The sequence below is a fragment of the Salinarimonas chemoclinalis genome, from assembly GCF_041514305.1.
Taxonomy (GTDB): Bacteria; Pseudomonadota; Alphaproteobacteria; order Rhizobiales; family Beijerinckiaceae; genus Salinarimonas; species Salinarimonas chemoclinalis.
The window spans coordinates 1-56793 of sequence record NZ_JBGMWH010000019.1 but is presented as its reverse complement, the minus strand read 5'-3'; the positions used below and the strand labels follow the sequence as shown (position 1 = coordinate 56793).

The 56793-nt window shown below is 71.5% G+C and carries 45 protein-coding genes and 1 tRNA gene (1 of these 46 only partly in view); 11 read left to right on the top strand and 35 right to left on the bottom strand.

All coding sequences use genetic code 11. The features are described from left to right. Together AB9M23_RS19840 and AB9M23_RS19835 are read right to left on the bottom strand one after the other, a co-directional pair. Nucleotides 1-1295 carry the 5' portion of a GH3 family acyl-acid amido synthetase gene (locus AB9M23_RS19840; RefSeq protein ID WP_372426325.1) on the bottom strand. It extends 253 nt beyond the left edge of the window, so 1295 of the gene's 1548 nt are visible here — the first part of the coding sequence; the start codon lies at nt 1293-1295; the stop codon falls past the left edge of the window. Then, nucleotides 1271-3448 (bottom strand): penicillin acylase family protein, encoded by a 2178-nt coding sequence (locus tag AB9M23_RS19835; protein ID WP_372426324.1) that lies wholly within the window; start codon nt 3446-3448, stop codon nt 1271-1273. The genes AB9M23_RS19840 and AB9M23_RS19835 overlap by 25 nt, the downstream gene beginning before the upstream one ends. Nucleotides 3449-3673: 225 nt before the next feature. On the opposite strand from AB9M23_RS19835, the gene AB9M23_RS19830 reads away from it, so the two are divergent. Further along, nucleotides 3674-4603 (top strand): protein-L-isoaspartate O-methyltransferase family protein, encoded by a 930-nt coding sequence (locus AB9M23_RS19830; protein ID WP_372426323.1) that lies wholly within the window; start codon nt 3674-3676, stop codon nt 4601-4603. Nucleotides 4604-4654: 51 nt separating this feature from the next. After that, nucleotides 4655-6766 (top strand): molybdopterin oxidoreductase family protein, encoded by a 2112-nt coding sequence (locus tag AB9M23_RS19825; protein WP_372426322.1) that lies wholly within the window; start codon nt 4655-4657, stop codon nt 6764-6766. Between the two features lie 240 nt (nt 6767-7006). Here the strand turns inward: AB9M23_RS19825 and AB9M23_RS19820 are convergent, their stop codons facing one another. The 18 genes from AB9M23_RS19820 to AB9M23_RS19735 all read right to left on the bottom strand — a co-directional run bounded on the left by AB9M23_RS19820 (nt 7007) and on the right by AB9M23_RS19735 (nt 28465). Continuing rightward, entirely contained in the window at nt 7007-11620 is a 4614-nt protein-coding gene (locus AB9M23_RS19820) for a translocation/assembly module TamB domain-containing protein (protein ID WP_372426320.1), read from the bottom strand. After that, nucleotides 11620-13587, bottom strand: a complete 1968-nt coding sequence (locus AB9M23_RS19815) for an autotransporter assembly complex protein TamA (protein ID WP_372426319.1) — start codon at nt 13585-13587, stop codon at nt 11620-11622. Before AB9M23_RS19815 ends, AB9M23_RS19820 begins: the two co-directional genes overlap by 1 nt. Before the next feature lie 287 nt (nt 13588-13874). After that, a complete protein-coding gene (locus AB9M23_RS19810; protein WP_372426318.1) occupies nt 13875-15227 on the bottom strand; it encodes a sensor histidine kinase in 1353 nt (450 codons plus the stop codon). 470 nt (nt 15228-15697) lie between these two features. Beyond that, nucleotides 15698-16162 carry a hypothetical protein gene (locus AB9M23_RS19805; RefSeq protein WP_372426317.1) on the bottom strand — a complete coding sequence of 155 codons (465 nt, stop codon included), beginning with the start codon at nt 16160-16162 and terminating at the stop codon, nt 15698-15700. Nucleotides 16163-16207: 45 nt separating this feature from the next. Further along, nucleotides 16208-17053 carry an anti-sigma factor family protein gene (locus AB9M23_RS19800; RefSeq protein WP_372426316.1) on the bottom strand — a complete coding sequence of 282 codons (846 nt, stop codon included), beginning with the start codon at nt 17051-17053 and terminating at the stop codon, nt 16208-16210. Further along, nucleotides 16971-17483: a sigma-70 family RNA polymerase sigma factor gene (locus AB9M23_RS19795; protein ID WP_372426315.1), complete on the bottom strand. Its 513-nt coding sequence runs from the start codon at nt 17481-17483 to the stop codon at nt 16971-16973. Before AB9M23_RS19795 ends, AB9M23_RS19800 begins: the two co-directional genes overlap by 83 nt. 124 nt (nt 17484-17607) lie before the next feature. Further along, entirely contained in the window at nt 17608-18465 is an 858-nt protein-coding gene (gene phnE, locus AB9M23_RS19790) for a phosphonate ABC transporter, permease protein PhnE (protein ID WP_372426313.1), read from the bottom strand. Continuing rightward, nucleotides 18462-19397 carry a phosphonate ABC transporter, permease protein PhnE gene (phnE, locus tag AB9M23_RS19785; RefSeq protein WP_372426311.1) on the bottom strand — a complete coding sequence of 312 codons (936 nt, stop codon included), beginning with the start codon at nt 19395-19397 and terminating at the stop codon, nt 18462-18464. The genes phnE (AB9M23_RS19790) and phnE (AB9M23_RS19785) overlap by 4 nt, the downstream gene beginning before the upstream one ends. Before the next feature lie 4 nt (nt 19398-19401). After that, complete coding sequence (phnC, locus tag AB9M23_RS19780; RefSeq protein WP_372426309.1) at nt 19402-20229, bottom strand: phosphonate ABC transporter ATP-binding protein; 828 nt, start codon at nt 20227-20229, stop codon at nt 19402-19404. Nucleotides 20230-20331: 102 nt separating this feature from the next. Beyond that, nucleotides 20332-21255, bottom strand: coding sequence for a phosphonate ABC transporter substrate-binding protein (gene phnD, locus AB9M23_RS19775; protein WP_372426307.1), 924 nt, complete (start codon nt 21253-21255; stop codon nt 20332-20334). Nucleotides 21256-21502: 247 nt separating this feature from the next. After that, a complete protein-coding gene (locus AB9M23_RS19770; RefSeq protein WP_372426305.1) occupies nt 21503-22360 on the bottom strand; it encodes a PIG-L deacetylase family protein in 858 nt (285 codons plus the stop codon). After that, on the bottom strand, nt 22360-23313 hold the full coding sequence (locus AB9M23_RS19765; RefSeq protein ID WP_372426303.1) for a glycoside hydrolase 5 family protein: 954 nt from the start codon (nt 23311-23313) through the stop codon (nt 22360-22362). The genes AB9M23_RS19770 and AB9M23_RS19765 overlap by 1 nt, the downstream gene beginning before the upstream one ends. Then, nucleotides 23310-24098: a TIGR04290 family methyltransferase gene (locus AB9M23_RS19760; protein WP_372426343.1), complete on the bottom strand. Its 789-nt coding sequence runs from the start codon at nt 24096-24098 to the stop codon at nt 23310-23312. The genes AB9M23_RS19765 and AB9M23_RS19760 overlap by 4 nt, the downstream gene beginning before the upstream one ends. Continuing rightward, nucleotides 24088-24717: a histidine phosphatase family protein gene (locus AB9M23_RS19755; RefSeq protein ID WP_372426301.1), complete on the bottom strand. Its 630-nt coding sequence runs from the start codon at nt 24715-24717 to the stop codon at nt 24088-24090. The genes AB9M23_RS19760 and AB9M23_RS19755 overlap by 11 nt, the downstream gene beginning before the upstream one ends. After that, nucleotides 24714-25850, bottom strand: a complete 1137-nt coding sequence (locus AB9M23_RS19750; protein WP_372426300.1) for an inositol-3-phosphate synthase — start codon at nt 25848-25850, stop codon at nt 24714-24716. The genes AB9M23_RS19755 and AB9M23_RS19750 overlap by 4 nt, the downstream gene beginning before the upstream one ends. Nucleotides 25851-26013: 163 nt before the next feature. Then, nucleotides 26014-26400, bottom strand: coding sequence for a hypothetical protein (locus tag AB9M23_RS19745; RefSeq protein WP_372426298.1), 387 nt, complete (start codon nt 26398-26400; stop codon nt 26014-26016). A gap of 13 nt (nt 26401-26413) precedes the next feature. Then, entirely contained in the window at nt 26414-27493 is a 1080-nt protein-coding gene (gene hemB / locus AB9M23_RS19740) for a porphobilinogen synthase (protein ID WP_372426297.1), read from the bottom strand. A 126-nt stretch (nt 27494-27619) separates the two neighbouring features. After that, nucleotides 27620-28465 carry an EamA family transporter gene (locus AB9M23_RS19735; protein WP_372426296.1) on the bottom strand — a complete coding sequence of 282 codons (846 nt, stop codon included), beginning with the start codon at nt 28463-28465 and terminating at the stop codon, nt 27620-27622. 168 nt (nt 28466-28633) lie between these two features. On the opposite strand from AB9M23_RS19735, the gene AB9M23_RS19730 reads away from it, so the two are divergent. The 4 genes from AB9M23_RS19730 to AB9M23_RS19715 all read left to right on the top strand — a co-directional run bounded on the left by AB9M23_RS19730 (nt 28634) and on the right by AB9M23_RS19715 (nt 33136). Next, nucleotides 28634-29683: an enoyl-CoA hydratase/isomerase family protein gene (locus AB9M23_RS19730; RefSeq protein WP_372426294.1), complete on the top strand. Its 1050-nt coding sequence runs from the start codon at nt 28634-28636 to the stop codon at nt 29681-29683. Continuing rightward, nucleotides 29683-30156: a DUF6163 family protein gene (locus tag AB9M23_RS19725; RefSeq protein WP_372426293.1), complete on the top strand. Its 474-nt coding sequence runs from the start codon at nt 29683-29685 to the stop codon at nt 30154-30156. Before AB9M23_RS19730 ends, AB9M23_RS19725 begins: the two co-directional genes overlap by 1 nt. A 200-nt stretch (nt 30157-30356) precedes the next feature. Further along, the gene (gene ldtR / locus AB9M23_RS19720; RefSeq protein ID WP_372426342.1) at nt 30357-30872 is read left to right on the top strand and encodes a transcriptional regulator LdtR; all 516 of its coding nucleotides are present in this window, start codon (nt 30357-30359) and stop codon (nt 30870-30872) included. Between the two features lie 209 nt (nt 30873-31081). Beyond that, nucleotides 31082-33136, top strand: a complete 2055-nt coding sequence (locus AB9M23_RS19715) for a S8 family peptidase (RefSeq protein WP_372426292.1) — start codon at nt 31082-31084, stop codon at nt 33134-33136. 93 nt (nt 33137-33229) lie between these two features. Here AB9M23_RS19715 and AB9M23_RS19710 read toward each other — a convergent pair whose 3' ends face one another. The 4 genes from AB9M23_RS19710 to AB9M23_RS19695 form a co-directional block, all read right to left on the bottom strand. Next, nucleotides 33230-35230, bottom strand: a complete 2001-nt coding sequence (locus AB9M23_RS19710) for a bifunctional metallophosphatase/5'-nucleotidase (protein WP_372426290.1) — start codon at nt 35228-35230, stop codon at nt 33230-33232. Between the two features lie 178 nt (nt 35231-35408). Continuing rightward, the gene (locus AB9M23_RS19705) at nt 35409-36143 is read right to left on the bottom strand and encodes a GntR family transcriptional regulator (RefSeq protein ID WP_372426288.1); all 735 of its coding nucleotides are present in this window, start codon (nt 36141-36143) and stop codon (nt 35409-35411) included. A 93-nt stretch (nt 36144-36236) separates the two neighbouring features. Continuing rightward, nucleotides 36237-36518, bottom strand: a complete 282-nt coding sequence (locus tag AB9M23_RS19700) for a DUF3253 domain-containing protein (protein ID WP_372426287.1) — start codon at nt 36516-36518, stop codon at nt 36237-36239. 10 nt (nt 36519-36528) lie between these two features. Then, the gene (locus AB9M23_RS19695; RefSeq protein ID WP_372426286.1) at nt 36529-37227 is read right to left on the bottom strand and encodes a DUF599 domain-containing protein; all 699 of its coding nucleotides are present in this window, start codon (nt 37225-37227) and stop codon (nt 36529-36531) included. Nucleotides 37228-37331: 104 nt separating this feature from the next. Here AB9M23_RS19695 and AB9M23_RS19690 point away from each other — a divergent pair, with 104 nt between their 5' ends. The 4 genes from AB9M23_RS19690 (at nt 37332) to AB9M23_RS19675 (ending at nt 41487) form a co-directional block, all read left to right on the top strand. Next, complete coding sequence (locus tag AB9M23_RS19690) at nt 37332-37727, top strand: rhodanese-like domain-containing protein (RefSeq protein WP_372426285.1); 396 nt, start codon at nt 37332-37334, stop codon at nt 37725-37727. A 108-nt stretch (nt 37728-37835) separates the two neighbouring features. After that, a complete protein-coding gene (locus tag AB9M23_RS19685) occupies nt 37836-39053 on the top strand; it encodes a cell surface protein (RefSeq protein ID WP_372426283.1) in 1218 nt (405 codons plus the stop codon). A gap of 50 nt (nt 39054-39103) precedes the next feature. Beyond that, a complete protein-coding gene (locus tag AB9M23_RS19680) occupies nt 39104-40039 on the top strand; it encodes a DUF6384 family protein (RefSeq protein ID WP_372426281.1) in 936 nt (311 codons plus the stop codon). Nucleotides 40040-40044: 5 nt separating this feature from the next. After that, nucleotides 40045-41487 (top strand): coiled-coil domain-containing protein, encoded by a 1443-nt coding sequence (locus tag AB9M23_RS19675; RefSeq protein ID WP_372426280.1) that lies wholly within the window; start codon nt 40045-40047, stop codon nt 41485-41487. Nucleotides 41488-41539: 52 nt separating this feature from the next. Here AB9M23_RS19675 and AB9M23_RS19670 read toward each other — a convergent pair whose 3' ends face one another. The 10 genes from AB9M23_RS19670 to AB9M23_RS19625 all read right to left on the bottom strand — a co-directional run bounded on the left by AB9M23_RS19670 (nt 41540) and on the right by AB9M23_RS19625 (nt 55916). Continuing rightward, entirely contained in the window at nt 41540-41947 is a 408-nt protein-coding gene (locus AB9M23_RS19670; protein ID WP_372426279.1) for a DUF4332 domain-containing protein, read from the bottom strand. 155 nt (nt 41948-42102) lie between these two features. After that, nucleotides 42103-46284 carry a DNA-directed RNA polymerase subunit beta' gene (gene rpoC, locus AB9M23_RS19665; RefSeq protein ID WP_372426278.1) on the bottom strand — a complete coding sequence of 1394 codons (4182 nt, stop codon included), beginning with the start codon at nt 46282-46284 and terminating at the stop codon, nt 42103-42105. A 111-nt stretch (nt 46285-46395) separates the two neighbouring features. Further along, nucleotides 46396-50517, bottom strand: coding sequence for a DNA-directed RNA polymerase subunit beta (rpoB, locus tag AB9M23_RS19660; RefSeq protein WP_372426277.1), 4122 nt, complete (start codon nt 50515-50517; stop codon nt 46396-46398). Between the two features lie 336 nt (nt 50518-50853). Then, nucleotides 50854-51231: a 50S ribosomal protein L7/L12 gene (gene rplL / locus AB9M23_RS19655; protein WP_372426276.1), complete on the bottom strand. Its 378-nt coding sequence runs from the start codon at nt 51229-51231 to the stop codon at nt 50854-50856. A 56-nt stretch (nt 51232-51287) separates the two neighbouring features. Next, nucleotides 51288-51806: a 50S ribosomal protein L10 gene (gene rplJ / locus AB9M23_RS19650; protein ID WP_372426275.1), complete on the bottom strand. Its 519-nt coding sequence runs from the start codon at nt 51804-51806 to the stop codon at nt 51288-51290. 608 nt (nt 51807-52414) lie between these two features. Then, nucleotides 52415-53110: a 50S ribosomal protein L1 gene (gene rplA / locus AB9M23_RS19645; RefSeq protein WP_372426274.1), complete on the bottom strand. Its 696-nt coding sequence runs from the start codon at nt 53108-53110 to the stop codon at nt 52415-52417. A gap of 10 nt (nt 53111-53120) precedes the next feature. After that, nucleotides 53121-53552 carry a 50S ribosomal protein L11 gene (gene rplK, locus AB9M23_RS19640; protein ID WP_372426273.1) on the bottom strand — a complete coding sequence of 144 codons (432 nt, stop codon included), beginning with the start codon at nt 53550-53552 and terminating at the stop codon, nt 53121-53123. Between the two features lie 177 nt (nt 53553-53729). After that, nucleotides 53730-54263 carry a transcription termination/antitermination protein NusG gene (gene nusG / locus AB9M23_RS19635; RefSeq protein WP_372426272.1) on the bottom strand — a complete coding sequence of 178 codons (534 nt, stop codon included), beginning with the start codon at nt 54261-54263 and terminating at the stop codon, nt 53730-53732. Between the two features lie 14 nt (nt 54264-54277). Beyond that, nucleotides 54278-54481: a preprotein translocase subunit SecE gene (gene secE, locus AB9M23_RS19630; protein ID WP_043539795.1), complete on the bottom strand. Its 204-nt coding sequence runs from the start codon at nt 54479-54481 to the stop codon at nt 54278-54280. A 187-nt stretch (nt 54482-54668) separates the two neighbouring features. Beyond that, nucleotides 54669-55916 (bottom strand): APC family permease, encoded by a 1248-nt coding sequence (locus AB9M23_RS19625; RefSeq protein WP_372426271.1) that lies wholly within the window; start codon nt 55914-55916, stop codon nt 54669-54671. 157 nt (nt 55917-56073) lie between these two features. Between AB9M23_RS19625 and AB9M23_RS19620 the strand changes: the two genes are divergently transcribed. Beyond that, the gene (locus AB9M23_RS19620; RefSeq protein WP_372426270.1) at nt 56074-56535 is read left to right on the top strand and encodes an Lrp/AsnC family transcriptional regulator; all 462 of its coding nucleotides are present in this window, start codon (nt 56074-56076) and stop codon (nt 56533-56535) included. Nucleotides 56536-56594: 59 nt separating this feature from the next. Here the strand turns inward: AB9M23_RS19620 and AB9M23_RS19615 are convergent. Further along, nucleotides 56595-56671: transfer RNA gene (locus AB9M23_RS19615), tRNA-Trp, on the bottom strand. Between the last annotated feature and the right edge of the window lie 122 nt (nt 56672-56793).

Genomic DNA, 56793 nt, shown 5'->3' with positions numbered 1-56793 from the left:
GCGCGTTCCGCCGGCGGCGCGCCCTCGACGAGTTCGATCACGAAGAGATGGTGGTCGTGCGCCGCCCCGGCCGCCCTGTGCCGGGCGCCGACGGCGACCTCGACGAGGCCGAGCCCGGCACCACCGACGACCTCCGCCACCGCCCGGTCGATCTCCGCACCCGTGAGGTGCTCGCCGAAGGCGGAGAGCGTGAAGGCGGTCCGCCCGGCGAAGACAATCCGCGGCGGGTCCCTGGACACGAGCCGCACGAGATCGCCCACCTCGTAGGCCCACAAGCCGGCGTTGGTGGAGACCACGAGCGCGTAGTCGACGCCCACCTCGGCGTCGGCGAGCCCGAGCCGCGACGGCGCGGCGGTGCCCAGCGTCTCCGGTCGCACGAACTCGTAGTAGATGCCGGTGTCGACGAGAAGCCGCATTCCCGCCTCCGGCGGCCCGTCCTGGATGGCGAAGAACCCCTCGCTCGCCGGGTAGACCTCCTGGAGGCGGATGCCAGAGCCGGCGATCAGCCGTGCGAAGCGGGCCGCGTAGGGCGCGAAGGCGACGCCGCCGTGGATGATCAGCTCGAGCTGCGGCCAATAGGCCGCGAGCCGCTCGCCACGGGCGGGGTTGCTCGCGGCGAGCGTCTCGAAGAAGGCGAGGAGCCAGGTCGGGGTGCCGGAGATCGCGCGGATGTCCTGCGCGAGAGAGGCCGGGCCGAGCGCCGCGATCTTGCGCTCCCAGTCGGCCTCGAGCGCGAGCCGACGCGGCGGGAAGGTGCGCAGCCGCGCGAAGGCCGGCACGGTCGCCGCTGCGATCCCCGACAGGTCGCCCGCGCGGATTCCCGGCGCGAGGGGCTCGAGCGCGGTCGAGCCCCCGAGCATGAAGCTCTTGCCCGCGAGGACCCGCGAGCCGGGGCGGCTCGCCAGATGGTGCACGAGGACGTCGAGCGCCGCGCGGCGGTTCGCCGCCACCATCTCGGCGCTCACGGGGATGTATTTCGTGCGCCCGGTGGTCGTGCCCGACGAGAGGGCGAAGAACGGCATGCGCCCCGGCCAGGTCACGTCCTCGTGAACGGGGAAGCCCTCCTGCCACCAGCCGGACCACAACTCCTCATAGCCGCGTACCGGCACGCGGGCGCGGAAGTCGTCCGCCGAGCGTATCTCGGAAAAACCGTGCGCGCGCCCGAAGCGCGTGCCGGCGGCGCGGGCCACGAGATCGCGCAGGATGCGTGCTTGCGCTGCGACGGCGTCCTGCCCGTCGAGCACGCGGCGCCGCCGCGCGGCCCAGAGCCTCAGGAGCGGGGTGGCGTCGAGCATGGCGGTATCGCCGTGAGATGCGGGAAGTCGCGCGCGACGCCGGCCTCGCTCAACGGCAGCGGCATGGCCCGGCCCGCGCGCCAGAGCGGGAGCTGGTCGAGCATCGCCGTGCTGCCGAGCCAGCCGTCCTGGCCGCCGAGCAGCACGCCGGTGGCGCCGTCTTCCGCACCGAGGTCGCAGACGAAGCGGGCGATGGAGCCGTAGAAGGCGCGGTGCGGGCGCGGAACCGCGGGGTGCGCCGTCTTCATCACGGCGTCCGACGTGCCGCCGACGGGCATGTCGGCGAAGACGAGCCTGCGGCCGACGAGCGGCAGGCCGGCGAGCACGTGCGCGAGCCGCAGCCGATGGACGTCGCCCCAGGTCTCGTAGCGGCGCAGCTCCTTCGCCGTGGCGACGAGCGCCTTCGCCAGCGCGCTCACGAGCGCGGTGCGCGGCTCGTGAAGATCCTGCGCGATCAGCGTGCGGGCGGTGAAGAGCGCGCCGTAGAAGGCGCGCTCGGCCTTCGAATGGTAGTGCGCGCTGACGTGCGCCACGAGCAGCTCGAAGGCGAGCGCCCCGCGCGAGCTTTCCGGGTAGGATCCGTCCCAGTCCACGAGGAGCGGCACCACCTCGCCGCGGGCGGAGAGCACCTCGTCCTGCGAGGGGCCGCCCCGCCCCTCCCCGCGCTCGCCCGCCGCCTTCGCCAGGACGAGCAGCCGGTCCCGCAGCGCGAGCGCGCCGGGAACGGTGACGTCGCGCTGGAGCGCGACCATGTCGTCGAGCGTGACCGGGCGCGCCCGAGCGAGGACGGCGGCGATCCGCTCGGCCCGGTCGACGGGCGAATAGAAGTGGGCGAGCGGCGCGGGTCCGTCCTCCGGCCGGTCGTTGGCGGATACCACGAAGCCGCGCGCGGGATCCCGCTCGGGCGGGAAATCCTTGGCGGTGACGAAGCGCTCCCAGTGACGCGCGGCCTCGGGCTTCGAGATCAGGTCGGCGAGCGGCGCGTGCGGGCGGCGCGGGAGCTTGGCGGCGATCTGCTTTGCGATGCCGCCGGTCCGCTCGGCGACGACCCAGTTCTGGCCCGGCACCGCCATGCCGTCCGCCGCCTCGCGGAAGTCCTGGAAATTCTTCGCGCGGTTGAGCGCCAGCATCGAGGAGAGCTCGTCGGAGGGCTCGTGCCCGACCCACCGCAGCGCGTAGGTCGCCCCCATCGGCACCGCGTCGGAGATGATCGGGCCGTAGCGGCTCGTGCGGATCGCGACCGTCTCCGCGCCACCGCCGCGCACGCGGATCGTCTCGGAGCGCGAGTCGAACGGCTCGTAGCGCAGGTCCGAGAGATCGAAGAGGTCGGACGAGGCCGTGTGCGGCGCGGTCCCGCCCCAGGCGAGATCCCGGTTGCGCCCGAAGGCGGTGAAGGGCAGGCCCGGCAGCTGGAAGCCGACGCAATGATGGGAGGGCGAGCGGTAGCCCGCGCAGAGCCAGATGTTCGGCACCGAGATCGGCAGATGCGGATCGCCCGCGAGCAGCGCCGAGCCGGTGGCGCTGTGGTCGGCGTGGACCGCCCAGGCGTTCGAGCCCTTCAGGGCGCCGCCGAGCGCCCCGGCGAGCATCGTCTCGAGGTCGAAGCCGGCGAGGTTGGCGATCGAGCCCGTGCCGTTGGCGAGCAGCTTCTCCCACAGCCCGGGCCAGCCGGGCTCGCGCCGCAGCGGCACGAGCCGCAGCCAGATCAGCCAGTTCACGTCCGCCACCGCGGCGCGACCCACCGCCATCACGTCGGCGGCGGTCCAGCGCTCGCGGGAGAGCCCGAGCATGGCGAAATCCGGCGGGTCCTCGGGCGCGGTGTCGACCACGTGGTTGATCCCGTCGACGAAGCCCTCGAGCCACGCCCGCGTCTCGGGCGGTTGCATCGCCAGGATGCCGGGCACCGCGCGCGCGACGCCGAGCGTGCGCAGCGCCCGATCGACGTCGATCGCCGCCGGCCCCGCCATCTCGGCGACGCGGCCCCAGGCGACCTTGCGCAGCACCTCGAGCTGGGTGAGCCGCAGGTGCGCGTGCACGGCGCCGAGCGCCACGGCGCAGTCGCGATCGCAGCGCGCCGTGATCCAGGGCACGAGATGATCGTTCCAGCGGATCTCGACCGGCTCCGCCACCGGCAGCCCGTCTCGTGGGAACATCGTGCGCCGCGCCTCCCCGTCGAGGCCGGGCGGGCGGCCGCACGCCAGCACGGCCCGCGAGAGAAGGGCGAAGGATCGCGCGAGGCGAAGGGAGTGAGCGAGCCTGGACACGGCGGGGGAACGACGCCGGGAGGGCGGCGGTTCCGGCGTCGAAAAGCACGCGAAGAGTGTGGCACACAACCGATTGTGCCGCTATGATGGGGCTCCTCCCCCGAGGATCGCCCGATGACCGATCGAGACTTCACCGAGGACGCGCTCGCCATCGTGCGCCGCGCCTTCGCGCGCCAGATGATGTGCCACGCCCACCGGTCACACTCCGCGCTGGAGGCGGCCTTCGCCACCGAGCCGCGGGAGCGCTATCTCGGCCCGCCGCCATGGCGGATGGCCTCGCCCGGCGGCTATCGCGACGTGCCGAGCACCGACCCGGTGGTCCTCTACCAGGACGGCCTGTTCGCGCTGGCCGAGGAGCGGCGGGTGAACAACGGCAGCCCTTCGCTCCACGCCCGCTGGCTCGCCGCGCTCGCGCCGAGGCCGGCGGAGCGCGTGCTGCACGTCGGCACGGGCACGGGCTACTACACCGCGCTCCTCGCCCGCTGCGTCGGAGAGAGCGGTCGCGTGCTCGGCGTCGAGGTCGACCCTGCGCTCGCCGCGGCGGCGCGGGCGAACCTCGCACATCTGCCGCAGGCGCGGGTCTTCGTCGGCGACGGCGCCCGCTTCCCCGAGGGGGAGGAGGAGGTCGACCTCGTCTACGTCAACGCCAGCGTCGAGCGCCCGGCGCCCGGCTGGCTCGATCGTCTCGCCGTCGGCGGCCGCATCCTGTTTCCGCTCGGCGTTCCGGGGGAGGACCGACCGGGGAGCCGGCTCGCGAGCACGGGCATCGGCTTCGGCCTGCTGGCGAGGCGCCGCGGCGCGGGAGACGGAGTCTTCGCCGCCCGGGCGATCGGCCCCGCGCAGTTCGTGCGGGCCGAGAGCGACGCCGGCGTGCTCGCCGCGACGCCCGAGGAGCGCGGATCCCTTCAGCGCGCGCTGAAGGGCGGTGGCGCGGAGTTCGTGCGCAGCCTGCGCTGGCGCATCCCGCCCTCGGCCTCCGGCACCTGGCACGCAGGGCCCGACTGGTCGCTCTCCTACGAGGAGCCCTCCCCCGACGATCCCTGACGCGCGCGCCTCGCCCTTCCCGGCGGCTCCGATCTCTGGCAGAATCATCCCATGAACGCACCCCCTCGCATCGCCCGCCGCAAGTCGGTCTGCCCGCACGACTGCCCCTCCACCTGCGCGCTCGAGGTCGAGGTGCTCGACGCGCGCACGATCGGGCGCGTCCACGGAGACCCGACGCAGAGCTACACCGCCGGCGTGATCTGCGCGAAGGTCGCGCGCTACGCCGAGCGCATCCACCACCCCGACCGGCTCACCCACCCGCTGATCCGCACCGGCACGAAGGGCGCGAACGGGGGCGCGAACGGGGGCGCGGGCGCCTTCCGGCGCGCGACGTGGGACGAGGCGCTCGACCTCGTGGCCGAGCGCTTCCTCGCGGCGGAGGCGGCGCACGGGTCCCAGACCGTCTGGCCGTACTACTACGCCGGCACGATGGGCCTCGTGATGCGCGACGGCATCCATCGCCTGCGCCACGCCAGGCGCTATTCCGGCATGTTCTCCACCTTCTGCACGAACATGGCCTGGACCGGCTTCATCGCCGGCACCGGCCGCCTCGCGGGGCCGGACCCGCGGGAGATGGCGAAGGCGGACTGCGTCGTCATCTGGGGCACCAACGCCGTGCACACCCAGGTCAACGTGATGACCCACGCGATCCGCGCCCGCAAGGAACGCGGGGCGAAGATCGTCGTCGTCGACGTCTACGACAACGCCACGATGAAGCAGGCGGACGTGAAACTCCTGCTGCGCCCGGGCACGGACGGGGCTCTCGCCTGCGCGGTCATGCACGCCCTCTTCCGAGACGGCCTCGCCGACTGGGACTACCTGCGCCGCTACACGGACTGCCCGGACGACCTCGCCGCCCACCTCGGGACCCGCGGGCCCGCCTGGGGCGAGGCGATCACCGGCATCCCGGCCGCCGAGATCGAGGCCTTCGCCCGGCTCGTCGGCGAGACGAAGCGCACCTATTTCCGGCTGGGCTACGGCTTCACCCGCCAGCGCAACGGCGCGGTGAGCATGCACGCCGCCTCCTGCATCGCCGCCGTCACCGGCGCCTGGCAGGTCGAGGGCGGCGGCGCCTTCCACAACAACGGCGCGATCTACCATTGGGACAAGTCGCTGATCGAGGGCCACGACCTTCGCGACCCGTCGGTGCGCATGCTGGACCAATCCCAGATCGGCCGCGTGCTCACCGGGGACGCCGAGGCCCTTTGCGGCGGGCCGCCGGTGACGGCGCTCTTCATCCAGAACTCGAACCCGGTCTCGGTCGCGCCGGAGCAGGAGCTGGTCAAGCGCGGCTTCGCGCGCGACGACCTCTTCACCGTCGTGCACGAGCAGTTCCTCACCGAGACCGCGGCCTATGCCGACGTGGTGCTGCCCGCGACGATGTTCCTCGAACACGACGACCTCTACCAGGGCGGGGGGCACCAGCACATCCAGCTCGGGCCGAAGCTCGTCGAGCCGCCCGGCGAGTGCCGCTCCAACCACGAGGTGATCTGCGCGCTGGCCGAGCGGCTGGGCGCCACGCATCGCGGCTTCTCGATGAGCCCTCGGGCGATCATCGACGAGACGCTGTCGTCGTCCGGCTGGGGCTCGCTCGCGGCGCTGGAGGAGGCGGCGTTCGCGGACGTGCAGCCGCCCTTCGAGACCGCGCACTACCTCGACGGCTTCGCCTGGCCCGACGGGAAGTTCCGCTTCCGTCCGGACTGGTCGCGCGTCCCCGCCCCCAACGCGGGGACGATGGGTCCCTGGGCCGAGATGCCCGCCCTCCCCGACCATTGGGCCGTCACCGAGGAGCCGACCGAGGCGTTCCCCTTCCGCCTGGCGACGAGCCCCGCGCGGCACTTCCTCAACTCGACCTTCACGGAGACGCCGACCTCCAAGGCCAAGGAGGAGCGTCCGACCGTGATGATCCACCCGGCGGACGCCGCCGCGCACGGGATCGCCGAGGGCGCCTGGGTGGCGCTGGAGAACGCCCGCGGGCGCGTGCTCGTCGTGGCGCGCCTGTTCGAGGGCGTGCGCCGCGGCGTGCTGATCGCCGAGGGCATCTGGCCCAACGCCGCGCATCCGGACGGGCGGGGGATCAACACGCTCTCGGGCGCGGACCAGGTCGCGCCGTACGGCGGCGCGGCGTTCCACGACATCCGGGTGCGTTTTGGGGCGGCGTAACGCACATCCAGCGCCGAGAGGGCTCCCCGCCGCTCGATGACGGAATGGCGGTCACGCAACACCCGAACGGCGGCGTTCATCGTCCTTCCCTGCAGGGGAAGGTGGCGCCGGCGAAGCCGGTGACGGATGGGGCGCAGCGCGTAGCGACGCGTTCCGCGACGCGGAAGGCTCCGTGTCCGCCCTCCGTGTCCGCCGCAGCCGCCGCAATTCGGCTTCGCCGAACGCGCGTCCCGCGCGCCCTCAATACTCGATTTCGTAGCCCACGCCGACCGACGAGCGCCCGTCGGCGCCGACGGCGCCCTGGAAGCGCAGGCGGTCGGTGAGGTCGATGTCCAGCGACACGCCGGTGTCGTCCGGGCGGGCGCCGGCGCGGATGCCCAGGCGGACGTTGTCGGCGATGTAGCGCCCGATGCCCACCGTCGGCCCGCCCTCCCCGGCCGAGATGTCGAGGCTGTCGACGCCCAGGCTCTTGCGGATCTCCTCGAAGACGCCGGCGCCCCCGCCGGCGAGGCTCGCGACCCCCTGCGCCAGTTGGAGTGCCTGGCCGGCAGACAGGCCACCCGCGGCGCGTCCGAACAGGATGCGCGACAGGATCTCGTCGTCGGGCAGGTCCGGCGTCGAGGAGAGCTCGAAGCGGGGGGCGGTGGCAGGGCCGCGCACCGCGATCTGCGCGGTGATGCCGTCGGCGAGCGTCTGCGCGACGAGATCGAGGGACGGGATCAGCGAGCCCGCGAAGGTCAGCCGCCCGCGGGTGAAGTCGAGCCGCCGTCCGAGGATGTCGAGCCGCCCGCGCCGCAGGTCGAAGGCGCCGACGGCGTCTGGATCGCTGGTCGTTCCCGTGAGCCGCAAGCGTCCGCCGAGTTCGGCGTCGACGCCGCGGCCGCGCACGAAGATCTGGTTCTGCGCGATCACCGTGAGGTCGAGGCGCGCGTCGAACGGCACCCCACCGGCGCCGGCCTCCCGCGCCGCCCGCTCGCGCGCCAGCGCGAGGCGCGCCGCCGCCTGCGGCGGCGGGTCGACGTGCTCGGTCCCCGGGAGGGGCTCGAGCGTCGTCGGCAGGGTGTCGGGGATGGTGACGTCGAGGGTCGCGAGGTCGACGCTGCCCGCGATCGTCGGCGTCGTCGCGAGCGGGCCGGTGATGTCCAGGTCGAGATCGGCGACCGCCGTGAGCAGGTCCGAGCTCAGGAGCTGCGCGTCGCGGCCGGTGATCGTCAGGTCGGCCGGATAGCCGGCACGCAGGCCGACGCTGCCGCCGACGGACAGCGAGCCGCCGTTGGGCGTCTGCGCGGTCAGATCGGCGATGCGCACGCTGTCGCCCTCGGCGGCGACGCGCCCCGCGATGCCGGTGAGGGCGATGCCCCGCAGGTCGTCTCGGAACGTGCCGCCGGAGAGGGTGGCGCCGCCGGTCACCTGCGGATCCGAGAACGTGCCCCCGACGTCGAGGTCCACCTGCGCCTGCCCGCCGACGCGCTGGCCGGGATCGAGGAAACGCGACAGCGGGTCGAGCGTCACCGGGCCGGTCACGGCGAGGTCGATCCTCCCCGAGGGGTCGAGCGGCACCGAGCCGTCGACCGAGAGCGTGCCGAGCGGCGGCGCGGAGACGCTGGCGTCGATCGTGGCCCTCTCACCGGTGAGCCGGCCGCTGGCGCCGATGTCGATCGCGGCGATGCCGGCGTCGCGCGCCTGCGCGAGCGACAACGCGTCGATGTCGAGATCGTAGGTGCCCGTCGGCGCAGCGAGGGTGCCGCCGAGATCGGCCGCGCCCGAGAGCGTGCCGGAAACGTCGAGGTCCGGCGCCACGGCGCGGGCGAGCGCGAGCGGAACGGAGCGCGCGGTCACGTCGAGGTCGATCTCGCCCGACGGGTCGAGCGGGACGGAGCCCGAGACCGCGAGCCGCCCGCCACCCACCGCGAGCGTGGCGTCGACGGTGGCCCGCTCGCCGGTGAAGGTGCCCCGCGCATCGAGATCGACGCCCGGCAGGCGCGCCGCGCGCAGCTGCGGCACTGAGAAGCCGGAGACCGAGAGGTCGTAGGTCCCCTCGGGAGCGGAGGTCGTGCCCGAGACATCGATCGTGCCGTTCGCGACGCCCGCGATCCCGAGATCGGGCACGAAGATCTCCGCCACCGAGAGCGGCAGGTCGGCGATGCGCGCCTCGAGATCGAGCGTCTCCCCGACCGTGCCGTCGACCGCCACGATGCCGCCGTCGGCGCGCAGCAGCACGCCGTCGATCGCGACCGCGCGGTCGGCGATCGTCACCGAGGCCTCCTCGGCGAGCGCGACGCTGCGCCCGTCGCGCGTGGCGCGGAAGTCGGAGAGCGCGATGGTGATCGCCTCGCCCTGCGGCACGATCCGCCCCTCGGCTGAGAGGTCGAACCCCTGTGCGGTCGCGGAGGCGGTGAAGGCCGTCTCCTGCGGCGTGCCGTCGAAGGCGAGGTCGACGCGCTCGAAGGTCTGGCCTCCGACGACGAGCCGCTGCGCCCGCACGGCGCCGTTCAGCACCGGCGTGCGGAAGAGATCGCGCCCACGCACGTCGACGAACACATCGGAGAGAGCCACGTCGCCGACCCGCAGCGACGAGCCCTCGGCCATGATGTCGGCATTCTGGCCGCCGTCCTCCACGGCGAGCGAGACGTCGGCCTCCAGCGACCCGCCGAGCTCGGTGAGAAGCAGCGGCGCGAGGTCGGAGAGGTCCCCCGCGTCGAGGCGGATGGCGCCCGCCGCGAGGCCGGCGTCGCCGACGGCGAGGTCGCCCGCGAGAACGACCGATCCGATCGTCAGGTCGAGCGCCTCGAGCGCGAGGCCGCCGCCGTCCGTGCGCCGCACGCGCGCGGTGCCCTCGGCCGCCTCCCCGGCGACGCTGCCCGACAGCGCGACGTCCGCGTCGAGGTCGCCGGTCACGTCCTGAGCGGCGAGACGGAGGTCGAGCCGCTCGATCGGCCGCTCCATCGCGACGACGTCGCGCAGCGAGACGGTCGCGGCGACGTCCGGCGTCGCGAGCGATCCCGTGAGCCGCGCCCGCGCCGTCGCGCGCCCGGCATCGACGCGTTCGTCCAGGGGCGCGAGCGTCGGAATCGTGACGTCGAGCGTGAGGTCCGCGTCCTCGTCCGTCGCACGCCCGTCGGCGACGAGCATGAGGTTCGCGCCGTCGAGCATCAGGTTGGTGAGGCCGAACCCGCCCGGGATCCGCTGCACGGTGCCCGACAGGGTGGCGGTGTCGCCGACGAGGCCGTCGATCGCCGCGATGCCGCTCTCGAAGCCGTCGAGCGTGCCGGCGAGCTGCGCGGTGATCAGCTCGGCGGACGGATCGCCGACGACGCGCGCCTCGACGTCGGCCGAGCCGGAGAGGTCGAGCCCGGCCAGGCGCGAGAAGGCGGCGAGATCCGCGATCGCGGCGTCGAGCGTGCCGTCGAGCACGCTCGCGCCGACGCGGCCGGCGAAGGTCGCGGACGCCGTGCGCGTCTCGATCGCCGCCGTCTCGACGTCGGCGACGCCCTCGGCGCTCACCTCGCCGCGCGCGACGACCGAGAGGCTCGACCCGATCGCGTCCTGGAGCGCCGGATCGGCGAAGGTGAGGCCCTGCGCATCCGCGTCGAGACCGAACGAGAAGCGGGTGGGCGGATCGTCGGTGCCGACCGGCGCGGAGTCCACCGTCAGGTCGAGGCTGTCGAGGGAGACGACGGGCGTCGCGACGTCGCGCGCCACGATCTCGCCGTCGATGCGCGGCGCCTGCAGCGATCCGTTCACGGAGACGTCGAGGGCCAGTTCGCCGATGCGCGCGCGACCCGCCTCGGTGACGCCGCCCTGCGTCGGCAGCGCGCGGCCCGCGACGGCGAGATCGAGCAAGCCCTCCGGCCCGATCGCGCCACCGACGGTCAGCTCGGCGACGGGCGAGGCGAGGCGCACGCCGTCGAGCGCGATGCGGCCGCCGTCGCCCACGGTGACGTCGCCGGAAAGCCGCGTCGTGCCCTCGAAGATCGGCGCCACCGCCTCCGGCAGGAGCCCGGCGATGCGCGCGGCGAGGTCGAGATCGAGTGCGTAGGCGCCGTCGACGCGCCGGACCGTCGCACGCCCGTCGGCACCGATCGTCGGCCCCGCCTCGAAGTCGAGGTTCGCCGCGAAATCCTCGAGCGGCCCCTCGCCCTGCAGCGAGAGGCGCACGGGCGGGAGGCCGGGCAGGTCGGCGAGGCGCGCGACGAGACCGCCGGCGGGCTCGTCGAGGGTGACGTCGAGCGCGAGCGTGTTCGCGACGGGCAGGTAGGCGACGTCGGCGCCGAAGCTGCCGGGCGCGTCCAGACGCTCGGCGGCGAAGGCGAGCGTGATCCCCTGCTCCGGGTTCCCGATGCGCGTCGAGCCCTCGGCGGACAGCCGCGCGGCGGTGCCGAGCACCGGCTCGCCGAGTACGAGCTCCTCCAGCGCGAAGCGATCGACGACGACCTCGAGCGGCAGCTCCGGGAACAGCGGCCCGTCCTCGACGTCCTGCGCGTCGACGTTCTCGCCGGGCGCGGGCGGGCGCTCGACGGTGAGCGTACCGAGCGTCAGCTCGGTCACCTCGAGCCGGCGCTGGAAGATCAGCGCCGAGCGGCTCCAATCGATCGTGGCGCGGTCGAGCGAGAGCCAGACGCCCTCCTCGTCCGAGATCCGGATGTCGCGGATCGTCGCCTCCGACGAGAGCGCGCCCTCGACGGCACCGATCGAGATCTGCTGGGTCGGCGTCGACAGCAGGTTCGAGATCAGCCCCGCCAGGACGCCCTGGTCCTCCTGCGCGCGCAGGGCCGACGTCGCGAAGACGCCCGCGCCGAGAGCGGTACCGGCGAGGCCGACGGCGAGGAGGAACGTCCGCGTGCGCATCGTCATCAGAAGGCCTGCCCGATGCCGAGGTAGAGCCCGAACGCGTCGTCTCCCTTCCCGGGGTTGAGCGGAAAGGCGATGTCGGCGCGCAGCGGGCCGATCGCCGTGTGGTAACGCACGCCGATGCCCGCGGCGAAGCGCAGCTCCTCGTCGAAGCTCGGGTAGCTCTCGCGGAAGGCCGAGCCGGCGTCGACGAAAGGCACGATGCCGATCGTGTTCGTCACGCGCAGGCGCGCCTCGAGGGATGCCTCGAAGAGCGAGCGCCCGCCGATCGGCTCCCTCCCGATCCGCGGGCCGAGGCTGCGATAGGCGTAGCCGCGCACCGAGCCGCCGCCGCCGGCGTAGAAGCGCCGGTTGGCCGGCACCTCGTTCAGCTCCGCCCCGGCGATCGAGCCGAGACCGACGCGCGCGGCGACGACGAAGCGCTTCCGCGCGTCCAGCGGCAGGTAGACGGAGCCGTCGGCCCGCGCGTAGGTGAAGGCGGTGGTCGAGCCGAAGGCCTCGAGATAGGGCGTCACGCCGGCGCGCAGGCGGTAGCCCTCGCGCGGGCCGAGGCGCGAGTCGCTGCCGTCGAGCTCGGCCGAGAGCAGCAGGCCCACCAGCGTGTAGTCGTACTTGCCGAGCACGTCCGTGCCGCGCCCGGTCTCGTACTCGATGCCGGCCTGGACGTTGAAGCCGTCGCCGAAGCGGTGGCGGATACCGGCGGTCACGTTCACGAGCTCGGCGGTGTAGCCGGCGGTGCGGTCGCGCGAGACGAACGCGTCCGCCAGGAAGTCGTTGCGGGTGCCCCAGAGCGCAGGCTTGATGAAGCTCGCCGAGACCTTGCCGCCGACGTCGTCCCACCACTCGTCCGCATTGCGCTGCGCGCGCGCGCCGGTCTGGGTGAGGTAGAGCGCGGTCGCCTCCAGCCGCAGCCGCTCGGCCCCGCCGAAGAGGTTGCGGTGCGCCCAGTAGATCGACGCCGCCGGTCCGTCGGACGTGGAATAGCTCGCCGAGACGCCGAAGAGGCGCTTCAGGCGCTCGGAGACGACGACCTCGAGCGGCAGGTCGCCGTTCTGGTCGAGCGCATTCGCCTCGTTCACGCGCACCGACGAGATCGCCTCGATCCGGCCGATCGAGCGGCGGATGGCGGCGAGCGCGTCGGGCGAGTACGGATCGCCGGGCTCGGTGTAGATGAAGGAGCGGATGACGGACTCGGGCACGTCCTCGTTGCCGCCGACCGCGATCGGGCCGATGCCGGCGACGGGGCCCGGCTCGACGCGGATCGTGAGGTCGAGCGCCCGCTCGGGGTGGACCACCACGGGGTCGATGCCGGCGATGGCGGCCAGCGGTCGGGAGGCGGCGCGGTAGTAGTCGACGATGTTCGCCTGGGCGGCCAGGATCGCCGCGCTCGCGGCCTCGTCGCCGGGCTCGAGCGCGTACACGCCCTCGGGCAGCGCCAGCGGCCCGCCGTCGGGGCCGAGCACCCGCAGCGCGCGCACGCGGAAGACCTCGCCCGGCTCGACCGTCACGCGCACGGGCACGAGCGCGCCGCCGCGGAACCCGCGCGCGGCGGCGGCCGCGGCCGCGGCGTTCTCGCCACGGATCGTGAGCGGCACGCCGGCGACATCGATCCGCACGCGCGCATTGTAGTATCCGAGGCCCCAGAGGGCGTCGATGAAGGGGACGAGATCGCTCTGCGCCCGGCGGACCAGCGCCTCGGCGTCCGGCGGCGGGTCGCCCCGCAGCCGGTAGAGTGTGGAAATGGTCTCGAAGGCGTCCTCGATGTCGACCTCGCCCTCGACGACGATGTCGAGGTCGTAGGGCAACGCCTCGGCACTCGGCGCGGGCGGCTCCTCGTCGCCGCCGCCGAACAGGCCGAAGAAGTCGAACTGCGCGCGCGCCGGCGGCGCCGGCAGCGTGAGGCCGAGCGCGACGAGGAAGACGAGCAACGCTTTCGTCTTCCGCCCCTCGTCCTGGTTCCGCAACGCCATACACGTCCCCGCAGCGTTCGACGCGAGTCCACGCGCCGCAGCCGGTTATGAGGTCGTCCGCACCCCCGTGAACCCCGAGATCAGCACGAAACCTTCGTCGTGGCAATTACGCATCATAGAGCGGGAATTTTCTCCTGTCCCGCCTTCGGGCTGCGACCGATCGCGTCATCGTCGTGCCCGCCGATGAAGCTGCGATGAACGCGCTCGTTCTTCGCGTGGGTGTTCTGCGCGTGGGTGCTCGTTCCAAGGGCGGGAGGGAGCGGAGCGCCTCGGGGAGCCGACGACCGTCAACCCGCCCGACGCATCGCGTCGGGCTCCGCCGAGGCGGTGCGAGGCGTGCGGTCCGGCGCGCGATGGGGGAAGCAGACCGTCCAGCGCGTGCCTGGGCGCGGACCCGTCCCTCCCGTCGACGTGGCCGCCCGCCCGCCGAGCGCGGCGACCATCGACCGGACGAGGAGGCCGCCCAGCCCGCCGACCTCCTCCGAGGGGAGCCCGCGGCCGTCGTCGGCGACCTCGAGCACCACCGCCCCCTCGCGCGCGCGCAGGGACACGGAGATTCGGCCCACGCCGTCCGGGAAGGCGTGCTTGAGCGCGTTCGTGATCAGCTCGTTGGCGATGATGCCGAGGGCGACCGCATCCGCGCCGCGCAGGTCGACGGGCTCGCACGCGAGGTCGAGCACCACGCCCTCCGCGACCACGATCTCCCGCACGTCCTCCATGATCGCCGCGAGGTAGGCGGCGGCGTCGACATGGGCCGTGCCTGCCTCGATCCGCAGACGCCGCTGGGCGGAGGCGATGCCGACGATGCGGTGGTGGGCGCGCTCGAGCGCGGCGCGGACACGCTCGTCGTCCGCCTTCAGAGCCTCCAGGAGCAGGAACGACGAGACCATGGAGAGATTGTTGCCGACCCGATGCCCCAGGTCGCGCAACAGGTGCTCGATGCGCGCGCGCTCGATCTCCAGCTCACGCGTCCGCTCGCCGACGCGGCGCTCCAGGTCCCGGTTCGCGGCGTCGAGGCGCGCCGCGAGGCGCTGCTCCTCGCGCAGCCCCCCTGCGGTCACGAGCACCGCGACCCCGCCGACTCCCATGATCGCGAGCATCAGCAGGGCGCGAAACAGACCGGCATCCCGCTCGCGACCAACGAGAATGCGGTTCTCCTCCTCGTCGATCGCCGAGACGATGTCGAAGATGCGCGCGGACGTCCGACGGATCTCGTTCCGGCGCACGGCCTCGACGGCCGCGGCCGCACCCTGCGTCTCCAAGATCTCCACGGCGGATGCGAGCTGAGCGTCGCGCTCCTCCACGAGTGCGAACAGGTCGTCGACGGCGCGGCTTTCGATGGCGTTCCGCGCCACGACGTCCCGGACCGTGTCGGCGAGGCCGTCGAGCTTCGCCCGCGCTTCGTTGGCGTCGGCGAGGTATTCGCGATCGCGCGTGAGAATGTAGGCACGCTGCGCCCGCTCGGCTTCGATCACGGCGCGATGCAGGCGCTCGATGGATCCGCGCGCCTCGAGGGAGGCCCGGACCCGATCCTCCGCCCAGGAGTTGAAGAAGACCATGGCGGCCGCGATGCCGGCCATGGCGACGAAAGCGGCGAGCCAAGTGTAGCGGAGACGCCGGGAGCCATCGTCGCCGTTCATCGCGACCTCCGAATCAATCGCGCCGGCCGTATGGTCTCACGTCCACGATCGTTCACAAGTCGGTCGTCGCCTGGGCGGGACGGGCGCTCTCGGCGGGGACCGGCCGCGACGGCATCGCTAATCGGCGAAGATGCGGCGCGGGCCCTCCAGCGCAGCGCTCTCGACGAGCGGCGCGTGGGTGGCGGGCTCGAAGTGACCCAGCATCGGCGCCGCCTCGTGCCATTGCGCGCAGCCCTCGTCCGCGCAGCGCAGCAGCGTACAGATTCCCTTCGTCGGAAGCTCGTAGAAGCGCTCGCCGCCGCACCGGCTGCAGGCCAGAAGCCGAGGGCGGGGAGGTTGCGGGGCCGGCCGTATGCCCCGACCCGGTCGGGCGAGGAGGCCGCACAGGCGTCCAATGCGCGAGAACATCGTCGAATACGAGAGTTGTGCGGGCGAGCGGCGCGTCGGCGTCGCTCGCCCGCTGTGGCGCGTCAGGTCTGGGGATCGCCGGCGGGCGCGGGCGTCGTGCGGACGACGTTGTAGTTCCGGACCGTCCGGTCGCGCTCGTAGCGGACCGAGGTCACAGCACCGTCGCGGCAGTTCACGCGGATCCGCTGCGGCCAGACGCGGTCGGTCGCGAAGGTCATCGGGAGCACGATCGCGCCGTCGTTCAGTGCGACCTCGTTCGCCGCCGTCAGCGTCGGATCGAAGGTGAGGGACACGGGCTCGGCCGCCGTCAGGTCCACGGGTCCGTACGTGACGAGGACCGTCGGAGCCGCGGCCTGCGACGTGCGCAGCGGCAGCTCGAAGTTGACGGGCGCACCGCATCCCTGCTGCGACACGGCGACGAGCTCGGGGCTCGCCATGCTCGACGCGAGGGACCACGTCGCGAAGAGCGCGACCGCGGGGACGACGATCGCGGCGGCGATCACCTTGGGGCTCGTCGACGAAAGCATGCGTACCTCCTCGTTTGGTTCAGCCTGGTGGATCGGCCTCGTGGATCACCCTTCGGGGCCGTTTTCAGCTGCCGCCGAAACCTCGATCGCCACCTGGCGCAGGATCTCGGGGTCGATGTCGGCGATCACGCTGTAGGCGAGCGTACCCCCCTGCCAGTAACCGGCCGTGAGGTCCTCGACCTCGACGAGCGTGATCTCGCCCTCCTCGATCGTGCTCACACCGGCGAGATACACGCTCAGCCGTGACCCCTGGTCGTCCTCGTACACGATCTGCGCATGCGCCCCCTCGTCGGCGACGAGCAGCCGACCGCCGACGAGCCGGAAGCCCACCACGGCGAGGTCCGGCACGAACACGTCGGCGCCGAGATGGCGCTCCAGTCGCTCGATCAACTCCGCACGGGCGGACGCGGGCACCTCCACCCGGCTGGTGGCCTCGAGGACGTCGTGCGCACGGACCGCCGCCTCGACGACCGGAGGGACGCGCCAGGAGAGTTGCGCCTCCAGGAACGGGTAGCTCGCCGCTCCCGCCACGAACGCCGTCAACGAGGCGGCGAGAAGCGATGCGACCGGCCGGCCGCGTCCGCGTCCCAGGCGCGCGGAGAGCCGCCGCCCGAGATCGTCGATGGCGTGTGACGGCTCCGGCTCATCCTCCGTCGCGAACGCAGAGCGGAGAAGCTGATCGTTGCGCGCGTATTCGGCCAGACGCGCCCGCGTCGGCTCGTCCGCCGCGAGGAACGCCTCGACCCGCGCCGCATCCGCCGGGCCGAGCTCGCCGTCGAGCCAGCGATGCAGATCCGTTTCGGTCGGCTCATCGGGCATCGCATCCTCCGACGACTTGCAGCCGAGCCGCCCTCGGCTGCTGGAGCGAGCGCCTGAGGGTCTCGCGGCCACGGGCGAGGCGTGACATCAGCGTTCCGATCGGAATCTCCAGGATGCGCGACGCCTCCTGGTAGGACATGCCCTCGACCGCGACGAGGTGGAGCACGGACCTCTGGTCGTCGGGCAGCCGCGCGACCGCGTCGAGGACGGCGCGCAGCTCGAGCCGCTCGTCCTGCGACGCCGGAACGCGCTCCTCGGCCGGATCGAGCAGCGTCGCCCGGCGCAGCCGCAGCTTGCGCTGCTCGCTGACGTGAAGATTGTGCAGGATGCGGAAGAGCCACGGGCGGACCGGCAGCCCCGGCTTGAGCGTGGACGCGTTGGCGAGCGCCCGAGCGAGGCATTCCTGCACGAGGTCGTCGGCGGCGTCGCGCGACCGCGTGAGCTGGAGCGCGTAGCGCCTCAGGCTCCGTACGTGTGCCGTGATCTCCGCCGCGTCGCCCATCGCGCCCGTCCGTCGTCGCTCTCGAGGGCAAATACGCACGGGCGGCGATCGTAATCCGTCGCCGAGCGAAAAATCCAGCGGACGGCGGAGGAGGTCCCCGGGAGGGCGTGACGGCGAACGGAGGTCAATGCCCCCGCTCGCCGATGAAGCGTTTGCGGATCTTCGCCGACACCCAGTCGATCACGGCGATGACGACGAGGACGTTGAGCACCACGAACGCCACCTGGTCGAACAGGCCGGCGCGGAAGCGCTCGATGATGACCATGCCCACGCCGCCCGCGCCGACGAGGCCGAGGATCGTCGCCGAGCGCGTGCTCGACTCGAAGGAGTAGAGCGACAGCGAGATGAACACCGGCAGGATCTGCGGCAGGATCCCGTAGCGGATCGTGCGCACGCCGTCCGCGCCGGTGGAGGTGACGCCCTCGACCTGCTTGCGATCGATGTTCTCGATCGCCTCCGAATAGAGCTTCGCCAGCGTCCCGGTGTCCGAGACGAAGATCGCGAGCACGCCCGCGAGCGGGCCGAGCCCGACGGCGCGCACGAAGACGAGGCCCCAGATCACCTGGTCGACGCCGCGCAGCACGTCCAGCACGCGGCGCGTCGCCTGGCGCGGCAGGAACAGCGGCATCGTGTTGCGCGCCGCCGCGAAGGCGATGAAGAGCGCGAGGATGGTCGCCAGCAGCGTGCCCAGGAAGGCCATCGCGATCGTCTCGGCGATGCCCTTGTAGATCTGGGCGTACATCCAGGTGTCCATGTCCTGCCAGACGAACATGCGCGTGATCATGCGCACGGCGTTGTCGGAGGACGCGAACAGCTTCCAGAACTCGAACAGCCACAGCGAGTAGAGCAGGTAGCCCAGGATCACGGCCCAGGAGCCGATCACGAGGGTGCGCCGCAGCGGATCGCCGAAGGCCTTCGGGTTCGCGGAGCGCGCGGCCTCGATCTCGGCCGGGCCGACGGCGGCGAGGGTGAACGTCCTCATTTCAGGTTCTCCCGCCCGATGAAGGCGTGGCGCACGCGCTCGGAAATCAGGTCGATGCAGGTGACCGTGAGGACGACGAGGATCAGCACGGCGAGCACGCGGTCGTCCGAGAAGAAGCTGATCACGTGGTTGAGCTCGGCCCCGATGCCGCCCGCGCCGACGAAGCCGACGATGGAGGAGGCGCGCACGTTGATCTCGAAGCGCAGCAGGGTGTAGGAGGCGAAGTTCGGCAGGACCTGCGGCAGGATGCCGTAGCGCACCTCCTCGAACCAGCTGCCGCCCACGGAGCGGATGCCGTCCACGGGCCGCATCGAGGCGTTCTCGTTCACCTCCGCGAACAGCTTGCCGAGCGCGCCGGCGGTATGGATCGCGATGGCGATCACGCCGGCCAGCGGCCCGATCCCGACCGCGAAGACGAGGACGAGGGCGTACAGGATCTCCGGCACGCCGCGGAAGACCTCGAGCAGGCGCCGGCAGGCGACGCCGACCCAGCCCTTCGGCGCGAGGTTGCGCGCCGCCGGGAAGCACAGCGCGAAGGCCGCCGCGGCGCCGATGATGGTCGCCGTGATCGCCATCAGGATCGTCTCGAAGATCAGGCGCAGGTACTTGTCGAGATCCGAGTACCAGAACGTCAGCGATCCGGGCACCGCGCGCCCGTCCTCGCCGCGGGGCAGGAAGAGCTTGTCCCATTCGAGACCGGGCAGGATCGTGCCGAAATACTCGAAAATGCGCGGGATGCCCTGGGCCAGCCGCTCGGGGAAGAAGCGCGAGACGTCGATCGACCAGGCGAGCATCGCCAGGAAGAGCACCAGGAACAGGATGTTCGCACCGAGCTTCTGTCGGATCAGCGCCTTGCGGTGCTGCTCGAACAGGGCGACGGCGTCGGGCGCGTCCGGCCCGGCGGAGGAGGAGGCGAGCGCGTGCGCGGACATCGCGTCAGCCCACCGCCGCGGCGCGCACGGGGGCCGGCGCCGGCCGCGAGTGCCCGCCGAGCGACGTCGAGGTCAGCCCCTCCTGGAAGGCCTCGCCCGCTTCCGCGCCGTAGATCTCGCGCGCCGCCTCGTCGGTGAGCTCGTGCGCGGCGCCGTCGAACACGACGCGACCGCCCTGCATGCCGATGATGCGGTCGCAATAGGCCCGCGCCGTGTCGAGCGTATGCAGGTTGCAGATGACGGTGAGGCCGTCCTCGACGTTGATGGCGCGCAGCGCGTCCATGACGACCTTGGCGTTGAGCGGGTCGAGGGAGGCGATCGGCTCGTCGGCGAGCAGGATCTCCGGCTCCTGGACGAGCGCGCGGGCGATGGCGACGCGCTGCATCTGGCCGCCCGAGAGCGTGTCCGTCTGCTGGAGCGCCGTGTGCGCCATGCCGAGCCGATCGAGCGCCCGGATCGCGAAGGCGCGCTCGCGGGCGGAGAACAGCTGGAGCATGGAGGAGACGAAACCGTGCTCGTGCAGGCGCCCGGTCATCACGTTGGTGATGACGTTCAGCCGCCCGACGAGGTTGAACTGCTGGAACACCATGGCGCAGTCGGAGCGCCACTTGCGCAGGGCCGCACCCTCGAGCTTCGCGACGTCGACACCCTTGTAGAGCAACTCGCCGCCGGAGGGGTCGTTCAGCCGGTTGATCATGCGCAGCAGGGTCGACTTGCCCGCGCCCGACCGCCCGATGACGCCGACCATCTGGCCCTGAGGGATGGTCAGGGTGACCGCGTCGACGGCGACGGTGGAGTTGAAGCGCTTGGTGAGCGCCTTGAATTCGAGCATGACGTCCTCGCGGGATGGGGGCCTCGGGCCGGCCTTTCACATGCCGGACGAACGGAACGGACCCTCGCCTGCGCGAGGGTCCGTCCTGGTGCGGTTCGCGGATCAGCGCGAGCCCGCGAGCTCCGCGCGGCGCATCGAGACCACGCCCTCGAAGAAGGAATGGTCGACCGGCGCCCAGCCCTGGCCGTCGCCGAAGGAGACGCTGACATAGCAATCGCGATCGGTCTCGTGCTGGGTGGCGAGGTAGTCGACGACGATCTCGCGCACCTCGGCCGGGATGTCCTTGCGCAGGACCGCCGGGCCGTTCGGGATGAGGTTCGATTCCCAGATGATGCGCAGGTCGGCCATGTCGAGGAGGCCGTTGTCGATCATGCGACGCAGGTTGCCGCGGGTGTAGCCCTCCGACGGCTCGCCGATGCCGGAGACCCACGTGACACCCGCGTCGTACTGGCCGTTGAGCACGGCGGTCACCGCCTGCTCGTGCCCGCCGCCGAAGCCCGTGCGCGAGAAGTACTCCTCGTCGTTGATCCCCGCCTGGGCCAGCTCGGCGCGCGGGACGAGATAGCCCGAGGTGGAGTTCGGGTCGGCGTAGGCGAGCGAGCGACCCTCGAGCTCCTCGATCGAGGTGATGCCCGAGTCGGCGCGCACGTACATGACGGCCTTGTAGCCGAGCGAGCCGTCGGCCTCGGCGCCGACGAAGACCGGCTCCACAGCCTCGGGATCCTGCAGATAGATCCCGGCATACGACGAGGCGCCGAGGAAGGACATCTCGAGCTGGTCGGCGAGGAGGCCCTGCATCACGCCGGCGTAGTCGGGCGCCGGGAACAGCTCGACCGGAACGCCGAGCCGCGAGCCGAGCGCCTCGATCAGGCACTCGTTGTTGCGCAGGCGATCCGCCTCGTTCTCGCCGCCGAGCAGGCCGATGCGGAACACGGGGAGATCCTGCTTCCAGTCCTGGGCGAAGGCGGGAGCGGCGGCGACGAGCGCGACGGCGGCGGCCGTGCCGAGCAGAAGGGTGCGGAACATGGAGGTCGTCTCCGATCCTGTAGAACGTGCGGGATAGCGGCGCTCTTCGGCGCGCGATCACGCTCTATTGCGGCTCGGTAACAGTTTTTTGACGACTATACTTAGTGGACTAACGTTCCTGCTTTATTTGCCGGCGCAATTCATTATCGCAGATCGCGTCGCCACGCTTCTCGGGCCCCCCGGGCGTGGGCTGCGACATCGTGGCCTTAGAAGGCTCTCTCGCGGCGGGAAGGCGGCCGGCGACGCGTCAGAGCCGCGGCGGCAGTTCCAGCGCCGCGCGGGCGGCGGAGACGGCGGCGCACCAGGTCCGACCGTCGAGGCCCCAGGGACGACGCTCGTAGAGGAGCGCGCCATCGTTCGGCAGGGCGTCGACGTCGACGGGCTCGGCGGGGCGCAGGCGCTCCACGCGAAGGCAAAAGGGCGTCGTCACGGCGGCCTGCGTCGCGTGGGCCGCGAGCATGCGGCGCTTGAGATCCCGCCGCCTCTCGTCGAGGTCGAGAACGGTCTCCCCCGCGCCGGAGCCGGGCGCGAAGCTCTGGAAGACGCGGGTCTCGCCGTCGAGGCGGTAGAGCGGCGCCTCCACGATCTCGGGCGCCCGCGCGCCGCCGCGCATGGCGAGGAGGCGCGCGGCGCGGACCGCGAAGGCGACGGCGTCGTGATCGGGATGCCCGCCCTCGAGCGCATGCGTCACGACGATCTCCGGCGCCCGAGCGGCGACTAGCGCGGCGAGGGCCGCACAGAGATCGGCGAGGCGGTGCGCGCACGTCTGGTCGCGAAAGCCGAGATGGCCGAGGGCCTCCTCGCGGATGCCCGCGAGGGCGACGGCGGCCGCCTGCTCGCGCCGCCGCGCCTGCGCATACGCCTCCCGCGTCGCGAAGCCCTGGGCCGCGGCATCGCGCAGGTCGGCCGGGGCGCCGTCGGTGACGGTGACGATCTCGAGGCGCGGCAGCCGCGGCATCTGCGCGCCGAGCACGATGGTCTCGTCGTCGGGATGGGCCACGACGAGCATGACGTGCGTCTCGACGGGCGCATCGGGAGAGGCCGCGAGCGCGGCGAGGAAGGCGCGCGCCGCCTCCGCGCTCGGCGCGTCGGCGCGCGCCGCCATCACGCCGCTCCGGCGTCCGCGACGCGCGGCGTGCGTCGCGCCGCGGCATCGGAGACGATCCCCGTGCGGGCCGCGTAGCGCTCGGTCATCAGGTGGCAGAATTCGGCGAAGTCCTCCTTGCGCCGCGGCGGGCTCGTGTGGTGCGGCGCGATGCCGAGATGCTCGGGCGTGAAACAGAAGGTCACCGTCACGTCGAACTCCGCGAGCGCATCCATCATCCGGTCGAACCAGGCCTGCGCGTTCGGGCGATACCAGTCCGCCCAGGAGAGGCCGGTGCGCAGGTGGCGCACGCCCAGGCGCCGCATCCAGACGACGGCGTCGTCGAGCCGATGATCCTCGAAATGGAACCATTGGCACAAGCCCAGATCCGGCGTGTGCCGCGCGAAGACCTCGAGCGCGGGCTTGGGCGTCCCGTCCTCGCGGATCAGGCCGAGGTAGAAGTGGCGATAGTAGGAGGAGCCCTCCGCCTCGCGATGGCGGGTGGTGGCCTCCCAGGACTTCGGCAGGTCGAACAGCGAATACCAGAGAACACGCGGCGCCCGCCCCTTCAGCAGCTCGGCTGTCCGCCCGAGGCCCCAGGCCTGAACCTCCTCGGCGCCGAAGGTGGAGACGCCGACCTCGCTCACCCAGACCGGCAGGTGCGTCAGCGCGCGGATCCCGTCCACCATCCGCGGCCAGTCGTGGATCGACCAGTGGTTCCAGTCGAGCGGGAAGCCGTGCACGGCGACGGCTTCGACGTGGTCGAGCACACCGCGCGCCTGCATGTTGCGCACGAAGCCCGCGTCGATCGGCGACATGCCGCCGAGCACCCGCGGCAGGCCCGCACTCGCGCCGCGGATCGCCTGCGCGCCGGCGATCGCCGTCTCGGCGAAGAGCCGGAAGTCGGGGTCGAGCTCGAGGTCCCAGTGCGACTTGTTGTTCGGCTCGTTCCAGATCATCGCGGCTTCGATCATGCGGCTCGTTCCTTGCTCTGTCGTGCGGTGGTGGCGTCGTGCGGCGAGCGCGCGGGGTAGACCGGCTCCGCGCCCTCGGCGCGTGCGACCCGCCTGCAGACGAAGACCTCCTTCTCGGGCTGCGAGAACGGCCGGAAGCCGGCCGAGCGCAGCATCGCCTGCGTGCAGGCACCGTTGGGCGCCCACCAATTGGTCGGGTCGCCGGCGTAGCGGTTCTCGATGAAGTGCAGCTTCGGCCAGCCCGGCTCGTCGAAGGCCGCCGTGTCGAAGAAGTCCATGTCCGCGGCGGGCTCGAGCACGTCGCGCGACCCGCGCTGCATCGACTGGAAGACGAGCACGTCGTCCGCCACGTGCTCCCACAGCAGGTCGAGCGCGAGCAGCGGGTGGCGCAGATGGTAGGCGACGCCCATGAACAGCACGATGTCGAAGCGCTCGCCGAGCGCGCCGACGTCGTAGACGCTCATCTCGTGGAACTCGCTGTCGTGGCCGAGCACCTCCGCGGCGAAGCGGGCCTGCTCCAGGTAGAACGGGTCGGAATCGATGCCGACCACACGCCCGGCGCCGCGCCGCTTCATCTCGGCGCAGTAGAAGCCCGAGTTGCAGCCTATGTCGAGGACGGAGCGGCCGTCGAGATCCTCCGGCAGCGCGTCTCGGAAGCGCCGCCACATGATCCCGGGGAAGTCGCCGAGGAAGTGGCCGGGCGCCGTCCAGACCCCATCGAGGTAGAGGTTGTGGAACCACGGACCGAGCGCCTCGACCCGCTCGGCGATGGCGTCACGCGACAGGCTCACGAAGGCTCTCCTCGGCGGCGTCGGACGGCGTGTGGTTCACCACCAGCACCCGCGCGCCGTCGGCGCCGAGGGCGAGCGTGGTGCGGCTGGCGGTTGCGATCGCGAAGTCGAAGACGCGCGAGAACGGCAGGGCGCGTGCGCGGCACAGGATCGCGCGGATCACGTCGCAATGCGTGACGAGCGCGATCTCGGCACCGGAGGGGTGGGTGCCGGCGAGATCGGCGAAGAGGCCCTCCACGCGATCGGCGACGTCGGCCATGGTCTCGCCCGCCGGCGTCGCCGCGGTGTCGCGCGCGGCGTTCCAGCGCCGCCAGCCGGGATCGCCCTCGAGCTCGGCGAAGGAGCGGCCGGCCCAGGGGCCGAAGTCGATCTCGTCGAGGGCGGCGTCGATCGTCAGACCGCGCCCGCGCGCGAGGATCTCCCCCGTCTCGATGGTGCGCGGCTGCGGGCTCGCCACGATGCCCGCGAGGCGCACGCCCCCCAGGCTCGCGGCCAGCGCCGCGGCCTCGCGGCGCCCCTGGGCGGAGAGCCGGATCGCGGGATCACGCCCCGCGAGCGTGCCGGGCGCGCCGTCGTGCGCGGCGTGGCGGACGAGGTGGACGAGGAGGCTCATCGCAGGCTTCGCCCCGGCAGCGTCGGGCCGGTCGCGTCGCACCCCTGCCCGGCGTCGTCCTCGCCGGCGATGAAGGCCTCGGTCCGCGCGTGCGCCTGCGCGTCCGTGAATTGGCGTGGCGGCGACTTCATGAAGTAGGAGGACGGTCCCACCACCGCGCCCGAGAGCCCGCGGTCGAGGGCGAGCTTGGCGCACCGCACGGCGTCGATGACGATGCCCGCCGAGTTCGGGCTGTCCCACACCTCGAGGCGCATCTCGAGCGAGATCGGCGCGTTGCCGAAGGCCGTGCCCTCCATCCGGATGTGCGCCACCTTGCGGTCGCCGAGCCAGGGCACGTGGTCGGAGGGACCGATGTGGATGTCGTCGGGGTTCATCGGCGTGCCGAGCTGGCTGTCGACGGCCTGCGTCTTGGAGATCTTCTTCGAGACGAGCCGCTCGCGCTCGAGCATGTTCTCGAAGTCGGAATTGCCGCCGACGTTGAGCTGGTAGGTCCGATCGAGCCGCACGCCGCGCTCGCGGAAGAGGTTCGTCAGCACCCGGTGCGTGATCGTCGCACCGACCTGGCTCTTGATGTCGTCGCCGATGATCGGCACGCCGGCCTCCGCGAACCGCCGTCGCCAATCGGGGTTCGAGGCGAGGAACACCGGCATGCAGTTCACGAACGCGCAGCCCGCCTCCATCGCCCGCTCGGCGTAGAACTCCGCCGCCTTCTGCGAGCCGACGGGCAGGTAGGAGACGAGCACCTCCGTCTCCGAGCGCTCCAGCGCCTCGGTCACGTCGACGACGGGCGCCTCGGATTCGCGCACGCGCGCGGAGAGGTAGCGCCCGAGCCCGTCGAGCGTCGGTCCGCGCGCGACCGTGACGCCCGTCGGCGCGACCTCGGCGAAGCGCAGCGTGTCGTTGGGCGGCGCGTGGATGGCATCGGCGAGGTCGCGGCCGACCTTCGCGTCGGTGACGTCGAACGCCGAGGAGACGACGATGTCGCGCACGCGGTATCCGCCGAGGTCGGCGTGCATGAGCCCGGGGACCGGCTCGTTCGCCGCGGCGCTCTCGTAGAAGCTCAGGCCCTGGAGGAAAGCGCTCGCGCAATTTCCGACGCCCACCAACCCGACGCGAACCGTGCCAGCGGCCATGAGGCATCCTCCCGATCCGACAGGGGCCGGCGCGCCGTCGAGGACGGTACGGCCCGCGTTACGCTTGCGCAGGCGCTACGCACGGGACGCCGGCTTTGTTCCCGGCGGAAGGGGATCGCTGTCGGATGGGGAGGATTCTTCTCTCGCGGGCCTCGCGGTGTCGTCAGCCCGCCCCGGGGTCCGCGGCGGGCGCGTCCGGCGTGTCGAGCCAGAAGCGGCGCATCAGGTAGAGCGACGCGCCGCCGATCCGCCCCGTGTCGGTCTCGAGCGCCACGATCTCGGGTGTGCCGGCGCGCATGGGCGTCGGCGAGAAGCGGCAGACGACCCAGCGCTGGCGCGCCCGCCCGCGGGCCTCCACCGTGTAGTCGACGCGCACCGCGTTCTCCCCGGTGCGCACGCTGCGCAGCACCGCGAGCCGGGCGCCCTCGGGGTTGAGCACGGGGAGCGTGAGGCGGCACAGGCGCGCCTCCTCCCGGTCGGCGCTGCCGCAGGCGACGAGGAGGAGCGCCGGCGCCGCCAGCGCGGCGAGGAGCACGATCGCCCGGAGCACGGCCGCCCGCCCCTCAGCGGCGCGACAGGATCTCGGCCACGCGCGGGGCGAAATAGGTCAGGACGCCGTCGCAGCCCGCGCGCTTGAACGCCATCAGGCTCTCGAGCATCGCCCGCTCGCCGTCGAGCCAGCCGTTCCTCGCCGCCGCCTCGATCATCGCGTACTCGCCCGAAACCTGGTAGGCGAAGGTCGGCACGCCGAAGGCGTCCTTCACCTTGGCGCAGATGTCGAGATAGGGCATGCCCGGCTTCACCATCACCATGTCGGCGCCCTCCTCGAGGTCGAGCGCGACCTCGCGCAGCGCCTCGCGCGCGTTGGCGGGGTCCATCTGGTAGGTGCGCTTGTCGCCGCACAGCGTCTTCGAGGTGCCCACCGCGTCGCGGAACGGGCCGTAGAAGGCGCTCGCGTACTTCGCCGCATAGGCCATGATCTGCACGTCCGCGTGGCCGGCGGCGTCGAGCGCCTCGCGGATCGCGCCGACGCGCCCGTCCATCATGTCGGACGGCGCGATCACGTCGGAGCCGGCCTGCGCCTGCAGCACCGCCTGGCGCGCCAGCGTCTCCACCGTCTCGTCGTTGAGGATGGTCTCGCCGGCGAGCAGCCCGTCGTGGCCGTGGGAGGTGTAGGGGTCGAGCGCCACGTCGGTGACGAGGCCGATGCCGGGCACCGCGCGCTTGATCGCGCGGCTCGCGCGGCAGACGAGGTTCTCCGGGTTGAGCGCCTCGGACCCCGCGTCGTCGCGCTTGGCGGGATCGGTGTTGGGAAACAGAGCCAGTGCCGGGATGCCGAGCGCCGCCGCGCGCTCCGCCTCGCCCACCGCCTGGTCCACGGACATCCGCACCACGCCGGGCATGGAGGGCACGTCCTGGCGCACGCCCTCGCCGTCCGTGAGGAAGAGCGGCCAGATCAGGTCGTCGACGGTGAGCGTGTTCTCGCGCACCAGCCGGCGCGACCAGTCGGCCTTGCGGTTGCGGCGCGGGCGATGACGCAGATCGAGGCGGTTCTGCACCTCCTGCGCGGCGGAGGCGCCGCGGTCGCCGGCGCGGGAGGACGGGTCGGACCCGGGACGCTGGAAGGGGGTGAGGCTCGACATCGACGCGTCTCCACGCCGGCCCGGGGGAAGACTGAGGTGGCCGACGTCATGTTTCGAACAGGTCTAACATGAGGCGGGTTTCGCGCCATGCGCAATGGACCGGATGCGGGGTGGGCACGACCTCGCTCAGGCGATCCGGATCAGCACGATCCCCGCCAGCACCGCTCCTGCCCCCGACAGCTTCGCCCGGTCCAGCCGCTCGGCCAGCCGCAGCCGGGCCAGTGCGAGCGCGAAGAGTATGCTCGTCTCGCGAAGCGCGGCGACGAGGGCGATCGGCGCGTGCGCGAGCGCCCACAGGGCGATCCAGTAGCAGGTGAAGGCAATCGATCCGGCGAGCAGGCCGACCCGCCAATGCGGCCTCATTGCCTTGAAGGCGGACCGCCCACGGGTCGCGGCGGCGAAGAGGATCATGCCGAGCCCGTCGAGGATGAACATCCAGGCGGCGAAGGCGGCGACCTCGCCCGCGAGGCGCACGCCGATGCCGTCGATCACCGTATAGGCCGCGGCGCTTCCCGCGGCGCCGAGCGTAATCGCAAGCGTCGCGGCACGGGCGCCCGCGAGCGATGCGCCGCCGGAACCCGACAGGATCACCACGCCCGCCCCGATCACCCCCACGCCGACGAGGCCGAGCGGCGGAACGCTCTCGCCGAGCAGCCCGATCGAGGCGCCGGTGACGAGCGCGAGGGTGAGTCCGCGCATGATCGGGTAGATCCGCGCGAGCTCGCCCGTGTCGTAGGCGCGCGCAAGGAACACCTTGTAGGTCGTGTGCGGTATGGCGGTGAGCAGTAACCAGGGCCAGGCCGCAGGCGCGGGCAGCGGCACGAAGGGGACGATCGCGCAGGCGATGCCGGTCTGCACGACGGCGATCATCAGCATCATCGTGAAGCGATCGACGTTCGCCTTGACGAGCGCGTTCCAGGCCGCATGCAGGAAGGCCGCGAACAGGATCGCGGCGAGGACGAGGGGATCCATCGCATGTCCACCTGCGCGGGCGGGTAGGTCCGCGCGACCGGCCGAGCCTTAGCGCGCGCTCGGGCGCGATGGCAACGTGCGGCACCGCGCGCGCCGTCGACCGGCCGCTCCCCGCATTGACGCCCCCTCCCCCGCCCGCCTAAACCCGACGCACGAGGAAGGCCGCCCATGACCGACACACGAGACGCCCATTGCCGCATCGAGGGCGCCGCCGGGGTGATCACGCTCGATCGTCCCAAGGCGCTGAACGCGCTCACCATCGACGCCGTGCGCGCCATGCGCGCCGCGCTCGAGGCGTGGGCGCGGGATCCGGCGGTGACGCGGGTCGTCGTCGAAGGTGCGGGCGAGAAGGCGTTCTGCGCGGGCGGTGACATCCGCATGCTCGTGGAGGCCGGCAAGGCCGGGCGGCGGGAGGAGGCGCAGGCCTTCTGGCGCGAGGAATACGAGCTGAACGCGCTGATCGAGGCCTACCCCAAGCCCTACGTCGCGCTGATCGACGGCATCGTCATGGGCGGCGGCGTCGGCGTGTCGCTGCACGGCTCGCACCGGGTCGCGGGCGAGCGCTACTCCTTCGCCATGCCCGAGGTCGGCATCGGCTTCTTCCCCGACGTCGGCGCGAGCTACGCGCTCCCGCGGCTGCCGGGGCGCACGGGCCTCTGGCTCGCGCTCACCGGCGCGCGGGTCGGCCCAGCGGACGCGCTCGCGCTCGGGCTCGCCACGCACACGGTTTCGAGCGCGGCCATGCCGACGATCCGCGCCGGCCTGATCGCCGGCGAGGACCCGGACGCACTGCTCGAACGCCATCGCCGCGACCCCGGCCCCGCGCCGATCGAGGCGAAGGCGGCCACCATAGACGCCTGCTTCGCGGAGGGCTCCGTCGAGGCCGTGCTCGCGGCGCTCCATCGGATGGCGCAGGCCGGCGACACGGCCGCGGCGGAGATCCGCGAGACGATCGCGACGAAGTCGCCGACGTCGCTGAAACTCGCCTTCGAGCAGATGCGCCGCGGGGCGGGGCTCTCCTTCGCGGAAGCGATGCGGATGGAATGGCGCATCGTCTCGCGCATCCTCGACGGCCACGATTTCTACGAGGGCGTGCGCGCGGTCGTCGTCGACAAGGACCATTCCCCCCGCTGGCGCCCGTCGCGGCTCGAGGACGTGACGCGGGACGCGATCGAGGCGTATTTCGCGCCGCTCGGCGACGACGAGCTCGTCCTCTGATGTGGCCCTTCCGGCGCCGCCGCACGCAGTCCGACGAGGGCCGCCCCGAGCCCTCCTCGGTCGACGCGGCGCTCAAGCTGTCGGAGCCGGCCTCCGGGCGGGGCCTGCGCTGGGACCGGACGCTGACCTGGTTCATGCGGCTGATGGCGCTCCTGTGGATCGCCAAGGGCCTCTCCTTCTGGGCGGTGATCGTCGGCGCGAGCGCCATGGTGCCGCCCTTCGAGGACCGCTCGCTCGGATTCCAGGCGGCGATCGTCTACTTCGCCGTGATCGACCCGATCGCCGCGGTCGGCCTGTGGCTCACGGCGACCTGGGGCGGGGTGCTGTGGCTTCTCGCCGTGATGAGCCACCTCGTCCTGGCGGTGTTCTTCCCGGGCGTCGTGCCCGTCAGCCTCGCGCTCGCGGTGGCCTATTGTGGGCTGATGGTTACCTATCTCCTGATCTCGTTCCTCGCATCCGGTGAAGACGAGTAAGGGTTAACGAGTTCTCGCCTAGATCTCACAAGGCTTAGAGCCTTTGACGATGAATATCGGCGTATCTTTCCGGGAATCGCCGAATCTCGGAAACTTGTCGTTCATCGTGTCGTTTAAACTCGTTTTTATCGGAGCAACCTAGTTTCGCCTCATGAACGAGCCGGGAACCCGGCCACTACACAAAAACAGTGAGGCGCATGATGAACACTCTGGCGAAGTCCATCGTCGAGCCCGTGTCCCGCGAGGAGACGCCCGGCCCCGTGAAGCCCGCCTACCTCGAGGCCCTGCACCTCGTGGAGCGCCTGCACCGGCGCCTGCTCGACGTGATCAAGGACGAGTTCGAGCGGCGCGGCCGCGACGACGTCAACTCCGTCCAGGCCCTGCTGCTCTACAACATCGGCGACAAGGAGCTGACGGCGAGCGAGCTGCGCACCCGCGGCTATTATCTCGGCTCGAACGTCTCGTACAATGTGAAGAAGCTCGTCGAGATGGGCTACCTCCACCACGCCCGCTCGCGCGTCGACCGCCGCGCGGTGCGCATCTCGCTCACGGAGAGCGGCAAGGAGGTGCACGACATCGTGCACGCCCTCTACGAGAAGCACTCGCGCACGATCGACCCGATCGGCGGCATCTCGGACGAGGACTTCGTGCGCCTCAACCAGGCGCTGACCCGGCTCGAGCGCTTCTGGACCGACCAGATCCGCTACCGCCTCTGATCCGCGGGAGCACAACCGCGGGAGCACGTCTCTTCGGGGGCTCCGGGGGGTTCGACTCGAACGCGCACGCCGCGGCCGGACGGCCGCGGCGTGCGCGCGTGCGCGACATGCCCATCCGCGTATCCGACGCTCGCCCGCGCGCGGAGCGTTGCCGCGCGCGAGACGCATGGCTAGGACCGACATCCCGAAGAAATCGGAACGAATAGATCATGTCGGTTCGCGTAGCGTCGCTGGCGTCACTCCTGGCGCTGGCCCTGTCCTCCTCGGCGATCGCCCAGACGCCGGAATTCCAGGCCCAGTACGGCCTCTCGATGATCGGCGCCCAGGTGCCGCTCTCCCTGGGCTTCACCGGCGCGAACGTGCCGGTCGCCATCATGGATACCGGGCTCCAGCTCGATCATCCCGAGTTCATCGGCCGCATCGGCCCGTCCTTCGACATGTATACCCGTGGCCCGGTCACCGGTGACTCCGACGACCACGGCACGCATGTGGCCGGCATCATCGGCGCCGCGCGCGATGGACGCGGGATGATGGGCGTGGCGCCCGGCGCGCGCCTGCTGCCGGTGCTGATCCTCCAGGGCGGAAGCATCAGCTTCGCCGACATGGAGAACCTGCTGCCGGCCGGCTACCGCGCCGCCTACGGCAACGGCGCACGCATCATCAACAATTCCTGGGGCGTCTCGGTGCGCACGCCCGAGGTCTCGCGGGCCGATTTCGCAGGCGAGTTCCCCGGGCTGCTGCAGGCCTATCGCGACCTCGTCGCCGCCGGCGTCGTGCAGGTCTGGGCGACGGGCAACGACAGCTTCGACCAGCCGGGCATCCTGACCGGCCTGCCCCACCTCTTCCCCGAACTCCAGCGCGGCTGGCTCGCGGTGACGTCGGTCGGCCGCGACGGCATCATCACGCGATACGCCAACCGCTGCGGCGTCGCCATGGAGTACTGCCTCGCGGCGCCCGGCGGCGGCGACGACCAGGCCCGGGACGGCATCAACTCGACCGTTCCGGGAAGCGGATACGCCCGCCTCTCCGGCACCTCGATGGCCGCCCCGCACGTCTCGGGTGCCCTCGCCATCGCGCAGGAGATGTACCCCAACGCCGGCGCGCAGCAGCTCGCGCAGCTCCTGCTGCAGACCGCGAACGACCTCGGCGCGCCCGGCGTCGATCCGGTCTACGGCTGGGGCCTGCTCAGCCTCTCGAACCTCGCCGCGACGCGCGATCCGCGCGCGGGCGGCTCCTTCGCGGCGATGGCGACCCACCGGTTCGGCAGCGTCTCGCAGGTCACGGCGGCGATCGGCGACCGGATCGGCGCCGGCGGCTTCGGCGCGCCGCTCCCGGCGCAGAGCGCCTCGGGCGGGCCGGTCGCGGCCTACGCCAATCTCGGCGCCTCCGCCGGCACGGTCGGCCTCGCGACCGACGGCACGGTGGACGGCTCGGTCTGGGTGCGCGGGCTCTGGGGCCAGGGGCGGCTCGACGGCGGGCCGCGCGGGCCCGGCTCGACGACGGACCTGTCCGGCGTGCTCGCCGGCGTGGACTTCGCCCCGAGCGCGGGCCTGCGCCTCGGCGTCGGCGTCGGCGCGACCCGCAGCGAGACCGAGTTCGCCACGGGAGGCGACGCCGCGGTGGGCGACGCGCGCCACCTGTTCGCCTACGCCGCGCTCGCGCGCGGCGCGGTCTTCGCCGACGTGATCGGCCAGGTCGCGGGCTTCGACGACACGCTCACCCGCCGCAGCATCCCCGGGCTCGGCACGACCCGCGCCTTCGTCGGGCGCACGGACGTGTCCGGCACGGCGCTCGACGCGCGCCTGCGCATCGGCGCGCGCTTCGAGACGGCCTTCGCGGCGCTCTCGCCCTACCTGCACGCCTCGGGCTCCTGGCAGCGCACCGACGCCGCCACCGAGACCGGCGCGGGCATCCTGTCGCTGACCCTGCCGGAGCAGGAGCACGCCCGCGCCGCCTTCGGCCCGGGCCTGCGGGTGGCCTTCGCGCCGCTCGCGCTGTCGCAGACGCTGCGGCTCGCGCCCGAGCTCGACGTCGCCTATGCCCGCCGCTCCGGCGACCTGGCACCGGCGACCGCCGTCGACCTCCTCGGCACGCGGCTGGTGGCGCGCGCGAACGGCGTCGGCCGCGACGCGCTGGAGGTGGGCGCCCGGCTCCGGCTCGAGGCGACGGAAGCGCGCCTCACCGGCGAGGTCGCCTATTCGGGGTCGTTCGACGAGAAGGCGCAGAGCCACACGGTGACGGCGGGCGTCGGGCTGCGGTTCTGAGCCGCCCGGCGTCCCGCCGCCCCGACGCGTCACCCGATGGAGCGGGGCGGGGCCCGACGGCCCCGCTCCGCTTCCTCGACGCACGACCCGGCGTCAGGCCACCACCGCGAGGCGCCCGTCCAGATCGGCGCCCGCCGCGCGGGTCACCTCGCCCATCTCCCGGATCGCGGCGATCAGCTCGTTGCGGTAGACGAGACCGGTCTTGTCGAAGGGCAGGCCGCGCACGTCCCACCCGGGCACCGCGCCGGCGATCCCGCCGCCGATCGGCTTGTCGTTCCACGCCTCACTGAAGGCGCCGAGCATCACGTAGGTGTTGAAGGCCATCGTGAAGGTCTCGTCGAGAACCTCCTCGATCGGCCGGCCGTGGAGCGTGATGTCGGCCGCGTGCGCCTCGGCCGCCGACCCCGCCAGCACGGCGGTGTAGCGGATGCCGGAGGAGAAGTGCAGCAGCCCCCGCGAGACGAAGGCCGAGAGGTCGGTGCTCGCCACCTCCTCGGGGCGCAGCAGGCGCCGGGCGTTCGAGGTCAGCATGTCCCGGATCTGGGCGCCGGTCAGGGTCGCGACCTCCACCTGGTCGGCGTAGGGCATCACGTCGAACCAGTCGCGGAAGCTCAGCGGCCCAGGCTGGATGCCCTTCGCCAGGCCCGTGGCGTTGAACAGGGCGAAATCGACCGCCCCGCCCGGGAAAGTGGCGGAGCGCCGCACCAGCGTGTCGTTCATGAAGTTCGCGAGCGCGGTCTCGCCGGTGTAGCGCGTGGCGAGCGTCGCCTCGGTGGACACCGGCGCATCCGCGGCGACGCTGCCGATGATCTCGGCGAGCTTGCCGTCGAGGGCCGCGATCATCGGGGCCATGACCTCGGCCTCGAAGCCGGCATCGAAGTCGCCGTCGTGCTCGAGCGACGCCCAGCGCTCGTCGCCCTCCGCCACGCGGTCGTCGCGCTGCTTGATCGGGTGGAGCGAGACGTTGGTGAACCACGCCTCGCGTCCCTGGCCGGCGGCGAGCGACATCGCGATCTCGCCGAGGAAGGCGCCGTTGGCCTTGGCCTGGGTGAGGAGCACGCCCTCGATCATGTTGTCGGCGTCGAGGCCGTCGGTGTTCAGCTCGGTGTGCGAATGGCCCCCCACGAGCACGACGGGCTTCTCGACGAGCGGCCCGACCGCCTCGGCGATCGCGAAGTCGCCCTCGCCGATCTCGCGCATCGCGCCCGCCTTGCCCGAGCGGTGCATGCCGCGGCCGTAGCCGCAATGCGAGAGGATCACCACCACGTCGCTGACGCTCTCGACGGCCTTGTACACGTTGGCGACGGCCTGGACCGGGCTCGCGACCGCGAAGCCGGGGTCGCTGTCCATGCCGACGCGGGTGTCCACGGCGGTGGTGAGCCCGATCACGCCCACGCGCAGCCCGTTCGCCTCGACGATCGCCGCTGGCGCGTAGTCGCGGCCGGCCTCGAGATGTACCGAGCCGTGGATGTTGGCGGACAGGACCGGGAAGGCGGCATGGCGCTCGATTCCGAGGCGCAGCTGCTCGGCGCCGCGGTCGAACTCGTGGTTTCCGAGCACCGCGACGTCGACGCCCGCGGCCGAGGCGGCGGCGTAGCCCGCATCGATCACGTATTCGTCCGGCGACCAGCCCAGCAGTTCGTCGAAGATCGAGCCGGTGTGGTCGTCGCCCGCGGAGACGAGGAGCACGCTCTCGTTCGGGGCGGCGGCGGCCCGCGCCTCCCTCACCCGCTGGACGATCTGCGCCATGCGATGCGTGTCTCCCCGGGCGGGATGCATGTCGGTGAGATGGTTGTGCATGTCGTTGAAGTGCATCAGCCGCAGGACGCGACGCTCGCCGTCGGCGAGGCGGCGCTCCGGCACGGGCGCGCCGTCCTGCGCCACGATCGTCGTGATCGGCCCCGCGAGCGGGTCGCCGGTCAGCAGGAAGACGCGCTGCGCCGCACCCGCCGGGTTCGGCGTGATCGCCACCATCCGCAGCTCGCCGGGTCCGGGGGTCGCATCGGCGCGGGTCACGAGGACGGGCGCGAGCGCGCTCGCCGCCACGACCGTGGCGCTGCGCGAAAGGAAACGGCGGCGTGTGAGGGAGAACATGCGTGGATACTCCGTGGATGAACCGGAGCCCGACGGATCACACCCCGATGACGGCCACGTGAACGTCTTGCGACAGTACGATTACCCTTGCCGTGTGCATCGGCGAAAACAATGCGCGGTCTGCGCAATGGTACGCTCTTTACTGCAACATGAGCGCGTTTCGCCTCCGACCGGCGTCTCAGCGCAGATCCGAGGCGTAGTGCACCCGTTCCGTCCGGCACAGGGAGAGCCGCCATTCCACCGGCGCGCCGTCGATCGCGGTGGCGACGCGGTCGACCTGGAGGAGCGGCGCGCCGGGCGCTACGCCGAGCGCCTCGGCTATGCCGGCAGGCGCGCCGATCGCCTTGAGGCGTTCCACCGCACGGGCGACGGAGACGCCGTAGAGGTTGGCGTACATCTCGTAGAGATTGTTGGGCAGGTCGCGCTTGTCGAGGTCCGGGAAGCGCGCCTTCTCCACCACGATGCGCTCGTGCACGCATTCCCGGCCGTCGAGCGCACGCACCCGCTCGAGCCGCACGACCCGCGTCCCGCGCGCGATCGCGAGCCGCGAGGCCTCGGCCGCGTCGGCGCGGCCGGAGCCGACCGAGAGGAAGCGGCTCGTGGGGAAGCGGGCCGGCCCATCGTCCGGCACGAGCTTGAAGAACTGGAACAGGATCCGCGCGTCGTCGTGGCGCGCGACGTAGGTCCCCCGGCCCTGCCGGCGCACCACGAGCCGCTCCGCGGCCATGGCGTCGAGCGCCTTGCGCACGGTGCCCTGGGAGACGCCGAGATCGGCGGCGAGCTCGGGCTCGCTCGGGATCGCGGCGCCCGCCTGCCAGACGCCGTCCCCGATGCGCTTGACGAGAACGTCGCGAACCCGGCGGTAGAGCGGGCGATAGCCCAGCGCGTCCTGCGCCGCCTCGCGCTCGATCATCGCTCGCGCATCCTTCCGTCGGTTGGTCCTTGGTCGTCTATCTTATAGAGGATCCAGACCATGACAAGCGATTGCGCGAGCGCGCGCGTCGCCTCAGCCCGATCGATCGCTCCCGGTGGTCGGCCCGATGCGGTAGACGCCCTTGAAATCGTCCGGATCGACCGGGCGGCCCTTGCGCAGGATGGCGACGCGCCCTTCCTTGGCGAGGGCGACGGCGGCGCGGCGCACCGGCTGCATCAGCGGCCCCCACCCGTCGGGATGCGGGCCGCCGAGCGCGCGCGCGACCTCCGAGGGGCAGATCGTCTTGCCCGGCCCACGCCGCGCGACGAGGTCGAGGAGCGTGCGGGAGACGTCGTCGGGAGCGGGGTCGGTCATGCGCTCTCCCTTAGCCGCGATCGGCCGGTACATCCAGCGCGGCGAGCGCGTCCGATCCGAACTGCCGATGCGCCATCACGACCAGGACCGCGGTCGTGGCGGCGATCAGCACCCACGGCCCGACGAACCAGCCGAGATAGCCGAGCGCGAAGAAGAAGGCGCGCTGCCCGCGGTTGAAGTGGCCGCCGGCGACGATCGTCATCCGCGCCGCCCGCTCCGCCGCCGCCTCCGCCTCCGGCGCGTGCGGGTCCTGCGGGATCGCGCCGACCAGGATCGCGGCGTAGTTGAACAGCCGGTAGGACCAGGCGAACTTGAAGAAGGCGTAGACGAAGATCACGCCGAGCCCGAACACCTTCGCCTCGAAGGCGAGCCGCGTCGCCGCGATGCCGAAGGGCAGTTCCGCGAACAGCGCGAGCGCCGTGTCGGTCGCCTGGATCAGCGCCAGCACGGCGCCCACCGCGAGGAGCGCCGTGGAGGCGAAGAAGGCCGCGCCCGATTGCAGCGAGGCCATGATGGTCGAATCGACGATGCGGTTCTCGCGCCCGAGGAGCTCCCGCATCCAGGCTCGGCGCTGCGCGGCCATGCGCGTGTTGAGCGAGAGCCGCGCCGGGCCGAGCCGCTCGACCGCGAGGTGATAGCCGCCCCACGCCGCCGCGAAGAAGGCGAGCGCCGTGAGATCGAGAGTGGAGAAGCCGAGCGAGGCGGTCATGGTCCCCCGTTTGTGCCGGACGGCATCCGAGGGCTCGCGCTTGCGTGCGCGGGCCCGGTTTGCGACCCTCGCACGAAAGCACGGACGAGGAGCGAAGCGCGACCATGCCCCAGACGATCGTGAAGGGCTACGAGGCCCTGATGGCGGAGGCGTGCGCCCGCATCGAGACGCTGCCCGTGGCGGACGCGATGGCGCTCGCCGGTCGCGAGGACGTCGTCTTCGTCGACCTGCGCGATCCGCGCGAGCTCGAGCGCGAGGGCCGCATGCCCGGCGCGGTGCACTGCCCGCGCGGCATGCTGGAGTTCTGGATCGACCCTCGGAGCCCCTACCACAAGCCGGTGTTCGCGCAGGACAAGCGCTTCGTCTTCTTCTGCGCCGGCGGCTGGCGCTCCGCGCTCGCGGCGGCGACCGCCGACGAGATGGGGCTCACGCCCGTCGCCCACGTGGAGGGCGGCTTCAAGGCGTGGAAGGAGGCCGGCGGGCCGGTGGAGGCGGGCTGAGGGCGCGTGCGCCGCCGTGCCCGGGACGCCATACGCAACAGGACGACTTTCCGTTTGCGCGAAAGTGTGGTCTCTCCGGCGGGCACAGCTCCGCCGCGAGGGCCCGCCATGACCGAGACGACCGAGACCGCCGCCGCAGCCGCCACCGGCTCCGCGCCCCTGCCCAGCCCGCTGCAATATCTCGACCGCGCCATCGGCCGCCTGCGCGAACTCGGGCTCGTGCCGGAGATGCGCAGCGAGGAGGCGCCCGTCGTCGCGCTCCTCGATCGCATCCAGCTCCTCGCCCCCGAGCAGGTCGCGGTGATCGCCCGCACGCTCTCGCAGCAGTCGCTGTTCAACGAGGTCGTGCGCGAGCAGGTCCGGCAGATGGAGGTGGCCCAGCGCTACGAGACCATCACCAACGCCTTCAACTCGATCCGCGACGATTCGAAGATGCTCGTCGACCAGATGGAGGACGGGCGCATCTCGATCGGCGAGCGCTTCGCCAACATGATGATGAAGATGACCCGCGGGGACATCGCCCAGCGCTTCGGCGAGATCCGCGAGACCTATCTCGACGTCGCCCGCGACACCAAGGCGAACATCGACCGCGAGCACGTCATCCTGGAGGCCTACCAGGACTTCCGTGGCGCGCTCAAGCAGGCCGAGATCGCCGCGCTCGAGGTCCTGCGCGTCGCCGACGGCAAGCTCGAGGTCGCCAAGGGTGCGCTCAAGCAGGCGTCCGACGCCGTCGCCGCCTTCGCCGGGTCGGACCCGGCCGAGCGCGCCCGGCTCGAGCTCGCCCGCGACGAGAAGATGCGCGCGCTGCGCGCCGAGGAGGGCCGCTTCCAGATCGCCAAGGACCTCTCCGACAACCTCACCATCGGCTACAACACGTCCGAGGTGGTGATGGCCCGGCTGATGCAGACGACCTCGGCCAAGGAGCGCGTCTACCAGCAGGCGATCTCGTTCTTCTCCACGAACGAGTCGGTGTTCACCGCGCTCTCGGCCTCGCTCACCGGCATCTTCGGCCTGCACGAATCGACGAAGACGCTCGACGCGATGAAGGAGGGCGCCGCGCAGTCGCTCGAGGTGCTCGCCGAGATCGGCGGGAAGGTGCAGGAGGAGGCGCTCAAGGCCGGCTACGGCCCGACCATCCGCGCCGACGCAGTCAAGGCGCTCGTCGATTCGGTGATCAACTTCCAGACGCGTTCCTTCGAGATCATCGAGGAGATGCGCGTCTCCGCCACGAAGAACTCCGAGGAGATCCGCGAGGCGGTCGAGGACGGCAAGCGGCGCATGGCGCGGCTCGCCGAGGAGGGCAAGGGGCTCGACCTGCCGGCCTGACGGAACGGGGCGAGGACGGACCGACGGACGATCGCGCGGGAGGAGCGCCGATGGCGGGCGGGGTCGACGCCGAGCGGGGCGGGCTCGACGAGCTGATGCTGGCGATGGACGTGGTGGACACGCTCCGCCACGAGGAGGCCGCGCTCACCCGCGAGATCTCCCGAGACGAGCGCGAGGACGTGCTGATGGAGCGTCTGCGCGGCCTCTACGCGGCGCAGGGCATCGCCGTCACGGACGACGCGCTGCGCGCCGGGATCGCCGCCCTGCGCGAGAAGCGCTTCGCCTACGTGCGCCGCGGATCCGCCCTCGGCCGCCGGCTCGCGGGACTGTGGATCGCCCGCGGCAGGGTCGCCGCGATGGCGGGCCTGGTGCTCCTCCTCGCCGCGGGCGGTCTCGGCTGGTCCGCCTGGCGGGCGGGCGAGGCCGAGCGCGCGCGGATCGCGCAGGCGGAGCTCATCGGCACCGTCCTGCCCCAGCGCATCGCCGCCGCCCACGCCGCCGCCCTCGCCGAGGCGCGGGTGCCGGACGCGCGGGACGAGGCGGACGCCCTGCGCGCCCGCGCCGAGGGCCATCTCGCCGCCGGCGACGCCGAGCGGGTGTCGGCCACCGTGGCGGAGCTGGAGGCGCTGCGCGACGCGCTCGCCGTCTCCTACGTGCTGCGCATCGTCGTAGACGCGGAGATCCCCACCGGCGTCTTCCGCATCCCCGACGCCAACACACGCGCGCGCAACCACTACCTGATCGTCCAGCCGATAGGCCCCGACGGCGCCGTGCTCGAGCTGCCCGTCGAGAGCGAGGAGACGAACCGCACGACACGCGTCTCCGTCTTCGGCGTGCGCGTGCCCGAGCGCACCTTCGAGGCGGTGCGGCGCGACAAGGAGGACGACGGGATCATCCAGGAGGACGTCCTCGGCGAGAAGCCGCGCGGCTTCCTCGACGTCTTCTGGGCCATGCCCGTCGAGGGCGGCCGGATCACGGACTGGTGAGCCCCATGAGCTTCGACACCACCCGCGGCGTGCGCGCCCGTATCGACGAGACGCAGCGCGCCGCCCGTGCGGACGAGGCGCGTCTGGCCACCGCCGCCGCATCCGCCGAGGCGGACCTGACGCAGGCCCGCGCCCGGGAGGCACGGGCGCACGCCGCCCTCGCCGGCCACCGTCTCCAGGCGCTCGCCGAGGACGGCGCCGCCGCGGCCCTCGACAGGGCCGAGCGGGAGGCGCTCTCGATCCTGGAGGAGCGGCGCGGCGCGCTCGATGCGCTGCGCGCGCGGGTCGCCGCGCTCGAGGCGCAGGAGCAGGAGGCGGCCCGCGAACGGGACGCCCGCGTCGACGCTCTCGACGCCGCGGAGGCCGCGGGCGATGCACTCGAGGCGCGCATCGAGGACGAGATCGCGAGCGATGCCGCCTGGGTCGAGGCGAACGCCACCCTCGCCGCGCTCGCCGAGCAGGCCGATGCCGCCCGCACCAAGGCGGAGCGCGCGGAGAGCGAGCGCGCCGACAAGCGCGCTCCCTACGACGCCGACCCGCTCTTCGCCTACCTGCTGGCGCGCGGATGGGGCACGAGCGCCTATCGCGGCGGCGCCTTCGCCCGCTGGGGCGACGGCAAGGTGGCCGACCTGATCGGCTTCGAGGAGCTGCGCCGGGACTACCGCATGCTCGTCGAGATCCCCGACCGACTGCGTGGGCACGCAGAGCGCCTCGACGCCGCGGCGGCCGACGCCGAGGCGCGGCGCGAGGCGATCGAGCGCGCGGCGCTCGTCGCGGCCGGCATCGCGCCGCTCGAAGCGGCGGAGGACGCGGCGCGCGCGGCGCTGGAGGCGGCCGAGCAGTCCCTCGCGGAGATCGGCGCGCGCCTCGCCGAAGCCCGATCCGAGGCCTCCGGCGAGAACGACCCGGCGCTCGCGCGCGCGCTCGCGATCCTGTCCGAGGCGATCGCCCGCGACGACGTGCGCCGGCTCGAGGCGGAGGCGGCGCGCACCCCCTCCCCCGTCGACGACCGGCTCGTCGCCGACATCGCCCACGCCCGCCGCGCGGTGGTCGAAGCCGAGGCGCGGGTGCGGGACGCGCGGGAGGCGCACGCCGGCGCGCGCTCCCTCGCGGCCGAAGCGCAGCGCGCGCTGCAGACCTGGGAAAAGGCGGGCTACGACGAGCGCGCCGGGCGCTTCGACAACGGCGCGATGATCGGCGCCGCTCTGGAGGGCCTGCTGCGCGGCGGCGGCGCGCGGCTGCTGGAGGAGGCGCTGCGCTCCGGCTACCGCGCGCCGCCGCGCCGGCGGACCGTCGAGACGACCCGGGGCACGAGCGGCCCGAGCCGCTCGTCCGGCGGATCGTTCGGCGGATCGTCCGGGGGACGCCGCTCGGGCGGGTTCCGTACCGGCGGGTCCTTCGGTGGCGGCCGGCGTTCCGGCGGCTTCCGGACGGGCGGAAAGTTCTGATCTCGCCCGCCCGCCAGCGCCCACGGAGGGACGCGCGCTGCCCCGCCGCGGCTCAGTAGGTCATCGTCGGCGGCAGATCCTTCGCCTGCGCGATCCACCCGGCGACTTCCTTGGCGCTCGGGACCGAGCGTACGAGCTTCTTCTCCTCGTTCGTCGCGGCCATGGCCGCGGCGAGGTTCTCCGCGTTGCGCCGCGCGAGCTCCTTGACGGTGTCGACGCCGGCCGCCTCGAGCAGCTCCGACATCTGCCCGGCGACGCCCTTGATGCGGAAGAGATCGCAGTGGTTGGCCCACTTGAGGATCAGCGCATCGCTGATCCCGGTCTCCTCGGCGAGCGCCACGCGGCCCTTGCGGTCCTTCGCGCGCTCCAGGTACGCCGCCGTCGTCCTGATGCCGACGGCGCGCAGCTTCTCCGCGTAGGCCGGCCCGATGCCCTCGACCTCCTCGATCCCGTCCGCCATGTCGTCCTCCCCCATCCTCACATAGGACAGGATTCAGGAGACCACAGGCCGCGCCGTCCGTCGAGAGGGTCGTGTGACCGCCGAACGAAGAAGCCGCCCCGAGGGGCGGCTTCCGATGGTCTTGCAGCGTGTGGTGCGGCGATGCGCGGGAGCGATCACTCGCCCGCGGGCAGCTCGCTCATGGAGCCGCTCATGGCCCCCGTCGCCTCCGCCTTCTGCTGGAGGATGAGGTCGTCGCGGTGGGTCGCGATGGCGCGGATCTGCGCCGCCAGCGCGCCCGTGCCGGCCGGGATGAGCGAGCCGACGATGACGTTCTCCTTGAGGCCCTCGAGTTCGTCCGTCTTGCCGTTGACCGCCGCCTCGGTGAGGACGCGGGTGGTCTCCTGGAAGGACGCCGCCGAGATGAAGGAGCGCGTCTGCAGGCTCGCCTTGGTGATGCCGAGGAGGACGGGCATGCCCACCGCCGGCTTGCGCCGCTCGGCGACGAGCTTCTCGTTGATCTCCGCGAACTCCATCCGATCGACCTGCTCGCCGGCGATCAGCTCCGAGTCGCCCGCATCCGTGATCTCGATCTTCTGCAGCATCTGGCGAACGATCACCTCGATGTGCTTGTCGTTGATCGAGACGCCCTGCAGGCGGTAGACCTCCTGGATCTCGTTGACGAGATAGGCGGCGAGTTCCTCGACGCCCTTGATCGCCAGGATGTCGTGCGGGGCCGGGTTGCCGTCGACGATGAAGTCGCCGACCTCCACGACGTCGCCGTCCTGCAGGTGGATGTGCTTGCCCTTCGGGATCAGGTACTCGACCGCGTCCGAGCCGTCGTGCGGGGTGAGCGTCAGGCGGCGCTTGTTCTTGTAGTCGCGCCCGAACTGGATCGTGCCCGACTTCTCCGCGATGATCGCCGCGTCCTTGGGACGGCGCGCCTCGAACAGCTCCGCCACGCGCGGCAGGCCGCCCGTGATGTCGCGCGTCTTGGCGCTCTCGGTGGAGACGCGCGCGAGCACGTCGCCGGCCTTGATCCTCGAGCCCGGATCGGCGGCGATGATCGCCTCCACCGGGAGCAGCGAGCGCGCCTCGCCGCCGCGCGGCAGCTTGAGCACCTTGCCGTCGTCGCCGACGATGGTGATCGCCGGCTTGAGGTCGGCCGTACGGGCCGCCCCGCGCCAGTCGATGACCACGCGCTTGGCGATGCCCGTGGCCTCGTCCATCGTCTCGACGATCGAGCCGCCGTCGACCAGGTCCTCGTAGGCGACCACGCCGTCGACCTCGGCCAGGATCGGGCGGGAATAGGGGTCCCACTCCGCGATGCGCTGGCCGCGCTTGATGCCGTCGCCCTCGTCGACGCGCAGGCGCGCGCCGTACTGGATGCGGTGCACCGAGCGCTCGGTCCCGTCCGGCCCGACGATCACCACGGCGACGTTGCGGCCCATCGTGACGAGATCCCCGTCCGAATTGCGCGCCACGTAGCGGTTGCGCATCGTCACCTTGCCCTCGAAGGCGCTCTCCACGAAGGACGTGTCGGCGATCTGCGCCGCGCCGCCGATGTGGAAGGTGCGCATCGTGAGCTGCGTGCCCGGCTCGCCGATCGACTGCGCCGCGATGACGCCGACCGCCTCGCCCTGGTTGACGGGCGTGCCGCGGGCGAGATCGCGCCCGTAGCAGGTGGCGCAGACGCCGTTGCGGGTCTCGCAGACCAGCACCGAGCGGATCTTCACCTCCTGGACGCCGGCGTCGTTGATGGCCGCGATGTGCCATTCCTCGATCATGGTGCCGGCGGGCACGATCACCTTCCCCTCGACGTCGGTCACGTCCTCCGCCGCGGTGCGGCCGAGGATCCGCGAGCCGAGCGTGGCCACGACCTGGCCCGCGTCGACGATGGCGCGCATGCCGATGCCCTTCGAGGTGCCGCAATCGACCTCGCGGATGACCGCGTCCTGCGCCACGTCGACGAGACGGCGGGTGAGGTAGCCCGAGTTCGCCGTCTTGAGCGCCGTGTCCGCGAGACCCTTGCGTGCGCCGTGGGTCGAGTTGAAGTACTCGAGGACGTCGAGCCCCTCCTTGAAGTTGGAGATGATCGGCGTCTCGATGATCTCGCCCGAGGGCTTGGCCATCAGGCCGCGCATGGCGGCGAGCTGCTTCATCTGCGCGGGCGAGCCGCGGGCGCCCGAGTGCGACATCATGTAGATCGAGTTGACCTGCAGGTCGCGCCCGTCCTGGTCCTTCCGGACCGCGGAGATGCGCTGCATCATCTCGCCCGCCAGGCGATCCGAGCACTTGGCCCAGGCGTCGACGACCTTGTTGTACTTCTCGCCCTGGGTGATCAGGCCGTCCTGGTACTGCTGCTCGTAGTCCTTCACGAGCGTGCGCGTCTCCTCGACGATATCCCACTTGTTCTCGGGGATGACCATGTCGTCCTTGCCGAACGAGATGCCCGCCCGGAACGCGTGGTAGAAGCCCATCGCCATGATCCGGTCGCAGAAGATCACCGTCTCCTTCTGCCCGCAATTGCGGTAGACCGTGTCGATCATGTTGGAGATTTCCTTCTTCGTCATGAGCTTGTTCACGACGTCGAAGGTGACGCGCGGGGACTTGGGCAGCAGCGTGCCCAGGATCGCCCGACCCGCAGTCGTATCATAGATCTGCGTGTAGGGCTGGCCCTGCTCGTCGTAGTTCGTGGCGCGGTACTTCACCTTTGTGTGGAGGTTGATCGTCTTCTGGAAGAGCGCGTGGTCGATCTCACCCAGGTCCGCGAACAGCGCCCCCTCGCCCGGCTGCTTGTCGGCCATGATGGAGAGGTAGTAGAGGCCGAGCACGATGTCCTGCGAGGGCACGATGATCGGCGCGCCCGAGGCGGGGTGCAGGATGTTGTTCGTCGACATCATCAGCACACGCGCCTCGAGCTGGGCCTCCAGCGAGAGGGGCACGTGCACGGCCATCTGGTCGCCGTCGAAGTCGGCGTTGAACGCCGCGCAGACGAGCGGGTGCAGCTGGATCGCCTTGCCCTCGATCAGCACGGGCTCGAAGGCCTGGATGCCCAGCCGGTGCAGCGTCGGGGCGCGGTTCAAGAGCACCGGATGCTCGCGGATCACCTCGTCGAGGATGTCCCACACCTCGGGACGCTCCTTCTCGACGAGCTTCTTGGCCTGCTTCACGGTGGCCGAGTAGCCCTTCGCGTCGAGGCGCGAGTAGATGAACGGCTTGAACAGCTCGAGCGCCATCTTCTTGGGCAGGCCGCACTGGTGCAGCTTGAGCTCGGGACCCACCACGATCACCGAGCGGCCCGAGTAGTCGACGCGCTTGCCGAGCAGGTTCTGGCGGAAGCGCCCCTGCTTGCCCTTGAGCATGTCGGCGAGCGACTTCAGCGGGCGCTTGTTGGCGCCCGTGATGACGCGTCCGCGCCGGCCGTTGTCGAACAGCGCGTCCACCGCCTCCTGCAGCATCCGCTTCTCGTTGCGGATGATGATGTCGGGCGCGCGCAGCTCGATCAGCCGCTTGAGGCGGTTGTTGCGGTTGATGACGCGGCGGTAGAGGTCGTTGAGGTCCGACGTGGCGAAGCGGCCGCCGTCGAGCGGGACGAGCGGGCGCAGGTCCGGCGGGATCACCGGCACGACCGTCATGATCATCCATTCCGGCCGGTTGCCCGACATCAGGAACGCCTCGATGATCTTCAGGCGCTTGAGCAGCTTCTTGGGCTTGAGCTCGGAGGTCGTGGTGGCGATCTCGTGGCGCAGGTCGACCGCGATCTTCTCGAGGTCGAGCTCCATCAGGATCTTGCGGATCGCCTCGGCGCCGATCAGGGCCGTGAACGAATCCTGGCCGTACTCGTCCTGCGCGCGAACGTACTCCTCCTCCGACAGGAGCTGGCGCTCCTTCAGGGGGGTGAGGCCCGGCTCGATGACGACGTAGGACTCGAAGTAGAGGATCCGCTCGAGATCCTTGAGCGTCATGTCGAGCAGGAGGCCGATGCGCGAGGGCAGCGACTTCAGGAACCAGATGTGGGCGACCGGAGCGGCGAGCTCGATGTGGCCCATGCGGTCGCGCCGCACGCGCGCGAGGGTGACCTCGACGCCGCACTTCTCGCAGATGACGCCCTTGTACTTCATGCGCTTGTACTTGCCGCACAAGCACTCATAGTCCTTGATCGGGCCGAAGATGCGCGCGCAGAACAGGCCGTCACGCTCGGGCTTGAACGTGCGGTAGTTGATGGTCTCGGGCTTCTTGATCTCGCCGTAGGACCAAGAGAGGATCTTTTCCGGACTCGCGATCGAAATCTTGATCTGGTCGAACGACTGCGGCTGGGCCGCAGTGTTGAAAAGGTTCATGACCTCTTGATTCATCGCCGTCTCCTGGCAGGGCGAGGTGCGCCGTCACGCTCGCCGCGAAAATCGCAGGCGCCGCGGGGTCGGGTCCCCGCGGCTGGTCTCCATCGACCGATCTCGATCACCGGGTCATTCCGCCGCCTCCGAGGGCGGCAGCTCGTTCGCGTTGGCCTTCGACGAGGTGAGCTCCACGTTCAGGCCGAGCGAGCGCATCTCCTTGACGAGCACGTTGAAGCTCTCCGGGATGCCGGACTCGAACGTGTCGTCGCCGCGCACGATGGCCTCGTAGACCTTGGTGCGGCCGGCCACGTCGTCCGACTTGACCGTGAGCATTTCCTGGAGCGTGTACGCCGCGCCGTAGGCCTCGAGCGCCCACACCTCCATCTCGCCGAAGCGCTGGCCGCCGAACTGCGCCTTGCCGCCCAGCGGCTGCTGGGTGACGAGCGAGTACGGCCCGATCGAGCGCGCGTGGATCTTGTCGTCCACGAGGTGGTGGAGCTTGAGCATGTAGATGTAGCCCACCGTCACCGGGCGATCGAACGACTCGCCCGTGCGCCCGTCGTAGAGCGTCACCTGGCCCGAGCGGTCGAGCCCGGCCATCTCGAGCATCTCCTCGATGTCGCGCTCCTTCGCCCCGTCGAAGACGGGGGTGGCCATCGGCACGCCGCGACGCAGCGTCTCGCCCATCTCGGCGAGCGTGTCGTCGTCGTAGGCGTCGAGCGGATGGTTCGACCCGTAGATGCGCTCCATGGTCTGGCGCAGCTGCGCCCCGTCGTGCGCCTTGCGATAGGCGTCGACCGCCGCCGCGACCTGCTTGCCGAGGCCCGCCGCCGCCCAGCCCAGATGCGTCTCCAGGATCTGGCCGACGTTCATGCGCGAGGGCACGCCGAGCGGGTTCAAGACGATGTCGACCGAGGTCCCGTCCTCCAGGAACGGCATGTCCTCGACCGGCACGATCTTCGACACGACGCCCTTGTTGCCGTGGCGGCCGGCCATCTTGTCGCCGGGCTGGATCTTGCGCTTCACCGCCACGAAGACCTTGACCATCTTCATGACGCCCGGAGGCAGCTCGTCGCCGCGCTGCAGCTTCTCGACCTTGTCGAGGAAGCGCTGCTCGAGGCGCTTCTTCGACTCGTCGTACTGCTTCTGGATCGCCTCGAGCTCGGCCATGCGGGCGTCGTCGGCGACGGCGAAGGCCCACCACTGCGAGCGCGGATACTCGTCGAGCATCGCGCGGGTCAGCGTCGTGTCCTTGCGGAAGCCCTTCGGGCCGGCGATGGCCGTCTGGCCCGCGAGCAGCTCGCCCACGCGGGCGTAGGTGTTGCGATCGAGGATCGCCTGCTCGTCGTCGCGGTCCTTGGCGAGACGCTCGATCTCCTCGCGCTCGATCGCCTGGGCACGCTCGTCCTTGTCGACGCCGTGGCGGTTGAACACGCGCACCTCGACGATCGTGCCGGTGACGCCCGGCGGCACCCGCAAGCTGGTGTCGCGCACGTCCGAGGCCTTCTCGCCGAAGATCGCCCGGAGCAGCTTCTCCTCCGGCGTCATCGGGCTCTCGCCCTTGGGCGTGATCTTGCCGACCAGGATGTCGCCCGCGTTCACCTCGGCGCCGATGTAGACGATGCCCGCCTCGTCGAGGTTCTTGAGCGCCTCCTCCGACACGTTGGGGATGTCGCGGGTGATCTCCTCGGGCCCGAGCTTGGTGTCGCGGGCCATCACCTCGAACTCCTCGATGTGGATCGAGGTGAAGACGTCGTCCTTCACGATCCGCTCGGAGAGGAGGATCGAGTCCTCGAAGTTGTAGCCGTTCCACGGCATGAACGCGACGAGGACGTTGCGGCCGAGCGCCAGCTCGCCGAGCTCGGTGGAGGGGCCGTCGGCGATGATGTCGCCCTTGGCCACCACGTCGCCCACGCGCACCAGCGGCTTCTGCGTGATGCAGGTGTTCTGGTTCGAGCGCTGGAACTTCATCAGGCGGTAGATGTCGACGCCCGGCTTGCCGGGATCGGTCTCCTCGGTGGCGCGCACGACGATACGCGTCGCGTCGACCTGGTCCACCACGCCGGCGCGGCGCGCGCCGATGGCGGCGCCGGAATCGCGCGCGACCACCGCCTCCATGCCCGTGCCCACGAAGGGCGCGTCGGCACGAACCAGCGGCACCGCCTGGCGCTGCATGTTCGAGCCCATGAGGGCGCGGTTGGCGTCGTCGTTCTCGAGGAACGGGATCAGCGCGGCGGCCACCGACACCAGCTGGCGCGGGGAGACGTCCATCAGGTCGACGCGGTCCGGCGGCACCACGATCACCTCGCCCGCCTTGCGGCAGATCACGAGGTCCTCGGTGAGCTGGCCGACCTCGTCGAGCGCGGCGTTCGCCTGCGCGACGTGGTACTTCGCCTCCTCCATGGCCGAGAGATAGATCACCTCACCAGTGACCTTGCCCTCGTGCACGCGGCGGAACGGCGTCTCGATGAAGCCGTACTTGTTCACCCGCGCGAAGGTGGCGAGCGAGTTGATGAGGCCGATGTTGGGGCCTTCCGGCGTCTCGATCGGGCAGATGCGGCCGTAATGCGTCGGGTGCACGTCGCGCACCTCGAAGCCGGCGCGCTCGCGGGTCAGGCCGCCAGGGCCGAGCGCCGAGAGGCGGCGCTTGTGGGTGACCTCGGAGAGCGGGTTCGTCTGGTCCATGAACTGCGACAGCTGCGAGGACCCGAAGAACTCGCGCACCGCCGCTGCCGCCGGCTTGGCGTTGATCAGGTCCTGCGGCATCACGGTGTCGATGTCGACCGAGGACATGCGCTCCTTGATGGAGCGCTCCATGCGCAGGAGGCCCAGGCGGTACTGGTTCTCCATCAGCTCGCCCACGGACCGGACGCGGCGGTTGCCCAGGTGGTCGATGTCGTCGACCTCGCCCTTGCCGTCGCGCAGGTCGACGAGCGCCTTCACCACCGCCAGGATGTCCTCGCGGCGCAGCGTGCGCTGCGTGTCCGGCGCGTCGAGATCGAGGCGCATGTTCATCTTGACGCGGCCGACGGCCGAGAGGTCGTAGCGTTCGGCGTCGAAGAACAGCGAGTGGAACATCGCCTCCGCCGTGTCGAGCGTCGGCGGCTCGCCGGGGCGCATCACGCGGTAGATGTCGAACAACGCTTCCTCGCGGGCGGAGTTCTTGTCCACGGCGAGCGTGTTGCGGATGTAGGGGCCGACGTTGACGTGGTCGATGTCGAGCAGCGGGATCTCGGTGAAGCCCGCATCGACGAGGGACTTGAGCAGCTTCTCGCTGATCTCCTCGCCGGCCTCCGCGAAGATCGCGCCGTTCGTCGCGTCGACGAGGTCCTCGGCGACGTACTGGCCGACGAGGTCCTCGTCGGTGGCGCGCAGCGCCGTGACGTTCCTGTCCGCGAGCTGGCGGGCGACGCGCGCGGTCAGGCGCTTGCCGGCCTCGAGCACGACCTCGCCGGTGTCGGCGTCGATCAGGTCGACCGTGCCCTTGAAGCCCTTCATCCGGTCGGGGTCGAACGGCGCGCGCCAGCCCTCCGCGTCGCGGCTGTAGGCCACGCGGTTGTAGAACGTGTCGAGGATCTCCTCGCTGTCGAGGCCCAGCGCGAACAGCAGCGACGAGACCGGAATCTTGCGCTTGCGGTCGATGCGCGCGTGGACGATGTCCTTGGCGTCGAACTCGATGTCGAGCCACGAGCCGCGGTAGGGGATGATGCGCGCGGCGAAGAGGAGCTTTCCGCTCGCGTGCGTCTTGCCCTTGTCGTGGTCGAAGAACACGCCCGGCGAGCGGTGCATCTGGGAGACGATGACGCGCTCGGTGCCGTTGACGATGAAGGTGCCGTTGTCCGTCATGAGCGGCATGTCGCCCATGTAGACGTCCTGCTCCTTGATGTCCTTGACGGACTTCGCCTGCGTGTCCGGATCGACGTCGAACACGATCAGCCGCAGCGTCACCTTGAGCGGCGCCGCGAAGGTCATGCCGCGCTGGCGGCACTCGTCGACGTCGTACTTCGGGGGCTCGAACGTGTACTTGACGAACTCGAGCAGGGCCGTGCTCGAGAAATCGGAGATCGGGAACACGGACTTGAAGACCGCCTGCAGGCCCTCGTCCGCCCGGCCGCCCTGCGGCTCGTCGACGATCAGGAACTGGTCGTAGGACGCCTTCTGAACCTCGATGAGGTTCGGCATGTCCGAGACTTCCTGGATCCGCCCGAAGGACTTGCGAATGCGCTTGCGGCCTAGCAGCGTGTTGGCCATGTCGACCTTGCTCCTCATGCACGGCTGACCGGGAGCCCCGCCTCGCGCCGTCGGGGGCGCGCGTGAGACGCGAAGGCGCCGGGGTGGGGGGCGCCGGGTCAGCCGTCCGCTGGTCCCGAGGGACCGTGGACGAAAGAACGAATGTGGAAAGGAGCCCGTCCCTTCCGCAACTCCGAGAGGGAAACCCGCGACGATATGCGCCGCCACCCCCTCTCGTTCCATCCGCCGAGGCGGGCGCGAATCGCCTGCTCGCCGGACGGAAACGACGGCCCCGGGGACTCCCCGGGACCGTCGGGATCAATCAGAGGCCGATCGCCACGAGGCGACCGGGCCCGATCACTTGAGCTCGACCTTGGCGCCGGCCTTCTCGAGCTGCGCCTTGAGCTTCTCGGCCTCCTCCTTCGAGGCGGCCTCCTTCACGGTCTTGGGCGCGCCCTCGACCAGGTCCTTGGCCTCCTTCAGGCCGAGGCCGGTGATCGCGCGGACCTCCTTGATGACCTCGATCTTCTTGTCGCCGGCCGCGGCCAGGACGACGTCGAACTCGGTCTTCTCCTCCTCGACGGCGGCGGCGGCGCCACCACCGGCGGGGGCGGCCACCGCGACGGCGGCGGCGGCGGAGACGCCCCACTTCTCCTCGAGCATCTTCGCGAGCTCGGCGGCCTCGAGAACGGTGAGCGACGACAGGTCGTCCACGAGCTTGGCGAGATCAGCCATTGTCTACTTCCTCAGCGATAAGGTTCGAACGGATCGAATTGCGGTTTGCGACGGCGTCAAGCCGCTTCCTCGGACTTGGCATAGGCCCCGAAGACGCGCGCCAGCTTGGCGGCGGGCGCGGTCGTGAGCTGGGCGATCTTGGTCGCCGGGGCCTGGATCAGGCCGATCAGCGTACCGCGCAGCTCGTCGAGGGACGGCATCGTGGCGAGCGCCTTGACACCATCCGCGTTCAGGGCCGTGGCGCCCATCGCTCCGCCCAGGATGACCAGCTTGTCGTTGGTCTTGGCGAAGTCGACGGCCGCCTTCGGAGCCGCGACGGGATCGTCGGAGTACGCGAGCAGGGTCGGACCCTGCAGCAGCTCCGAGATCGACGCGACCTCCGTGCCTTCGAGAGCGATCTTGGCGATGCGGTTCTTCGTGACCTTGACGGTGGCGCCGGCCTGCTTCATCTGCGCGCGCAGCTTCTGCATGTCGGCGACCGAAAGGCCCGAATAGTGGGCCACGACGACGACGGACGTGCTCTTGAACACGTCGTTCAGCGTCCCGGCGAGCTCGCGCTTGGCTGCTCTGTCCACTGGGCTCTCTCCGGTTGACCGGAACCCTCGCGGGCCCGGCCGGTTGCGAATAGCCGCTCGTCGTATCCGGACCCGCCGGTGCCGACGAACGGCGCTCTGGCTAAGCCCTGCCCCCCGTCGGCGGGACGCCTCAGGGATCGATGGTTCGAACCTTCTCGCCGCGACGGCGGCCCTGCCGGGCCGGCGTCGCGGAAAATCCGGTCGTCCCCGTCTATGCCGGCGCTCGGGAACCCGAGCATCAAGCCCTCGCGGGCACCTGCAGTCTCGGACAGGACGGGCCGACGGGTCGCTGGGCTTCCCCGGAGGAACGCCTCGCGGCCGATCGGCCGTCTTCCCGCCCGGTCTCCCGGGCGGAAAACGCGCGACCCCGGCTCCGCACGATGCGGAACCGAAACGGTCTTCGGTGAACGCGGACCGCCTCCTTAACGCGTCGCGCCGCGGATGCCAAGGGGGTATCTCGACGAAAAGTCAAGCCGGTTTTTCGAGAACCGCCGCACCCACGGCGCGACGCCTCGGAAACGCTCCCCTCGCGACGGAAACGGCCGGGCGCGAGGCCCGGCCGCCGCGGTGCGCGCGCGACGCACGGCGACTCGATCGCCCCGCGGGGATCAGCTCGTGACGGTCGAGACGTCGACCTTGAGACCCGGTCCCATCGTCGAGGTGATCGCGACGCCCTGGACGTAGGTGCCCTTGGCGCCGGTCGGCTTGGCCTTGATCACCGCGTCGGCGAAGGCCTTCACGTTCTCGGCGAGCTTGCCCGCCTCGAACGAGAGCTTGCCGACGCCGCCGTGCACGATGCCGGCCTTCTCGACGCGGAACTCGACCGCACCGCCCTTGGCCGCCTCGACGGCGCCCTTCACGTCCATGGTGACGGTGCCGACCTTCGGGTTCGGCATCAGGCCGCGCGGGCCGAGCACCTTGCCCAGGCGCCCGACGAGCGGCATCATGTCGGGGGTCGCGATGCAGCGATCGAAGTCGATCGTGCCGCCCTGGATCTGCTCGACGAGATCCTCGGCGCCGACGATGTCGGCGCCCGCCGCCTTCGCCTCGTCCTGCTTGGCGCCGCGCGCGAACACCGCGACGCGAACCGTGCGGCCCGAGCCGTTGGGCAGGTTGCAGACGCCGCGGACCATCTGGTCCGCGTGGCGCGGGTCGACACCGAGATTCATGGCGATCTCGACGGTCTCGTCGAACTTCACCTTGGTGCGCTCCTTGAGGAGCGCGATCGCCTCGTCGAGCCCGTAGAGCTTCGTCGGGTCGATGCCCTCGCGGGCGGAGCGGATACGCTTTCCAGCCTTGGCCATGTCGTCCTCCTCAGCCCACGACCTCGAGGCCCATCGAGCGGGCCGAGCCTGCGATCATGGCGGAGGCCGCCTCGACCGTATCGCAATTGAGATCGACCATCTTCTTCTCGGCGATCTCGCGGATCTGCTCGGCGGTGATCTTGCCCACCGTGCCGCCCTTGCCGGGCGTGGTCGCGCCCTTCGGCACGCCCGACGCCTTCTTGAGGAAGTACGACACCGGCGGCTGCTTCATCTCGAAGGTGAAGGAGCGGTCCTGATACGCGGTGATGACCACCGGGATCGGGGTGCCCTTCTCCATCTGCCCGGTCTTCGCGTTGAAGGCCTTGCAGAATTCCATGATGTTGAGGCCGCGCTGGCCGAGCGCGGGACCGATCGGTGGGGAGGGGTTGGCCGCCCCCGCCGGTACCTGGAGCTTGATGTAGCCCGTGATCTTCTTCGCCATGAGACTGCGTCCGTAGCGTCCGCCGCCGGCTGCCGGCCGGGAGCGGAGGGTTGCAGGGCGCGGTGCGGCCGTTCACTCCCGGATGGCGTCCGGGCAGGCCTCCCGCGCGACTTGCGCGCCGGCACGCGATGCGCGCCGGCACGATGCGACCGGGTCTCGAAGGGTGCCCCGAGGGGGTCAGACCTTCTCGACCTGGGCGTATTCCAGCTCCACCGGGGTGGCGCGGCCGAAGATCGACACGGCGACCTTGACCCGCGAGCGGCCCTCGTCGACTTCCTCGACGGTGCCGTTGAAGGAGGCGAAGGGCCCGTCGGCGACGCGCACCGTCTCGCCGATCTCGAACGTCACGGTGGGCTTGGGGCGCTCGACGCCCTCGGCCACCTGGCCCTTGATCCGCTCGGCCTCGTGGTCGGGGATCGGCATGGGCTTGGCCTTGTCGGCGCCCAGGAAGCCCGTGACCTTCGGCGTGTTCTTGATGAGGTGGTAGACCTCGTCGGTCATCTCGCACTTCACCAGCACGTAGCCGGGGAAGAACTTGCGCTCCGCGTCGACCTTGCGGCCGCGGCGCACCTCGACGACCTTCTCGGTCGGCACCAGGACCTCGTCGAAGAGCTCCTGGAGCCCCCGCTGCTCGGCCTGGTCCTTGAGCGACTGCGCGACCTTGTTCTCGAAGTTCGAGTAGGCGTGCACGATGTACCAGCGCTTGGCCATGGTCTCCCCTCCCCTCAGCCGCCGAGACCGAGCACGGCGCCGACGCCGAACCGCAGGATCTGGTCGACGACGAGGAAGAAGAGCGCCGCGAGCAGGACCATGACGAAGACCATGCCGGTCGTCACCATCGTCTCCTTGCGCGTCGGCCAGGTCACCTTGGACCCTTCCTGACGCACCTGCTGGAGGAACTCGAACGGTGTGGTCTTGCCCTTGGCCATCTCGATCGCTTCACGCCAAATCGCCCTGCCGCCGGCCGTCCGTTCGTCACGGTCGTCGGCGAGAGGGCTGGAGAAACCTGTCGGCTACCCGCGGCCGGCACGCTGCCCGGATTCGGCAGCGGCCTGCGCCGGAAGCCGTGTAATAGAGATGTGGGGAGGGGAAATCAAGGACCGCTTGCGGCACCGCTCACGCGGGACCGGCCGCCTCGGCGGCCCGCCGCCTCAGCCGCGCCACGCCCGCGACGGCGACGAGCACGGCCAGCGGGACGAGGAGCATCGCGCCGAAGCCCGCGACGAACACCCCGCAGCTCGCGAGCGCCACCGCCGCGAGCGCCTTTCGCCAGGCGCCGCGCCCGAACATCAGCAGGCACAGCACGGCGCCCATGTAGACCACGACGAAGTTCTGGTTGGCGAGCATCAATCCCGCTTCCAGCGGCAGCAGCCCCGCGCCGACGATCGCGACGACGCCGACGTAGATCGCGGCCAGGACGACGAGGCTCGTCGCCGGCGCGCCCGCGCCGTTGAGCCGCGCGAGACCGCGCGGGAACACGCCGTCGCGCCCCATGCCGAACCACAGGCGGCTCGCGGCGAAGACCCAGGCGTTGACGTTGGCGACGACCACGACCGCGATCAGCGCGTCGACCGCGCGCCCGCCGCGCTCGGACGGCAGCAGCGCGAGGAGGCCGGCGACGCGATCGACCGGCAGGCCCGCCGCCGCCGCGCCGGAGGCGACCGCGGCGAGGAGGACGTAGAGACCCGTCACGATCACGAAGGCGACGACGAACACGGCGACGACGGAGCGCTGCGAGCCCTTCAGGTCCTCGCCGCTGAAGCTCAGGTTCTCCCAGCCCAGGAACGCCCAGAACAGGATGGCGGTCGCCGTCCAGAGCCCGGCCCAGGAAGAAGGCGAGAGGGAGCCCGATGCGAGGTCGGCGCCCATGGCGAGGCCCTCGCGCGCGTGCCCGGGGTTCAGCGCGACGACGAGCGCGACGAGCGCGACGAGCGCCGCCACGGACAGCGCGTTCACCGCCGAGGACGAGCGCACGCCGAGCACGTTGACGAAGGTCGCCACCGCGATCACCGCGGCGGCGATCGGGTACTTCGCACCCTCGCCGACGCCGAGCACGGCGGCGAGGTAGGCCGCGCCCATGATCGTGCCGAGGGGGATGCACAGCGCGAAGGTGAGCGCCAGCAGCACCGCCGTCGCGGTCCGGGCGTCGGGGCCGAGCGCCATGCCGACATAGGTCGCGAGACCGCCGGCCGAGCCGGTGGTCCGCGTCAGCTCCAGGAAGACGAGCATGAGCGGGACCGAGAGCGCGATCGCGACCGCCCAGCCCGCGAGGGCGTCGACGGGCGAGGTGGCGGAGATGGCGATGCCGGGCAGCCCGAGGAGGCCGGAGCCGATGATGGTGCTGACCGCGAGTGCGACCGCCATCGGGACGTTCAGCTCGCGACGGAGGGTGGATGGTGGCTCACGTTGCATCTGACGACCCTCCGATGATTGTGATAGGGATCATCAGGCTATGCGAAGAAGCGTCGGAATCACCTGGCATGGTGATGTCCGGCTAGGCGTTTCGCAGGTGGAGGCGCGGATGGACGAGATCGATCGGCGGCTGATCGGGGCGCTGCGGGTCGACCCGCGCCGGAAGGTCGTCGAGCTCGCGCGGGCGATCGGCCTGTCGCGGACGGCGACGCAGGCGCGGCTCGACCGGCTGCTGTCGGACGGCACGATCGTCGGCTTCGACGTCGTCCTGCGCGGCGCGGGGGCAGAAGCCGGGCTGCCGGTCTACGCGCTGGTCGAGTACGGGCGCGGGGCGACCTGCGAGACGATCGTCCCGCTCATCGCGGCCCTGCCGGAGGTCCGCTTCTGCTGCGCCCTGAGCGGCAAGCCCGATCTGCTCGTGGAGATGATCGCCGTGGACGCGGTGCGCGTCTCGGCTCTGGGCGAGGCCATCGAGGCGATACCGGGCATCGAGCGCGTGACGACTCACCTGCGCCTGAAGACGCATGTGGATCGCCGGCTCGAGCCGGCGGCGTCCTCCGAGGCGGCCTGAACCCGCCAACCAAAAACGCGGCGCTCCGGGGAGGCCGCGTCGGAAGAACTTCTGCGCCGTGGCAGGAGTGGAGGGACTCGAACCCCCAACCCCCGGTTTTGGAGACCGGTGCTCTGACCAGTTGAGCTACACTCCTACGGCGCTTCCGGGAGCCCTTTTCGGGGCGCCCAGCGTCGGGAGGCGATTGCTAGCGCATCGCCTCCCGGAAGACAATCGGCATCGAGGCCGGTCCCGCGCTTTTTCGCGCGGGAACGGAGA

Excerpts from the sequence above, each read along its gene's own strand:
- AB9M23_RS19835 (WP_372426324.1), bottom strand. The coding sequence starts at position 3,448 with ATGTTCCCACGAGACGGGCTGCCGGTGGCGGAGCCGGTCGAGATCCGC.
- AB9M23_RS19830 (WP_372426323.1), top strand. The coding sequence starts at position 3,674 with ATGACCGATCGAGACTTCACCGAGGACGCGCTCGCCATCGTGCGCCGC.
- AB9M23_RS19825 (WP_372426322.1), top strand. The coding sequence starts at position 4,655 with ATGAACGCACCCCCTCGCATCGCCCGCCGCAAGTCGGTCTGCCCGCAC.
- AB9M23_RS19820 (WP_372426320.1), bottom strand. The coding sequence starts at position 11,620 with ATGACGATGCGCACGCGGACGTTCCTCCTCGCCGTCGGCCTCGCCGGT.
- AB9M23_RS19815 (WP_372426319.1), bottom strand. The coding sequence starts at position 13,587 with ATGGCGTTGCGGAACCAGGACGAGGGGCGGAAGACGAAAGCGTTGCTC.
- AB9M23_RS19810 (WP_372426318.1), bottom strand. The coding sequence starts at position 15,227 with ATGAACGGCGACGATGGCTCCCGGCGTCTCCGCTACACTTGGCTCGCC.
- AB9M23_RS19805 (WP_372426317.1), bottom strand. The coding sequence starts at position 16,162 with ATGCTTTCGTCGACGAGCCCCAAGGTGATCGCCGCCGCGATCGTCGTC.
- AB9M23_RS19795 (WP_372426315.1), bottom strand. The coding sequence starts at position 17,483 with ATGGGCGACGCGGCGGAGATCACGGCACACGTACGGAGCCTGAGGCGC.
- phnE (WP_372426313.1), bottom strand. The coding sequence starts at position 18,465 with ATGAGGACGTTCACCCTCGCCGCCGTCGGCCCGGCCGAGATCGAGGCC.
- phnE (WP_372426311.1), bottom strand. The coding sequence starts at position 19,397 with ATGTCCGCGCACGCGCTCGCCTCCTCCTCCGCCGGGCCGGACGCGCCC.
- phnC (WP_372426309.1), bottom strand. The coding sequence starts at position 20,229 with ATGCTCGAATTCAAGGCGCTCACCAAGCGCTTCAACTCCACCGTCGCC.
- phnD (WP_372426307.1), bottom strand. The coding sequence starts at position 21,255 with ATGTTCCGCACCCTTCTGCTCGGCACGGCCGCCGCCGTCGCGCTCGTC.
- AB9M23_RS19770 (WP_372426305.1), bottom strand. The coding sequence starts at position 22,360 with ATGGCGGCGCGCGCCGACGCGCCGAGCGCGGAGGCGGCGCGCGCCTTC.
- AB9M23_RS19765 (WP_372426303.1), bottom strand. The coding sequence starts at position 23,313 with ATGATCGAAGCCGCGATGATCTGGAACGAGCCGAACAACAAGTCGCAC.
- AB9M23_RS19755 (WP_372426301.1), bottom strand. The coding sequence starts at position 24,717 with ATGAGCCTCCTCGTCCACCTCGTCCGCCACGCCGCGCACGACGGCGCG.
- AB9M23_RS19750 (WP_372426300.1), bottom strand. The coding sequence starts at position 25,850 with ATGGCCGCTGGCACGGTTCGCGTCGGGTTGGTGGGCGTCGGAAATTGC.
- hemB (WP_372426297.1), bottom strand. The coding sequence starts at position 27,493 with ATGTCGAGCCTCACCCCCTTCCAGCGTCCCGGGTCCGACCCGTCCTCC.
- AB9M23_RS19735 (WP_372426296.1), bottom strand. The coding sequence starts at position 28,465 with ATGGATCCCCTCGTCCTCGCCGCGATCCTGTTCGCGGCCTTCCTGCAT.
- AB9M23_RS19730 (WP_372426294.1), top strand. The coding sequence starts at position 28,634 with ATGACCGACACACGAGACGCCCATTGCCGCATCGAGGGCGCCGCCGGG.
- AB9M23_RS19725 (WP_372426293.1), top strand. The coding sequence starts at position 29,683 with ATGTGGCCCTTCCGGCGCCGCCGCACGCAGTCCGACGAGGGCCGCCCC.
- ldtR (WP_372426342.1), top strand. The coding sequence starts at position 30,357 with ATGAACACTCTGGCGAAGTCCATCGTCGAGCCCGTGTCCCGCGAGGAG.
- AB9M23_RS19715 (WP_372426292.1), top strand. The coding sequence starts at position 31,082 with ATGTCGGTTCGCGTAGCGTCGCTGGCGTCACTCCTGGCGCTGGCCCTG.
- AB9M23_RS19710 (WP_372426290.1), bottom strand. The coding sequence starts at position 35,230 with ATGTTCTCCCTCACACGCCGCCGTTTCCTTTCGCGCAGCGCCACGGTC.
- AB9M23_RS19705 (WP_372426288.1), bottom strand. The coding sequence starts at position 36,143 with ATGATCGAGCGCGAGGCGGCGCAGGACGCGCTGGGCTATCGCCCGCTC.
- AB9M23_RS19700 (WP_372426287.1), bottom strand. The coding sequence starts at position 36,518 with ATGACCGACCCCGCTCCCGACGACGTCTCCCGCACGCTCCTCGACCTC.
- AB9M23_RS19695 (WP_372426286.1), bottom strand. The coding sequence starts at position 37,227 with ATGACCGCCTCGCTCGGCTTCTCCACTCTCGATCTCACGGCGCTCGCC.
- AB9M23_RS19690 (WP_372426285.1), top strand. The coding sequence starts at position 37,332 with ATGCCCCAGACGATCGTGAAGGGCTACGAGGCCCTGATGGCGGAGGCG.
- AB9M23_RS19685 (WP_372426283.1), top strand. The coding sequence starts at position 37,836 with ATGACCGAGACGACCGAGACCGCCGCCGCAGCCGCCACCGGCTCCGCG.
- AB9M23_RS19680 (WP_372426281.1), top strand. The coding sequence starts at position 39,104 with ATGGCGGGCGGGGTCGACGCCGAGCGGGGCGGGCTCGACGAGCTGATG.
- AB9M23_RS19675 (WP_372426280.1), top strand. The coding sequence starts at position 40,045 with ATGAGCTTCGACACCACCCGCGGCGTGCGCGCCCGTATCGACGAGACG.
- AB9M23_RS19670 (WP_372426279.1), bottom strand. The coding sequence starts at position 41,947 with ATGGCGGACGGGATCGAGGAGGTCGAGGGCATCGGGCCGGCCTACGCG.
- rpoC (WP_372426278.1), bottom strand. The coding sequence starts at position 46,284 with ATGAATCAAGAGGTCATGAACCTTTTCAACACTGCGGCCCAGCCGCAG.
- rpoB (WP_372426277.1), bottom strand. The coding sequence starts at position 50,517 with ATGGCCAACACGCTGCTAGGCCGCAAGCGCATTCGCAAGTCCTTCGGG.
- rplL (WP_372426276.1), bottom strand. The coding sequence starts at position 51,231 with ATGGCTGATCTCGCCAAGCTCGTGGACGACCTGTCGTCGCTCACCGTT.
- rplA (WP_372426274.1), bottom strand. The coding sequence starts at position 53,110 with ATGGCCAAGGCTGGAAAGCGTATCCGCTCCGCCCGCGAGGGCATCGAC.
- rplK (WP_372426273.1), bottom strand. The coding sequence starts at position 53,552 with ATGGCGAAGAAGATCACGGGCTACATCAAGCTCCAGGTACCGGCGGGG.
- nusG (WP_372426272.1), bottom strand. The coding sequence starts at position 54,263 with ATGGCCAAGCGCTGGTACATCGTGCACGCCTACTCGAACTTCGAGAAC.
- secE (WP_043539795.1), bottom strand. The coding sequence starts at position 54,481 with ATGGCCAAGGGCAAGACCACACCGTTCGAGTTCCTCCAGCAGGTGCGT.
- AB9M23_RS19625 (WP_372426271.1), bottom strand. The coding sequence starts at position 55,916 with ATGGCGGTCGCACTCGCGGTCAGCACCATCATCGGCTCCGGCCTCCTC.
- AB9M23_RS19620 (WP_372426270.1), top strand. The coding sequence starts at position 56,074 with ATGGACGAGATCGATCGGCGGCTGATCGGGGCGCTGCGGGTCGACCCG.